The organism is uncultured Cellulomonas sp., assembly GCF_963527515.1.
Lineage (GTDB): Bacteria > Actinomycetota > Actinomycetes > Actinomycetales > Cellulomonadaceae > Cellulomonas.
Genome location: NZ_CAURTV010000016.1, coordinates 1 through 51,657, shown reverse-complemented (window position 1 = coordinate 51,657; position 51,657 = coordinate 1). Strand labels below are relative to the sequence as shown.

Here is a 51,657-nt window from a genome sequence, read left to right as displayed (position 1 = left end):
CGAGCGCGGCGGTGGCCAGCCGGCTCGAGCTGGTGCGGCCCGTGCGGGTGGACCGCTCGGCGTCGGGGTCCGTGGCCGCCGCCGCGCGGTCCGGGCTCGCCTGTGCGACCCCGGTCCCGAGGAGCGACGTCGCCGACGCAGGCGCCCCTGCGACGGTCGGCGACGTCGCCATCTGCGGTGACCCGCAGACGTTGCAGTAGCCGTCCTCGTAGGTGCCGGTGCAGCCCGGTTCGGTGCAGGCGATCATCGTCGTCCCTCCTGACCCACCGTGGGCAGGTCGCGGGTGAGGTACTCGTACTGCTCCACGAGGAAGCGGGTCATGGTGAGGTCGCACGGGGTCTGACCGACGACCGCGCGGGCCTCGTCGTACCCCGAGCGGACCGTGGGCGAGGCGCTGCGGCCGTTGGCGTCCGCGGCCGCGCGGGCACCCTCGAGCCGGTAGCGCAGCTCCGCGCGCTCGCGCAGGGGTGAGCTGTAGGCGTCGGCGACGGCGTCGAACGCGCGGCCGACCGCGGCGAGGCGGTCGACGAACGCGTCGAGCTCCGTGCGCGTCTCCGGCACGGCGCCGAGGCGCGAGACGTCGGGCACGGCCAGCTTGGGCGGGTGCGCGATCTCGCGGCGGCACCGCTGCGCCAGCTCGTGCAGCGTCGGCTCCCGCGTCTCGAGGGCAGCCATCGCGGCCTCCGCGTCGGCGCGGCCCTTCTCCAGCGTCCGCCGCTGCGAGACCTGCACGATGAGGTCGCGCTCCAGCAGCGCGGCCCGGGCCTCCAGCTCGGCGAGCGGACCCGAGATGTCGGCGCCCCGGGCCGCCTGCGTGACCAGCTTCTGCTCGCGCGTGCGCAGGGCCGCGACGCGCTCCCGCTGGTCGGTGTCGATGCCCGCAAGGTCCTCGCAGCGCACCAGGCCGGCCCGCAGCCCGCGCAGCCGCGCCGCCTGGTCCGCGGTGTCCGGGTCGAACGACAGCCGGGCCCGGATCTGGGAGATCATCGCGTCGCACAGCGTCACGGCCTCCACCAGCGAGACCAGCGCGGCGCCCAGCCCCGAGTGCAGCCGGCCCCAGACCAGCTGCGACATCTTCTCCCGGGCGACCGCGTCCGCCCGGCCCGAGTCCCACGCCTCGACCAGCTCGTCCGTCCGGGTCCGGATCGCCTGCCACATGGTCAGCGCCAGCAGGACGTCGTCGGTGTAGCTCTGCGACGCCGGCGACGACTGCGCAGCCTGGTCCAGCCGGTCGAGCTCCGCACGGCGGTGCGCCAGCCACGCCTCCAGCCCGCTGAGGTAGGTGAGCAGCTGCGGTGCGGGGATCGGCTCCCCCAGCCTGCCGGGCGCCTCGGGCGCGTCAGGTCCGCTCACCGGCCGTACACCGAGACCGGCGGCGCCGGGGCGGGTCCGAGCGCGCCCAGCCACCGGGTGTAGGTGGTCGCCCACGTGCCGTCGGCCTTGGCCTGGTCGAGCACGCCGTTGACGAACCGGACCAGGTCCGGCTGGTCCGCCGCGACGCCGACGCCGTACGGCTCCGCGCTGAACGCCTCGCCGACCACCTTGGCGTAGGGGTCCTGCGCGACGAAGCCGGCGAGGATCGTGTCGTCGCCCGTGATCGCGTCGACCTTGCCCTGCTGGAACAGGACCAGGCAGCCGGTGTGCGTCGGGGCGCTCACGGCCTCGACCGCGGGGTACGTCTCCTCGAGCCGCTCGAGGGTCGTCGTGCCCTCGGGGGCGCAGACGCGCTGCCCGTCGAGGTCCTCGATGCCGGTCGCGGTGGAGTCGCGCGTGATCAGCACCTTCTGGCCGGCGGTGAGGTACTCGGCGGAGAACGCGATGGTGCCCCACCGCTCGCAGTTCATGGTGAACGTGCGCGCCACCAGGTCGACCTCGTGGTTCTCCAGCACCTCCAGACGCTGGGCCGACGTGATCACCCGGAACTGCAGCCGGTTCGGGTCGCCGAAGATGGCGGCTGAGACGGCGTGCAGCATGTCGATGTCGAAGCCCTCGATCTGCCCCGACAGCGGGTTGCGCGCACCCATGAGGAGCGTGTCGGCGGAGACCCCCACGCGCAGCGCGCCGCGGGCCCGGATGGCGTCGACGCTCGGCGCGGCACCGCCCGGCTCGGGTGCGTACGAGGTGGTGGACTCCAGCGCGTCGTCGCAGACCGTGGCGGCCGGCAGCGCGACCGAGGCCGCGGCCTGCCGCTGCGGGGCGGTCGTCGCGGCGGGTGCCCCGGCGCAGCCGGCGAGCAGGGCCACGGAGGCGAGGAGCGCGCCGCGCCGCAGGGATCGGGTCGGGGTCACCGGTACTCCTCCACTCGGGTCGAGATGCCACGCCAGGACAGGACGGCGGCGAGCACGCCGGCGACGAGCATCAGCCAGCCGGCCAGCACCGACGAGCCGCCGGAGCCGGACAGGGCGTCGTGCGTCTGCGCGGCGCTGGCCTCCAGGCTGCTGCTGGCGGCCGTCGAGAACGTCTCGAACACGTCGTTCGGGGCACCGGGCTCGTCGCTGATCGCCAGCGCGACCGCGCCGTCCCAGTCGCCGCCGTCGTCGAGCGCACGGATCTGCCCGTGCGCCGCGACCCACTCGTCGAGCAGCGGCAGCAGACCCGGCTCGACCGTCGGCCGGGCCAGCAGGTCACCGGCCTCGGTGGTCTTGGCGACGAACTGCTCCTCGTACGTCGCCCCGGAGCCGCGCTTGATGAGCGTGAACGACTCCTGGGACTTCGCGTCGTTGGCCAGCGAGTACGCCTGCGACACCGAGACGGTCGCGTCGTACGGGCCGCTGCGCGCCTCACCGGCGGACCGGGCGGCCGACCCGAGGACCAGGGCGCCGCCGATCGTCGCCGCGAGAGCGAGGACCGTGGACCAGAACAGGCCGGCGTTGAGCCGCCGGTGCGTGCGCCGGGCCAGCCACACCTGCACGACGACCAGGGCGGCGAGCGCGAGGATGCCGAGTGCCAGCAGCCACGGCACGGACGCCACCGAGTCGAAGGACCTGTCGACGCGGTCGCTGTTGGCCTGCACCAGGTCGTCCAGCGGCGGCAGCACGTCGGAGCGCAGGACCGCGGACGCCTGGTCGAGGTACGCGGCGCCGACGGGGAAGCCCTGCCGGTTGTTGGCGCGGGCCTGCTCGACCAGGCCGGTGTACGCGGTCAGCCCCGCCGTCGCCTCCCCGAGCAGCTCGGCGTCGGCGGCGTTGGACCCGGCCAGCCGGGCGAGCCCGGTCGCGGCGGCCGTCACGGCCTCGTCGTACCGCGCACGCTGCTCCGGCGGCTCCAGGCCGCCCACCAGGAACGCGTTGGTGGCGGTGGCGTCGGCGACCACCAGGTCGTTGCGCACGTCCTGGATGCCGACCAGCTGGGTGGTGTCCGCGTCGGCGTCGGCCAGCGCCTCGGACTGCGCGAGGCCCGCGTTCAGCCCGATGACACCCACCGCCCCGGCCGCGAGCACCGCGACGACGCCCGCCACGCGCAGGCGTCCCGGGGTGCGGCTGAGCGCGCCGCGCAGCCCGGTCCGGGGTGCCGGCGCTGTGGTCGGCGCCGGCGGGGCGATCGTCTGCGTCACGCGGGCTCCTCGAGGTGGTCGTTCACGTGCTCCGGCTCGTTCACGTTCACGGGCTCCGGCGCGTCGGGTGCGGGCACCAGGTCCTCCGGGACGAGCAGCCGGAGCTGCTCCACCGTCGGTTGCTCAACGTCCCGCAGCCGCCAGGCGTGCCGGGTGATCGCCTGGTCCAGCACGTTGCGCGCGTACCGGCCGTTGCCGAACCCCTCGTCGCGGATCTGCAGCGACGCCAGCTCCTCGAACCGGTCCAGGCACTCGACCGTCGGCTCGAAGTCGGCCTTGGCCGCGGCGCGGGCGAAGATCTCGCGCAGCTCGGCGTCGGTGTAGTCGTCGAACTCGACCGTCGTGGAGAACCGGCTCTCCAGCCCGGGGTTGGTGGCCAGGAAGGTCGCCATCGGCCCGGGGTACCCGGCGACGATCACCACGAGGTCGTCACGGTGGTCCTCCATGTCCTTGACCAGGGTGTTCACCGCCTCGGCGCCGTACTGGTCCTCCGCCAGCCCGTAGGCCTCGTCGACGAACAGCACCCCGCCCAGCGCGGTCGCGACGACCTCCGACGTCTTCACGGCCGTCTGCCCCAGGTAGCCGGCCACCAGCTCGGAGCGGTCCACCTCCACCAGGTGCCCCTTGGCCAGCAGCCCGAGCGCCCGGTAGATGCCGGCCACCAGCCGCGCCACGGTCGTCTTGCCGGTGCCGGGGTTGCCCAGGAACACCAGGTGCCGGGTGAGCGTCGGCGCCGTGAGCCCCGCCTCGGTGCGCAGCCGCTCGACGCGCAGGAGCTGGGTCTGCTGCCGGATCTCGCGCTTCACGCGCCCGAGGCCGACGAGGGCGTCGAGCTCGGCCAGCAGCTCCTCCAGGCTCTTCGCGGGCGGCTCCTCGGGTAGGTACGTCGTGCCGGCGGCTGGCTGCGTGGGGGCGCCGTGCACGGGCACCAGGCCCGGCCCGTCGTCGCCGCGCGGCACCGGCGGGAGCGCGAGGGCCGACAGGTCGAACGCGGGCAGGGTGGGCGCCTCCGCGACCGGTCCGGTCACCGCGGCGCGCTGGACCGCCGCGGTCGCGGACGCGCGGGCGATGACGTCGATCTCCGCCGGACCGAGGTCGCACGCCGCGGACACCACCTGCGCCAGCGCCTCGGCGTAGGGCGAGGCGTGGGGGGTGCCGACGAGGCCGGCCAGCAGGTCGGTGGGCGACGACCGCCAGCGGCGCGCGCTGGAGGCTGCCGCGAAGAACGCGCCGAACGTGGCGTCCGGGGACCCCACGGCCTCCAGCCACCCGGTCGCCGCACCGGGGACCGACTCGGCCACGGCGGCGGCCAGGCGCGCACCCTCGTCGCGGACGGCGTCCCGGTCGAGGCCGGCGGTGGCGCCCGCCGAGACGAGCGCGTCGAGGGCGACGGTCAGGGTCACGGGCGGTCCACCTGCGGGGTGTCGAGGCCGGCCTCCGGGGCCAGCGCGAGCGAAGAGCTGCCGAACTTCTCGGCGAGGAACGCCCCGTGCGCCACGAGGGCGTTGGCGTCCTCGCGGGAGACGGCGTCGGAGATCTTGTCCAAGGTCGCCCCGAGCAGGTCGAGCTGGTCGCAGAGCACCATGAGGGACGTCTTGCCCTGATGGACGACCCGGCGGTCGGCGAAGTCGCGCGGCAGCCGCAGGTACCCGCCCACGGCTTCGGGCAGGTAGCTGGTGGCGGTCGCGACGACGGTGTGCGCCTGCCGGCTGCCGGCACCGAGCCGGTCCAGCCGCGGTGCCATCTCGTCGACGGTCCGGGTGATCCGCAGGACGCGCGCGGTGACGGCGGCGGGCACCTTCCCCGCGATCTGCTGCTCGACCCGGTGGGCGGACGCGACGATGTCCGCCGTCGTCGGTGCCGGGGGCGCGGCAGGGACCTCGGGCTCCCGACGCCGCCCCCTCAGGCGTGCGAACCAGCTCATCGCACCTGGCCTACGTGCCGAGGTCGAGCGACCCGCTGGCGACGTCGGTGGTGTCCGCACGCTTCACCCGGTCGAGGTAGGTGCGCGCCTTCGTCGTCTCGGTCTCCAGCACGCCGATGGTGGTGGCCATCGAGTCGAGCGCCTTGACCTTGAACGTGTCGATGGAGTCCATGGTCGCGTAGATGTCCGCGAACGCCTGCTGCAGCTGCGGCAGCCCGACCGTCGCCTGCGCCGCCTGCTCCTGGATGCCCGCCGACTGCTCCTTGAGCATCTTGGCGGTCGACGCGATGAGGCCCGTCGTCGTGGTGTTCAGCGCCGTGATCTGGTCGAGGACCAGCCGCTGGTTGTTCAGGGCCTGGGCGACGATGACGGCCGTGCGCAGGGCGGCCACCGTGGTGGTCGTTGCCCGGTCGACGCCCTTGATGAGCTCGATGTTGTTCTTGATGATGATGTCGATCGCCAGGTAGCCCTGGATGGAGACGGCCAGCTGGGTGAGCAGGTCCTGGTGCTTCTGGCGCACGTAGAACAGCACGTCCTCGCGCAGCGCCTTGGCCCGCGCCGGGTCCGTGGCGTCGAGCTCCGCGATCGTCGTCGACAGGCGGGTGTCCAGCGACTCCGCCACGTAGATGTACTGGTGCAGGCGGGCCATGGTGTCCCAGAGGTGCTGCTTCTCCAGGTTGAGCGCGGCGTTGTCCTTGCGCAGCTCGTCCTGACCGTTGTAGAGCGCGCGGACGATGGCGTCGATCTGCTTCTGCGAGCTCTCGTACCGGCGGAAGTAGTCGGTGATCGAGTCCCCGAACGGGATCAGCCCGAGCAGCTTCTTGCCGATCGTGGCCTCGCTGGGGTCCAGGCTCTCGACCGTCTTGCGCAGGTCGAGCAGGGACTTGCTGACCTGCGACGTGCCGGAGACGCCGCCCTCGCGCAGCTCCTTGACGGGCATCTGGAGCAGCCGGTTCGACGTGTCCGCGGCCGCGCGGATGTCCGAGTCGCCCATGAGGCGGATGTCGTCGGCCTTGCTGGCCAGCTCGGGCGAGCCCACCTGCGCCTTCATGAGGCCCTCGACGTAGGAGCTGACCTTGGCGTCGAGACCCGGCAGTGCCGACTCGGGGATCTGCGGCGCCATGGCGGGCGCCTGCGTGGTCGCCACCGGCGCCATCGGAGCGGGGGCCTCGAGCGCGAAGACGGACTGCGGCGCGGGAGGCTGCAAGGGGGCTGCGTCGGTCATCGTCGTCCTTCGTGTCCGGGCGGCGCAGAGGGCCTGATCGCCCGCATCCTCGATGGTCATGGAATGGTCAAGTCGTCCTCACGCGGACACTAGCACGGGGGTTCGACGCCCAGGCCGCCCGGCGAGCGCCGGCACCGGATTTCGCCTCTCGGCGAACGTGCGGGACCCGGGTGGGGAAAGATGGTCGACTCCACCACGAGCACCACGAGCACGGAGGTACTCCCTGTGTCGACCGATGACGCGCCCCGCGACGAGAAGGCCCCCCTCGACGAGCGGCTCCGCCGCCTGGGCATCGCGCACGAGGTCCAGCGCCTGGTGGCGGCGGGCATCGACAAGCTGCCCGTGAGCGACCCGACGAAGACGTCCCTGACCGCCAAGAGCGCGACGGCCGTCGTCGCGGTCGGCGAGACCGGCGTCGCCCTGGCCAAGGGCGCCGCCACGGCCGCCAAGGACGGTGCCGAGGCGTTCCAGCGGACCCGGCACGAGTACGCCGGCCACACGCCCGCAGCCTCCCCGGACGCCGACGTCACCACCCGGCTGGAGCGCCTGAGCGAGCTGCACCGCGACGGCCACCTGGACGACGTCGAGTACGCGGCGGCGAAGGCGAAGGTCCTGGCCGGGAGCTGAGCGGCCGTGGCCCCGGTCTCCCCGCGCCCCGCGAGCGCAGCGGACGTCGACGCGATCCACGCGCTGCGCCGCTCCCTGGAGGACTGGATGGCCGCTACGGGCACCGTGCAGTGGCCGCGGGGCTCCTTGCCCCGCGAGCGCATCGCGGCCCAGGTCGCGGCCGGGGAGTGGCACGTGGTGGCCGACGACGACCTGGACGTGCTGGCCACGGTGCGGCTCCTGTGGTCGGACCCCGACTTCTGGGGCGCCGACCGCACGCCGGCCGTCTACGTGCACGGGCTCATGGTCGACCGCCGCGCGGCGGGCCGCGGGCTCGGCTCGGCCCTGCTGGACTGGGCGGCACAGCGGGGGCGCGACGCGGGCGTGGAGGTGCTGCGGCTCGACTGCCGGACCACCAACCCCGTGCTGCGCCGGTACTACGAGGCCTACGGGTTCCGGGCGGTCGGACAGGTCGAGTTCGCCACGTTCTCCTGCACCCTGCTGGAGCTCTCGCTCCGTGTCGGTGGTCGCGCCTAACGTGGACGCATGACGCAGCAGCAGCGGACGTACCCGCAGGGCGTCCCGTCGTGGGTGGACCTCGAGCAGCCGGACGTCGACCGGACGCTGGCGTTCTACGCAGCGGTGCTGGGCTGGACGTTCCAGGACGCGGCGCCGCCCGGCGCTCCGGCCCGGTACGTCATCGCGCAGGTAGACGGGCTCGACGTGGCGGGGATCGGTCAGGGCGACGAGAAGCCCACGTGGCACACCTACGTGGCGGTCGAGGACGTCGAGGCGGTCCTCGACCGGATCACCGCCGCGGGCGGCACCGTCACCACCGGGCCGACGGCCGCGGGTGAGGGCGGTACCTGGGCGGCGTTCACCGACCCTGGGGGCACGCCTCTGCGGCTCTGGCAGCCGAGGCGGCGGCTCGGCGCGCAGCTGGTCAACGCACCCGGCAGCTGGAACTTCAGCGACCTGCGCAGCGACTCGCCGGCCACGGCGTTCTACACCGAGGTGTTCGGGTGGCAGTTCGACGACCTCGGCTTCGCCACGATGGTGCGCCTGCCCGGCTACGGCGACCACCTGGCGGCTACCACGGACCCGGACATCCGCGAGCGTCAGGCCGAGATCTCGGTGCCGCCCGGGTTCGAGGACGCGATCGCGTGGGTCAACCCGGCCGGCGAGGGCGAGGCGCCGCACTTCCACGTGTCGTTCGCGGTGGCCGACCGGGACCGGACCGCCGCGCTGGCCACCGAGCACGGCGGCGAGGTGCTCGACACCGAGGATGCCCAGTGGGCACTGACGGCGACGATCCGGGACCCGCAGGGCGCGGTGTTCACCGCGAGCCAGTTCGCTCCCCCGGACTAGAGGGGCTGCTCCGCGAAGAGCACGGCGAGCTCCGCCTGGATCCGCACGTGGCTCTCGAGGAACGCCCGCTCGTCCAGCTTCTTGCGCCGGAGCCAGCCGGTGACCTCGTCGTTGCACTTGCTCGCGTTGCACGAGCCGCACGCGGGCGCGATGTTCTCGAGCGTGTACCGGCCCCCGCGGGAGATCGGCAGGACGCAGTCGCGCTGCAGCGGTCGGTCGGCGGCCCCGCAGTACGCGCACCCGCCCCACGCCGCGCTTAGCGCCGCCCACTGCTGCGGGCTGAGGTCGTGCTCGACCGCCTTCATCCGTCGCTGCCGGCGCTTGGCGTAGCGCGCCGGGCGGCTGCGGGAGGGGGGCATGCCTCACGGTAGTCAGGCCGGCGGCGTCCCCGGCGCAGGGGCGAGGGCGGGTCGCGCGCACTCCTGAGTCGTCGGACGTGACCTCACGCAGAGCTGGGACGTGCGCCGGACCGGTCCCTGAGCTGCTGCACCTGCCACTCGTGCACGCCGACCACCCAGTCCCAGCCGTCCTGCGCCGACGGCCCGATCCGGGGGTCGTCCGGCTCCTCGCCGTCACGCAGGGCCTGCACATAGGCACGGTCCTGGTCGATGCGTTCGCGCACCTGGCCCGCACCCCCGACCGAGCCGTGGCCGGGCACGACGACCGCCGCAACGCCCGCCACGGCGTCGAGCAGCCGCAGCCCGGCGAGGTAGTCCTCCACCGGGTCGGCGTCGTCGTCCGTGTCGAGCATCGGCACCAGGACGTCGGAGAGCATGTCGCCGGCGACGAGCACCCCACGGTCCTCGATCCACAGCGCCGCGTGGCCCGGCGCATGCCCGCGGTGCTCGACGATCCGGACCACAGGGCCGTCCCAGGGGAGCTCCGTCGTCCCGTCGGGCAGACCGATGAGGAGGCCGAGCAGGTCCATCGGCACCTGTCCGTGGATCTCCGGCGGCAGGTGCTCGGCGATGCGGACCTTGGTGGCCGGGTCGGCCAGCTGGTCCCGCATCGTGGCGGCACCCAGCGCCGTGGCGTAGCGAGGCGCCTCACCGAGCCGGGGGTGCCACAGCACGTGGTCCCAGTCCGGGTGCGTGGAGAACGCGGCGACCACGGGCTGGCCGAGGCCGGCCAGGTCGTCGGCGAGGCACTCCAGCTCCGCGCCGGTGAGCCCCGGGTCGACCAGCAGCACGCCGGACCCGCCCTGCACGACGACGGCGTTGCTCTGCACGAACTCGCTCTGGTGGACCAGCACGCCCTCGGCGACCTGTGTCAGCACGGCGTCACGCCGAGACCGAGAGGCCCTGCAGCCAGGCCCGCCAGGCCGGCTCCTCGCGCCGCACGTACTCCGCCGCGCCGGCGGAGAACAGGTACGCCCGGACGCCCGCCGTCGCCTTGTCCCCCTCCTCCGGGTACGTGTAGACGCTGAGCATCCCGGGCACCGGAGCGGTGAGCCGCACCAGTGCCTGGTGCTCGCCCGCACGCTCGACCGTGCCGGTGGCACCGCGCACGTCGACGCTCGCACCCTCGTCGCCGAGGCCGAGAGCGTCACGCACGGCGGACCAGAGCGCCTCCGCGGAGCCGGGGTGGGAGGCGGTGACCTCCAGGTGGGTGGCCTCCTGCCCGGGGAAGTGCGCCAGGTAGAGGCGCAGGTTGTCGAAGAACGGCATCCAGCCCGGACCCATGTCGTCCCAGAACTCCTGCTCCCAGTCGGCACCGATTCCGAAGCCGCTGGTGGTGACCCGCACGACGCAGGTGCCGCCGGACTGCGCCTCGACGACGAACTCCGACGTCAGCGGGCTGAGGTCGTCCGGGTCCTTGCCCATGAGGGCGGCCCAGTCCTCCGCGTAGACGAGGCGGCGCGGCGGTTCCCAGGCGGTGACCTCGCCCGTCGAGTCCATCTCGGGACCCATGACGAAGCGCAGGCGTCCGCCCTCGCGCTCGTCCAGCTCGGTCGGCGTGAACCAGGCACTCATGCCCTTGGCGGTGGCGATGGCCTGCCAGACCTGCTCCGGGGTGCCCGGGACCTCGACGCTGAACTCCAGGCGGTACGGGACGGTCGGGATCGTGCTCATGAGTCCTCCTCAGGGAGCGGGTGGGCGGCGACGACGAGCCGGTGCGGGCGCCCGTCGTCGTGGTGGTAGCGCGCGGCCAGGTCGAGCACCGCGGCGGTGAGGTCGTCGGCGAAGGCGGCCCGGTCGGCGGCCGACCGGAACCCGATCTGCGTGTCGATGGTCAGCGTCGGCAGTCGCTTGCCGGACGCACCGGCCCGCCGAGCCAGCGTGCCGACCTCGCGCACCAGCCGGCCGGCCAGCGCGACGAGGTAGCCCGCCGACAGGTGGTCGGCGGTGGCGTCCGGGTCCGCCGCCGAGGCGCTGACGGCTGCAGGCGACACGACGTACGACGCCGCCGACGCCTGCAGCACCCGCTCGGTGATGCCCCCGTGCATCCGCTCCTCGGACAGCTCCACCAGGCCGTGCGCCTCGAGCGCCTTGAGGTGGTAGTTGACCTTCTGGCGCGCGATGCCCACCCGCGCGGCGAGCCCCGCGGCGGAGGCCGGGACGACCAGCTCGCCGAGCAGCCGCGCCCGGACCGGGTCCAGCGCGACGGCGGCTGCCTGTGCGCTCTCGATGACCTCGACGTCCTGCATCACGCCACGGTGGCATTGACAAGATTAGTTGTCAAGGGCTCGGAGGTTGCACCTCGGTCGTGACGGGGAGCGTGAAGAGGTCCGAGCAGATCTCGGCGCCGTCGATCGCGAACTCGTCGACGTCCGCATCGGCGGGGACGGGCTTCATGCCGGTGACACAGATGCGCCAGACCTCGTTGCCGCCGTCGACCCGTTCCGCTCTGCCCCACTGTGCGTAGTACTCGTTGGTCTCGGTCGCGGGGTACACGGTCGTCTGCGTCACGAGCTCCTCGCCCGGCCGGTAGCCGGCGTTGTACCAGGTCTGGACAGGTGAGACCCCGTGGACGTCCACCGAGTACCAGGCCAGGTCAGGGTGGTCCATCGCCGACCAGGTGACCTCGAGCGCGTCCGCCGCGCCGATCCACCGGACGCGCACAGGGCTGTCCGCGGCAAGCATCCGCCCGGCCGCCTGCTCCGGGGCGGGTTCTGCGGTTGGGGGTGCGGCGAACGGCAGGCGCCAGTCGTTGATGCCACTCCACGCGAGCACCAGGGCAACGAGGACGCCGGCGGCAGCAAGGAGGATCTCGAACCGGCGACTGCGCCACACCGATGATTCCTCCGCACGCGCCGCCATGGCGCCATGGTGCCGCACGCAGGGGACGAGCACTCGTCGCAGCAGGGATCACGGGAGCGACCCGCGGAGTCGTTACGATTCGGCGGGTAGGGCCTCTAGCTCAATCGGCAGAGCAGCGGACTTTTAATCCGCGGGTTGTGGGTTCGATCCCCACGGGGCCCACCAGGTCGTCGGACGGGTTCCCCGCTGAGCGAACACCGATCCGGAATGGCCCACCGGTCCGCGAAGGTTCTGGTCAGCAGGACGTGCGGCGCAGCGAGCGCCGCCCAGAGAGACGAGGACCCATGACCGTCGCGACCGCCGACCTGCCCACGACGACCGCCGAGCTGACCCGCCAGGACCGGTGCGACCGCTGCGGCGCGCCGGCGTACGTGAAGGCGACCCTCCCCACGGCCGACGGGATGGAGCTGCTGTTCTGCGGTCACCACTTCCGCGCGCACGAGCTCAAGCTGGTCGCCGCCGGCGCGACGATCCAGGACGAGCGCCACCGCATCGACGCGTAACGGCTACTCGACGGGCTGGAGGTCCGCCGAGACCTCGACGGCACGGTCGAGCAGGCCCTCCGCCGTGACGTCGGGCGGGTCCGCGGTGGGGTAGGAGACCATCACGCCGACCACCGACGAGCCGTCCTGGCGAGCCGCGACCTCGATCACCATGTCGCGATCGTCCGCGGAGTTCCGGTCCCAGGCGACGATCGTGGAGCCGTCGTCCTCGATCGTGAACTCGTAGTCCGGGTCCGGGGTGGCAGGGACGCAGTTCTGGGCGAGCCGGACCTGGTCCATCAGCTGCTCCGCGGCGGACTCGGACTTCAGCTGGTACGCCATGGACCACACGAGGGTGTCACCGTCCTTGAAGAGAGCGGTGCCCTCCTTCACCGGTGACAGCCCCGGCGCCCAGAGCGACCCGAGCGCCTGGCACCGCAGGATGCGGTTGACGCCGGGTGCCTCGATCCAGTTCTCGTACGGTCCGGCCCAGTCGCCGTCGGGCAGGTCGGCCACGGTGAGCGTGCCGTCGGTCGGGAACTCCGGTGCGGTCGGCTCGTCCGGCGTGCACCCTGCGAGCAGCAGGATCGCGGCGCCCGCCGCGACGGCGATGCGGTGACGTGATGTCCTCATCGGGTGCTCCCTGGGGGCGCGTCTACTGGAAGTAGGCATCGAACGCGCTCTGGTAGGCCTCGTCGAAACCACGCTGGTCGAGGATGACGCCCGCCCCGGAGTCGGAGTCGTTGAGCGTCGTGAGCCCCTTGAGGCGGTCCTGGGGGGACAGCTCCTGCAGCTCGGACCAGGAGATCAGGGTGCCGTCGGGGTTCCAGATCGGCGAGCCGTCGGGGGTCAGGTGCCCGCCGTGCGCCGCGATCGCCTGCAGCGCCGCGTACCGGGACCGCTGCAAGGACTCGTCGGCCTTGCCGTTCCACTCGCCCATCGCCGCGTCCTCGAGCGACGCCCACTTCTCCGTGGCGGAGTCGGTCGCCTCGCTGATGCCCTTGTCGAGCGCGAAGGAGATCGTCTGCTCCACGACCGCGCCCCCGCCGGCCTTGGTCACCAGGCTGCCGAACGGGATCATGCCGACGCCGTCGGACGCCAACGAGATCCACAGCTGGCGCGTCTCGTCGTCACCCTTGGCCTTCGCGATGGCGGAGTCGCCGACAGCCTTGACGAACAAGCCCTCCAGGCCGCCCTGGTCGGTGTAGGCATTGGTCCAGTTGTCCTCGCCCGCCTCGGTCCCCTCGTCGAGCGAGGCCAGGGCGAGGCTGTACTTGCGGTCGGCGTAGGCGTCGAGCCCGCCCCGCAGCGTCGTCATCCCGTCCGGGGTTCCCGACGCCAGCGCGATGAACGTGGTCAGCGAGTCCTTGTTGAAGAACGGCGTCAGCGACTGCCCGTCCGCGAACGACACGTCGAGCATGGAGGAGCCACCCTCGTTCCAGTCGACCGGGGCTCTGTTGGCGGCCGCGACGTCCGCCCCGTACATGTACGTCGCCAGGATGTGCGCCAGGTGCTCGGACGCGTCGGTCCCGCCCATGTCGCCCGTGAGGGTGTCACCGTCGATGCCGGGACGGTGCCCGAGCAGGTTGACCGTGTGGCTGGCGAGCGTCGCCGCCTGGCCGGCCTGCGTGGGGTCGGACAGGATGCTCGGGTCCGTGGTCGCCGCGTCGAGTGCGCCGCTCAGGGCGCTGAACTGGTCGTCGCTCCACTTGCGGTCATGGATCCAGTACATCTGCCGGTCGTTCGGCTCGCCGTTCCCGCCGCCCTCGCTGAAGAAGTCGAGGGAGACCTCCGCATTGTTGGCCAGCGCGGTCATCAGGGAGACCGACGGGTCCCAGGTGGCGGAGATCGCGTCCTCGGGGAAGTACGCACCCCACTTGTTCGGGCCCATCATCCGGCTGGACCACAGCCCGGCCTGGCCGTCCGCCTCGACCCGCTCGTAGGCGTCGATGGCGTCGGCGGCGGACGTGAGGAACTCGTCCGAGTAGTCCGAGTCGTAGAGCAGGAACGACAGCGCGCTCGAGTAGTCGCTCCAGTACTCGCGGAACTCGTCGCCGGGGTGGGCGGCCGCGTCGACGAGGCTCTCGGCGTAGGTGCGCGACTTCGTCGGGGTCCACCCCTCGTCGGCCGTGTGCAGGCCCTCCTTGAGGTGGTCCAGGATCGACAGGCGCAGCTCGGTCTCGTCGACGCCCATGTGGCCGGCGGTCTCGGACATGAGGTCGAACAGACCCTCGGGTCCCACCTCGTCGAAGAACGACCCCATGACCAGCTGGTCGTCGACGTACCGCGCCAGGAGCCCGTCGAGGGTCTTCTGGCCGTCGGTGTCGCTGCGCGCGTGCTCGGTCGCCGAGTACTCCGCGAGCTCCTCGCCGAGCGCCTGCTTGACCGAGTCGAGCGACTCCGTGCTGCCCGGCAGCGTGTACTCCAGCACCCCGGAGGGGACGTTGCCGTCGTCGCCGGTGTTGACCAGGACGGCGAGGTCGATCCGCGCCTGCAGGTCCTGCCAGCGGTCGGAGACCGCGACGAGGTGCGTGCTCAGCGCGGTGCTCATGACGCCCGTGTCCGCGAGCGCCGGGTAGGAGGCGTTGCTGACCTCGGTCCACTCGGCCATCGCCTTGTCCCAGAACGACTTGAGGTCGCTCACGGCGCCGCGCAGCTCGTCGACGTCCATCTTCACCAGGACCATCAGTAGTGCCTCGCCATGCTCGCGCGGGAGTCGATCCGGCCGCCGTCGGTCTTCCACTTCAGGTCCGGTCGGGCGTTCACGTCGATCTCCGGGGGCTCGCTCTCCGCGTCCGCCTGCAGCCGGTCGTGCTGCCCGTCGAACGCACCCCGCACGCCGAGGCCTGCTCCGCGGACGTCGTCGACGAAGTTCTGGCGGACGGTCGACCCGTCGGCCACCCACGCGCGCTCGATCCGGCCGGCGACCGCGTCGAGGGGGTTGCCGTACACGGCCCCGATGGCGAGCCGCGACCCGCCGGCCGTCGTGGCGGCAGCCTCGAGGCGATCGCGCAGGATGTTCGGGCGGCGGTCAGGTACGTCGTCGGTCCCCGGTTCACTCACAGTTGCCCCCACTGGTCAGGTATGTCCGGCTGCGCGCAAGGGTAGCCAACTGTGCGCCGGCCGGGCGACGCGCGCCCGACCTGGTCCGTAACCTGGAGCGATGGCAGTCGAGGTGCTTCCCGCGGTCGGGCGCTACGACGACTTCTTCGAGGTCGTCGGCGTCAAGAAGCCGGGCGGCGGCGGGTGCTGGTGCATGGCGTACCGGGACAGCCGCGTGCCCAACGAGGAGCGCGGCCAGTACATGCGCGACGAGTGCGCGCAGGAGCCCGGTCCCGGGGTGCTCGCGTTCGTGGACGGGCAGGCGGCGGGCTGGTGCTCGGTGGCCCCGCGGAGCACGTACCGGCGGCTGATGCACTCTCGGACGATCCCGTTCGTCGACGGGCGGGACGCGTGGAGCGTCGTGTGCTTCGTCGTACGGCCGCGCTTCCGGGGTCAGGGGCTGATGCACGAGCTGCTCGAGGGGGCCGTGGCGCACGCCGCCGCGCACGGGGCCGAGGTCGTCGAGGGGTATCCGGTCGTCGTGGACAGCGGGGACCGGGTGGATCTCATCTCCGGCTACGTGGGCACCAGCCGGCTGTTCGAGGCGGCGGGCTTCACGCACGCGGCGGAGACGACCGGCCACAGCGGTGGCCGGTCGCGCGTGGTGATGCGGCGGGAGCTGACCTGATGACGGCGGGTGACGGGCTCGGTGCGGACGATGCCGCGCTGCGCGGCCGGCTCCTCGTCGCGCGCCCGAGCCTGCGCGAACCCACGTTCCACCGCACGGTCATCCTGCTGCTGGACCACAGCGAGTCGGGTGCGGTCGGCATCGTGCTGAACCGTCCGACGACGGTGGACGTCGGCGTCGTGCTGCCCGACTGGCACCCGCACGCGAGCGACCCCCCGGTGCTCTTCCAGGGCGGACCGGTCGGGCTGGACGGGGCGATGGGGGTCGTGGCGCTGCCGCGGGGCGCCGCCCTGCCGCCGGAGGTCGACCGGGTGACCGGACGGTTCGGCCTGGTCGACCTCGACGCGCCGCCGGAGTCGGTGGTCCCCCACGTCGGCGGGGTGCGGGTGTTCGCCGGTTACGCCGGCTGGGGCGACGGCCAGCTGGAGGCGGAGCTGACCGAGGGCTCGTGGTTCGTCGTCGACGCGGTCCCCGACGACGTCCTCACCGCGGAGCCGGACGGTCTCTGGCGGCGGGTGCTGCGGCGCCAGGGCGGCGACCTGGCGATCGTGTCGACGTTCGCCGAGGACGCCAGCCTGAACTGACGGCCGGGACGGCCGATCACGGTGCGCTGTGCCAGGATCGCCGGAGCACACGAACGAGGGAGAACCGATGGCCGGCGGTCTTGCCGCTCTTCTGGACGACATCGCCGCACTGGCGAAGCTGGCTGCCGCCTCGGTGGACGACATCGGCGCCGCCGCGGGCCGGGCGAGCACCAAGGCGGTGGGCGTCGTCGTCGACGACACGGCGGTCACGCCGCGGTACGTGCACGGCTTCTCGCCGCAGCGCGAGCTGCCCATCGTCAAGCGGATCGCGATCGGGTCCCTGCGCAACAAGCTGCTGTTCATCCTCCCGGCCGCCCTGCTGCTCAGCCAGTTCATCCCGTGGCTCCTGACCCCGATCCTCATGGTCGGCGGCACGTACCTCGCGTACGAGGGGGCCGAGAAGATCTGGGAGCTGGTCAGCGGCCACGCCAAGGAGCACACGACCGTCCCCGTCGCCGTGCAGGGCGAGGACACCGAGAAGTCGATGGTGGCCGGCGCGATCCGCACGGACTTCATCCTGTCCGCCGAGATCATGGTGATCGCCCTCAACGAGGTGGCCGACGAGCCGTTCGTGTCCCGCGCGATCATCCTCGCCGTCGTGGCGGTGGCGATCACCGCGCTGGTCTACGGCGTCGTCGCGCTCATCGTGAAGATGGACGACATCGGCCTGCACCTGGCGGAGCGCGAGAACAAGGCGCTGGCGACGGTCGGCCGCGGGCTGGTGCTCGCGATGCCCAAGGTCCTGTCCGTCCTGTCGACCGTCGGCATCGTCGCGATGCTCTGGGTCGGCGGGCACATCCTGCTGGCCGGGGTCGACGACCTGGGCTGGCACGCGCCGATCGACCTGCTGCACCACCTGGAGGAGGGCGTGCACGGCATCGCCGGTGTGGGCCCGTTCCTCGCGTGGCTGATCGACACCCTCGGCTCCGCGCTGGTCGGCCTGGTCGTCGGTGCGGTCGTCGTCGCGATCATGCACGTGATCCCGAGGCGCCGGAAGGCCGAGCCCGCGCACTGACCGGCCGGTAATCGTTGTAGAGGGTCTTGCCGGACTCGTCCGGATCGTCCTATGGTCGTGCCGATCACCGGGATGTTAGCGCTCACATCGGACGCGACAGAGTCCCGGGCGAGGCGCACGACGACGTGCGCGCAGGGGAGGCTGCCATGCCCGTCACCACCCGCCCGATGTCCGCGATCCTCGCTCTGGCGCTCGCCGTGCCGCTCGGCATCGCTGCCGCGGCGCCCGCGAGCGCGGCGCCACCCGTGCCCGACGGGGCGTGGATCGACAGCTTCGAGAGCACCACGCTCGGCCCGCGCTGGACCGTGCTCAACGACGAGCCGACCGCGCGCTCGCTCACCGCGAACCCCGGGGCGCTCACCCTCACCGCGCTGCCGGGAGACACCTGGCAGGGCAACAACTCGGCCCGCAACGTCATGACCCTCGACATCCCGGACGGCGACTTCTCCGTCTCGGTGCGCGTGCAGGCCTCCGTGTCGCGGACCTTCCAGGGTGCCGGGCTCATCGCCTACCAGGACCTCGACAACTATGTGCGCTCCGGACTGACCTACGTCGGCGGGCTGACCCCGTCGGGCGTCGCCATCGAGAACGACGTCGAGACCGCGGCGACCTTCGCCGCCGACCACTTCGAGGACCGCCCCGGCTCGACCGGCGAGACCCTGCGGCTGACCCGCACCGGGGACACGGTGACCACCGCACGCTGGGACGAGCCGACCACCGCGTGGGTGGACGTGAACGCGGTCGACGTGACGTTCCCCATCGAGCACGTGGGGCTCTACGCGCTCGCCGCGCAGGACGGCACCACGTTCCCGGCCGTGTTCGACGACGTCACGCTGGTGGCGTCGCCCGGTGAGGACGTCGTGCCTGACGGACCGTTCACCCTGCGCGCCCCGGGTGCGGCTCCGCACCTGACCACCGGCGCGGACGACGCGATCGTCGTGGCGGAGCAGCGGCCGGGTGACCCGCTCGTGCTCGAGGCGACCGAGGTGGCCGACGGGCTCGAGCTGGCGGCCGGCGAGCGGTCCGTCACCGTGCTCCCCGACGGCCGGCTCGCGCTCGGCGGCGACGCCACGGTGCTCCGGCTGCGGGAGGCCGGCGGCGGGCGGCTGCACGTCGTCTCGGCGGACGGGTCACAGGCCGTCGGGATCGTCGACGGAACGCTCGTGCTGGGCGATCCCGACCTCGCCGCGGGCTTCGTGCTCGAGCCGTTCACCCTGGCGGAGGGCACCACGATCGCGATCGACGGCGACGGGACCGACGCCGAGATCTCCGACCGGCTGTACGGGATCTTCTACGAGGACATCAACTACGCCGCCGACGGCGGGCTGTACGCCGAGCTGGTGCGCAACCGCTCGTTCGAGTTCAACGCGGCGGACAACGCGAGCTTCACCGGCCTGACCGCCTGGGACGTGCTGGACCGCAGCGGCGCCGGCACCACCGTCTCGGTGGTCGACGACGAGGGCCGGCTCAACGCCACCAACCGCACCCGGGCCGTGCTGGTCGCGGCCGCAGCGGGTGACGGGCTGCGCAACGCGAGCTACAACACGGGTGTCGCGGTGCGGGACGGCGCGTCGTACGACGCGAGCGTCTGGGTACGGACCACCACCGCGCAGACGCTGACGCTCGCGGTCGAGGACGGCACGCAGACGGTCGCGTCCGGCACGGTCGACGTCGACGGCTCGGACACGTGGCGGAAGTACGAGGTCACGCTGACCGCGAGCGCGACCACCGACGCGGGACGGCTCGTCGTCCTCGCCGGTGCCGCCTCGACGCTCCACCTCGACCAGGTGTCCCTGTTCCCGCAGGACACGTGGGTGGGCCCGGTGAACGGCACGTCCGTGCTGCGCAAGGACCTCGCGGAGAAGATCGCCGCGCTCGACCCGTCCTTCCTGCGCTTCCCCGGCGGCTGCGTCACCAACGTCGGCACGTTCCGCACGTACGAGGAGTCCGGGTACACCGACCGGCGCCGCACGTACCAGTGGAAGGAGACCATCGGGCCGGTCGAGGAGCGCGCCACCAACTGGAACTTCTGGGGCTACAACCAGTCCTACGGCATCGGCTACCTGGAGTACATGGAGCTGGCCGAGGACCTGGGGGCCATCCCGCTGCCCGTGCTGTCGGTCGGCGCCAACGGCTGCGGGAGCACGATCCCCGAGATGACCGACCCGATGCAGATCGCCCGCTGGGTGCAGGACACGCTCGACCTCATCGAGTTCGCCACGGGTGACGTCTCCACGACGTGGGGAGCGGAGCGCGCCGCGCTGGGCCACCCCGAGCCGTTCGAGCTGCCGTACATCGGGCTCGGCAACGAGGAGAACACCACCACGTTCGAGGCCAACTTCCCGGCGTTCCGGGACGCGATCGCGGCCGCGTACCCGGACGTGAAGATCATCTCCAACTCGGGTCCGGACGACACCGGCGCCCGCTTCGACGCCCTCTGGGACTTCGCCCGCGAGCAGGACGTCGACCTGGTCGACGAGCACTACTACAACGACCCGAGCTGGTTCCTGGCCAACACGGAGCGCTACGACTCCTACGACCGCGAGGGTCCGCACGTGTTCCTGGGCGAGTACGCCTCGCGCGGCAACACCTGGTGGAACGGATTGTCCGAGGCCGCGTACATGACGGGCCTGGAGCGCAACGGCGACCTGGTGGAGCTGGCGTCCTACGCGCCGCTGCTGGCCAACGAGTCGTACGTGCAGTGGTCGCCGGACGCCATCTGGTTCGACAACGACGAGTCCTGGGCCAGCGCCAACTACTGGGTCCAGCACCTGTTCTCGAACAACGTCGGCGACCAGGTGGTCCCGAGCACGCTGACCACCCCGTCCGTGGAGGCGCAGCCGCTGGACGGCGGCGTGTTCCTGTCCACGTGGAACACCTCCGCGGCCTACGACAACGTGCGCGTGACGGAGAACGACGGCGGCGCCGTGCTCTTCGAGGACACGTTCACGGACGCCTCGGCATGGTCCCCGCAGACGGGCGACTGGTCGGTGGTGGGCGGCGAGTACGTGCAGTCCAGCACGACGACCACCGACGCCCGGAGCATCCCCACCGGCACCTACGAGCAGGACTGGAGCAGCTACACGCTCGAGCTCGACGCCCGCAAGACCGCAGGTGCCGAGGGCTTCCTGGTCGGGTTCGCCGCCGGTGGTCCCAGCGACTACTTCTGGTGGAACCTGGGCGGCTGGAACAACACCCGCCAGGCGCTGCAGAAGGCGGACGGCGGCGGCGCCGGTGAGGTGCAGGCGGTCGAGGGCCACAGCATCGCGACCGACCAGACCTACCGGGTCAAGGTCGTCGTCGAGGGCCGGCACATCGAGCTGTACCTCGACGGCGTGCTGCAGATGTCCTACGACGACCCGGCCCCCGCGGCCGACGTGTTCCAGGTGGTCACACGCGACGAGGACAGCGGCGACCTCGTCGTCAAGGTCGTCAACGTCTCGGCCGCCACGCAGCGCACGCAGGTCGAGGTCGCCGACGCCCAGATCGCCCCGACCGGGTCGGTCACCGAGATCGTCGCTCCCCCGGGCGCGACGAACACCAAGACGGCACCGAGCACGGTCGAGCCGGTCACGCGGGAGCTCGACGGGCTGTCGTCGTCGTTCACCTACGACCTGCCGCCGTACTCGGTGACGTTCCTGACCCTGCACACGGTGCCGGCGGACACGACCGCCCCGACGGTCGACTCTCTCCTGGTCTCCCCCGACCCCGTGGGCGACTGGCGTGCGGCCCCGGCGACCGTCGCGGCCACCGCGTCGGACGACCGGGCGGTCGTCTCGCTCGAGATGTCGGTCGACGCCGGGCCGTGGACGCCGACCGCGTCCGTGCAGGTCACGGAGCACGGCGAGCACACGGTCGCCGTGCGCGCGACGGACGCGGCGGGCAACGTGTCCGAGGTCCGGTCGGTCACGTTCGCGCTCGACGCGACCGCCCCGACGACGTCGGCGAGCATCGACGCCCAACGGCGGATCACGCTCACGGCTGCCGACGAGGGCTCCGGGGTGGAGCGGATCGAGTACCGGGTCGGCGCGGGCGCCTGGACCACGTACGCCGGTCCCGTGCAGGTCGGCGCCGAGGCCACCGCGGTGGAGCACCGGGCGGTCGACCGCGTCGGGAACGTCGGCACGACGACGAGCACCCCGGTACCCGCAGTGACCGCCGTCCGGTCGACGACCACGGTCATGATCGAGCCATGGCTGGTCCGCCGCACCATGCAGGCCACCCTCACGGCGACGGTCCGGGCGGCCACCGGGCCGGCGCCCACCGGAGCGGTGACCACGACGGTACGGCCGCTCCGGCTGCACGGCGAGGGACCGGTCGTCGCGCAGGTGACGGCAGACCTGACCCCCGGCGCGCAGCGGGCGTCGACCGCGACCCTGCGGCTGCCCCGCGTTCCCATCGGGCTCTACGCGGTGGACACCCGGTACGCGGGCTCGCCCACGGTCCAGTCCTCGAGCGCGTGGAGGCTGCTGGTCGTGCTGCCCTGACCGACGGGCAGAGCGGGGCGCGTGCGCGAGGGACCCGTGCACGCGCCCCGTCAGGCGGCGGGCGCCAGCTCGCGGACGATGGCGCGAGCGGCTCCGTGCTTCGCGCCGACGTTGAGCCGGGCGATGACGGAGTCGTCGGTGACGTCCACGAGGCTCACCTGGCTCAGGAGCAGCCGCTTCAGCTCGGCGCGGACGAGTCCACGAGGAGCAGACAGCAGCACCCGGTCGACGATCGGGGTCTTCCCGCTCTCTCGCGAGACCAGCAGCAGACGCTCGGACGTGGAGACGCACCAGACCGCCGGGGCGGTGAACGCCACGCTCACGCCGAGCATCCCGCCGGTGAGCGCGAGCGTCGCGACGGTGGCTGCTGTCGTCGCGGCGACCGACTTCGCGGCGTTCTTGGTGGCCGAGCGCTTGACCTGCACGACGACCACGTTGCGCACCTCCTCCCCCGGCTGCAGGAACGGGGCGAGCTGGTCGAGGAGCGCGCTCTTCGGCGACACGGTGTCTCCCTTGGGGGTGAGTGGTGTCGGCGATCCTAGGGCGACGCGAGAGCCGGCGTGGGCGGTTCGGGCATCAGGCGGACTCTGACCACCGGTCGATCGTGACCGTCCCGAGATCTGGATGTTACCTACCGGTAAGACCCTCGACATGCCGGATACATCAGTGTGCTACCCATAGCCCACTGAGAACCCAGCCGGCGGGTGCGCCCCTGCGCGCCCGCGGCTCTGACAGAAGAGGTAGCGCATGACCTCCCTCGCACCATCACGCCGCCGCGTCCTCGCGGCGACCGCAGGTCTCGCAGCGACCGCCCTCGTGCTCACCGCCTGCTCGGGCAGTGACGGCGACGGCGGCGCCGACGGCGGGAGCACCTCCGCCGGGGGCGCCCTGACCATCGGCACCACCGACAAGGTCACCACGCTCGACCCCGCGGGCTCGTACGACAACGGCTCGTTCGCGGTGATGAACCAGGTGTTCCCGTTCCTCATGAACACGCCGTACGGCAGCCCGGACGTCGAGCCGGACATCGCCGTCTCCGCGGAGTTCACCGCGCCCACCGAGTACACGGTCACGCTGAAGCCCGACCTGAAGTGGGCCAACGGCCACGACCTGACGGCCTCGGACGTGAAGTTCTCGTTCGACCGGCAGGTCGCGATCGCCGACGAGAACGGCCCGTCGTCGCTGCTCTACAACCTGGACAGCACGGAAGCGGTCGACGACACCACGGTGGTCTTCCACCTGAAGTCGGAGAACGACCAGATCTTCCCGCAGATCCTGTCCAGCCCCGCGGGCCCGATCGTCGACGAGGAGGTCTTCGCGGCCGACGCCCTGACGCCGGACAACGCGATCGTCGACGGCAACGCGTTCGCCGGGCAGTACACGATCACCAGCTACTCGTTCAACGAGCTGGTCTCGTACGAGGCCTACCCGGACTACGCGGGCGTCCTGCCTCCGGCCAAGACCGCCGAGGTCAACGTCAAGTACTACGCGGACTCGTCCAACCTCAAGCTGGACATCCAGGAGGGCAACATCGACGTCGCCTTCCGCAGCCTCTCGGCCACGGACATCGAGGACCTGCAGGGCAACGACGACGTCAAGGTCGTCGACGGTCCCGGCGGGGAGATCCGCTACATCGTGTTCAACTTCGACACGCAGCCGTTCGGCGCCAAGGCCGACGGTGCCGACCCGGCGAAGGCCCTCGCGGTCCGCCAGGCGGTCGCCCACCTGATCGACCGCACGCCGCTGTCGGAGCAGGTCTACAAGGGCACCTACACGCCCCTGTACTCCTACGTGCCGGACGGCCTGACGGGCGCCACCGAGTCCCTCAAGGGTCTGTACGGCGACGGCGACGGTGGTCCGGACGCCGCCAAGGCGAAGTCCGCCCTCGAGGCCGCCGGCGTCACCACCCCGGTCACGCTCAGCCTGCAGTACTCGAACGACCACTACGGCCCGTCGTCGGCCGACGAGTACGCCCTCATCAAGGAGCAGCTGGAGAAGGACGGCCTGTTCACGGTCGACCTGCAGACCACCGAGTGGGTCCAGTACGCCAAGGACCGCACCGCCGACGTCTACCCCGCGTACCAGCTCGGCTGGTTCCCGGACTACTCCGACGCCGACAACTACCTGACGCCGTTCTTCCTCACGGAGAACTTCCTGTCGAACCACTACGCCAACCAGGCGGTCAACGACATGATCCTGGAGCAGGCGTCGACGGCCGACGCCGACGCCCGCACCGCCCTCATCGAGGACATCCAGGACGCCGTGGCCCAGGACCTGTCGACGGTCCCGTATCTTCAGGGCGCCCAGGTGGCGGTCGTGGGTACGGACGTCACCGGCACCGAGGACACGCTCGACGCGTCGTTCAAGTTCCGCTACGGCGCGCTCGCCACGAGCTGATCACGCCCGAGCAGGCCGACGGTCCCGCCTCCGAGCAGACTCGGGGGCGGGGCCGTCCGGCTCGTCCGCACCACGACACGCACGCGACAGGCAGGAACCCATGACCTCCCTCACCACCGACGTCCCCTCGGGCGTCGAGCCGGCGCCGGACGCGCGGGCGCCCCAGCGCAGGCCACCGGGCGGAAAGCTCGCCAGCTACCTGCTGGTCCGGTTCCTGCTGATCTTCCCGACGATCTTCATCCTGGTGACCACCGTCTTCGTCCTCATGCGGGCCACCGGTGACCCGATCACCGCCTCGCTGGGCGGCCGCCTCACCGCGGACCAGCTGGCCGAGCGCATCGAGGCCGCAGGGTACGACCGGCCGATCTTCGTGCAGTACGTCGAGTACCTGGGCCAGGTGTTCCGGGGCGACTTCGGCACCTCGATCTCCGACAACCGCCCCATCACCGAGATCGTCCTCACCTACGGTGCCGCGACCCTCGAGCTGGCCGTCTACGCGCTGCTCGTCGCGCTCGTGGTCGGCATCCCGCTGGGCCGCATCGCCGCCGCCCGCCGCGACAAGGGCGTGGACGCCTCGCTGCGCATCACCGGGATCCTCGCCTACGCGACCCCCGTCTTCTTCGCCGGCATCCTGCTCAAGCTCGTCTTCTCGGTGTGGCTCGGCTGGCTCCCGGTCGCGGGCCGCGCGTCCACCGACACGCAGATCGAGCTCCAGCGCAACGGCGCGGGCACGGGGATCTACCTCATCGACGCGATCAGCACCGGCAACCCGGCAGCGGTCCTCGACGTGCTCGAGCACGCGATCCTGCCGGCCCTGGCCCTCGGCCTGCTGACCGGCGGCATCTTCCTGCGGCTCGTCCGCACCAACGTCATCGGCACCCTCAACACCGGCTACGTCGAGGCTGCTCGGTCCCGCGGCGTCAACGAGCGCCGGCTGCTGCGTCAGCACGCGTGGCGCCCCGCGCTGGTGCCGATCATCACCGTCATCGGCCTGCAGGTCGCGCTGCTGCTCAGCGGCGCGGTGCTCACCGAGAAGACGTTCGAGTGGAAGGGCCTCGGCTTCCAGCTGGTCCAGTACCTGCTCGCGCGCGACTTCGTGGCTGTCCAGGGCATCGTCGTGCTGCTCGCCGTCGTGGTGGCGCTGACCAACTTCGTGGTCGACGTCATCGCCGCGCTCGTCGACCCGAGAATCAGGTACTGACATGACCGACCTCATCCCCGAGACCGGCCTCGTCGTCGCCCACGCGGCCCCGGCGACGCCCGAGCACACCTCGTTCTGGAAGCGCCTGCCCGTGGTGCACCAGGTCCGCACCAGCGTCGGCCTGCAGCGCACCATGCTGCTCGTCGGCATCGTGCTGACGCTGGTCTTCCTCGTCGTCGCTGCCTTCGCGCCGCTGCTGGCCCCTTACGGCTACGCGCAGCTGAGCTCGGGCGACGTGAACTTCGGCGCCCAGCAACCGCCGTCCGCCGAGCACTGGCTCGGCACCACGGTGGGCGGCTACGACGTGCTGTCGCGCACGATCTGGGGCGCCCGGCCCGCTCTCCTGGTCATCCTGGCCGCCGTGGTGCTGTCGATCTTCATCGGCGTCGTCGTCGGCCTCGTGTCGGGATACTTCGGCGGCTGGATCGACCGGGTCCTCGTCGTGATCGCCGATGCACTCTTCGCGTTCCCGTCCCTGCTGCTCGCCATCGTCGTCGCCATCGTCATCAGCGGCGGGCAGTCGTCGATGTGGGGCGGGGTCATGGCGGCCGCCATCTCGCTGAGCGTCGTGATGATCCCGCAGTACTTCCGGGTGGTTCGCGCCGAGGTGGTGCGGGTCAAGGCCGAGGCGTTCGTCGAGTCCGCCCGGGTGATCGGCTCCGGTCCGGTGCGGATCATGGGCCGGCACGTGCTGCGCAACTCGACGCGGACGCTCCCCCTGATCCTCACGCTCAACTGCTCGGAGGCGGTCCTCACGCTCGCGGGGCTCGGGTTCCTCGGGTTCGGGATCGAGCCCACCAAGGCCGGCGACTGGGGCTACGACCTGTCGCGGTCGCTGTCCGACGTGACCAGCGGCATCTGGTGGACGGCGGTGCCGCCCGGCCTGGCGATCGTGCTCACGGTGCTCGGGGCGACCCTGGTCGGTGAGTCTCTCAACGACCTCGCGGACCCGCGGCTGCGCACCCGCCGCGCCGCCAAGGCCGCGGTGCTGGCACCCGTGGCGGACGAGCTCGAGGAAGGGGACGCGAAGTGACCGACGTCGTCGACATCCGGGACCTGCGGGTCTCGTTCGCCACCGACTCCGGCACCGTCCGTGCCGTCGAGGGCGTCTCGCTGCAGGTGGCCGCCGGCGAGGTGCTCGCGATCGTGGGCGAGTCGGGCTCCGGCAAGACCGTGACCGCCCGGTCCATCCTCGGCCTGCTCCCGGAGACCGCCCTGACCAGCGGCGCCGTGCTGCTCACCCGCAAGGACGGCTCGGCGACGCACGACATCGTCACCCTGCGCGGCAGCGACCTGCGCGACGTGCGGGGCCGCGACGCCGCCATGGTGTTCCAGGAGCCGTCGACCGCCCTCAACCCGGTGTTCCCGGTGGGCTGGCAGATCGCCGAGGGCCTGCGCGCCCACCGCAGGCTGTCCGACAAGGACGCGCGCGCGCAGGCGATCGAGGTCCTGCGCCTGGTCGGCATCCCCGACCCGGAGCACCGCGTCGACCACTACCCGCACCAGTTCTCGGGCGGCCAGAAGCAGCGCATCGTCATCGCGCAGGCCCTGGTGCTCGACCCGGGCCTGATCATCGCGGACGAGCCGACCACCGCCCTCGACGTCACCGTGCAGGCGGAGATCCTCGACCTGCTGCGCCGGCTGCCGAAGGAGTTCGGCTCCGCGATCGTCCTGATCACGCACAACATGGGCGTCGTCGCGGACCTGGCCGACCGGGTCGCGGTCATGTACGAGGGCGAGATCGTCGAGCAGGCGGACGTGCGCACCCTGTTCGCCGCGCCGCAGCACCCGTACACGCGGCGGCTGCTGGACGCCGTCCCGCGGGTGGGTGGCCGACGCCTGCGCGACCGCGTGCGGGTGGCCGACGAGCTCGAGGCCCGGGTGGTCGACGAGTCGGCCACCCCGGTCGTCGAGGCGAAGGACCTGCGCATCGTCTACCCGGGGCGGCTGCGACAGCCGGACTTCACGGCCGTCGACGGCGTCGACCTCGTCATCCGGCCCGGCGAGGTCCTCGGCCTGGTCGGCGAGTCCGGCAGCGGCAAGACCACCATCGGGCGGGCGATCGCGGGTCTCACCCCGATCACCGACGGTTCGCTGACGGTCCACGGCGTCGAGATGCTCGGCGTCAAGGAGAAGCGGTTCCGCCCGGTCCGCAAGCGGATCGGGTTCGTCTTCCAGGACCCGGCGACGAGCTTCAACCCGCTGCTCACCATCGCGCAGTGCGTCGCCGAGCCGATGGTCGTGCACGGCCTGGCGGCGAACCCCGTCGAGGCGCGACCGAAGGTCGACGAGCTCATGGAGGCCGTGCAGCTGCCCAAGGCGTTCGGCGACCGGTTCCCGCACGAGCTGTCCGGCGGCCAGCGACAGCGCGCCAGCCTGGCCCGCGCGCTGATCCTCGGGCCGGAGCTGCTCATCGCCGACGAGCCGACGAGCGCGCTCGACGTGTCCGTGCAGGCACGCGTGCTCGACCTGTTCGCCCGCCTGCAGGCCGAGCTGGGCTTCGCGTGCCTGTTCATCAGCCACGACCTGGCCGTCGTCGACCTGCTCGCCCACCGCATCGCCGTGCTCCACCGCGGCGTGCTGGTGGAGGAGGGCACGGGCGACGAGGTGCTGGGCGCGCCCAAGCACCCGTACACCCAGCGGCTGCTGGCGTCGCTGCCGGTCCCGGACCCGCAGGAGCAGGCGGTCCGGCGCGAGCAGTGGCGGAACCTGCGCGCGCACGGGTGACGTGCGGCCGGTTCACCCCCGGGTGGACCGGCCCCCGCCCTAGCGTGACCGGATGCCCCCCGCAGACCGGTCCGCTCGCCCGCGCCTCGTGCGCGTGCTCGCGGTGCTGGCCGCGCTCGCGACCGTCCCGCTGTGGTCTCCCCCGCTGCACGTGACGACGGAGCAGGGCGTGGTGATGGTCGCGGCGGCGCCCCCGCCGGGCGTCGCGGAGATCCGGACCGCCTCGGTGGTGCTCGTCGTGGTGCTCGTCGTCGCGACCCTGCTGGTGGGCTGGCGGGCCTGCGTCCACCGTGCGCGACGGCTCGCCTCGCTGTTCGCGGTGCCCGCCGCGGCGCTCCTCTGGGTGGGCTGGCGGACCGAGGGCGGCGGCGGCTACACGGTCGCCATGTCCACCGTCACGGGCCAGGACCCGCCGCACGCGTTCGCGTCCCCGTGGATGCCGGTCGCCGTTGCGCAGGTGATGGTCGTCCTGGTCCTCGCCGCCCTGACGACCCTCGGGCTCACCGCGGCCCGGCGGGCCCGCGCGGACCCCTAGCCTGGGCGCTGGCGTGAGCTGCTCGTCCGGTACCGACCGCCGCTGGCTGTCCCGGTCAGCCCGTCCGGGCGATGACGATGAGCAGCATGGTCACCAGGAAGCCGGTGACCAGGTTGAGCCACAAGAAGCTCCGCCACCCCGCGTTGGCCCGTTCGCAGTCCTCGTCGCTTACCGACCAGAACCGCGCGGTGCTCACGGCATAGGCGAGGGGGAGCACCGCCGCGAGCGTCCCGGGCCACGGCACCGCCAGGAGCACGGCCGCCGCGAGCACGTAGAGAACCGTCGACGCCAGGACCGTCGGGTGCGCGCCGAGCGCGGTCGCCACGGAGGCGATCCCGCCCTCGCGGTCCGCCCGGACGTCCTGCACGGCACCGAACGCGTGCGACGCCATCCCCCAGAGCACGAACGCGACCAGGACCGGCCAGACCGTGCGCTCGCCCAGGTCCGCATCCACGAGCACGAGCGCGTACAGCAGGGGCCCGACGAAGTGCATCGCGGACGCCAGCGAGTCCAGCACCGGCCGCTCCTTGAACCGGAGCACGGGCGCCGAGTACGCGATGACGAGGAACAGGACGAGCGCGAGCGTGAGGTTCGCCGAGACGTCCCCGACGACCAGCAGGTACGCGACGAACGGCACGGTCGCCACGACGCACGCCCACAGGATCCGGCGGTGCACCTCGCGCGCGCGAGCCGGCTCCACCAGGCCACCCTCGATCCCCCCCTTGCGGGGGTTGCGCAGGTCGGAGGCGTAGTCGAACACGTCGTTGATGCCGTACATCAGCAGGTTGTACGGCCCGAGGAAGAACAGCGTGCCGACGACGAACGTCGCGTCGAGCCGTCCCCCCGTGGCCAGCAGGTAGCCGGCGGCGTACGGGTAGGCCGTGTTGATCCAGGAGAACGGCCGGGACGCCGCGAGAACCTCCCTCACGCGGGGTCCTTCCGCCGACCGAGCGCCACCCACAGGACGGGGATGCCCACACCGGCGGCGATCGCATACGCGAAGTCCTCCAGGGGTGCGCCCCAGATGTACCGTCCGAGGATCTTGTCGGGGTCGAACACGTAGAGGCCGACGTCGATCATGATCGTGTCGAACACCGCCGTGAGCACGCACAGGTGCACGACCGTCCAGACCAGCGGCATGGCGCGCATCCCGCGCAGCACGCGCCAGCACACGGCACCGAGCACGGCGAGCACGATCACGTTGAGCACGATGTTCGTCATGGCGCCTCGCGGTCGTGCAGCGCCCGTCGGCCGGCCTCACGCAGGGCGGAGCTCTGGTCGAACCAGCACCAGGCCAGCAGCGCGGTGTAGCAGAGCAGGGCGAGGAAGAACGCCTCCTCGACGGGGAGCTCGGGGGCCAGCAGCAGGCCGGTCATGTGCGGGGAGTCGCCGCGCGCGAAGATGCCGAGCACCAGGCCGAGGCCGTCCCAGAGCAGGAACGCGACGACGCCGATGCCGATCGTCAGGCCCGCGCGGCGGGGGTCGGACCAGAACGCCAGGCGGAACCGGCGGTCCAGCAGCGCGAGCCCGCTTAGCGACAGGAGCAGCGCGCCGAGGTACAGGAAGCTCATCCGACCTGGTCGCTCCACACTCCGCGGGGCCGCGCCGCAACCAGGAACCCGGGCCGCAGGGGGGTGGGCAACGGGCGCGACGACGTCTCCCCGAGCATCCGCTTGACCACGAGCTCGGCACTGATCAGGCACATCGGCAGACCCACACCGGGGATCGTGCCACCTCCGACGTGGAGGACGTTCGGGACGCGCGCGGACGCGTCGCCCGGGCGGAACATCGCGCTCTGCCGCAGCGTGTGCTCCATGCCGAGCGCGCTGCCGCGCCAGGCGGAGAAGTCCCGGGCGAAGTCGGCGGGGCCGACGACGCGCCGGGTGACCACCCGGTCGCGCAGCCGCGGGACGCCCGCCCACGCACCCACCTGGTCGACGAACCGGTCGGCGTGCCGCGCGAGGTCGGCGCCGTCCAGCGAGGGGTCCGCGGGGAACGGGACCAGCAGGAACAGGTTCTCGTGCCCCGGCGGAGCAGCGGTCGGGTCGCTCGCCGTCGTGCGCGAGACGTACATCGACGCCGCCTCGGGCACCCGCAGCCGGTCCGCCGGGGTGGAGCGGCCGGTCCCCAGGATGTCCTCGAAGTTGGCCGGCCAGTCGCGCGTGAAGAACAACGAGTGATGAGCGAGCTCCGGCAGCTCCCCACGGACCCCGGCCATGACCAGCAGCGCCGAGATGCCCGGGCCGCGGTCCTCCCACCAGGAGTCGGGCAGGTCGCGGTGGCGCCCGAGCAGGGCGGTCTCGGTGTGGTGCCGGTCCGCGGCGGACACGACGACGTCCGCCGGCACCAGCGTGCCGTCGGCCAGCCGGACCCCGCGCGCCTCGCCCGACCTGCGCGGGTGCCGCAGGGACGGCGTCGCGTCGTCGATCTCGATGCCGGTGACGTCGGCCCCCGTCCGCACCTCGACGCCCTCCTTGCGGGCGATCCGCTCGAGCGCCTCGATCACCGTGTACATCCCGCCGCGGGGGAAACGTACGCCGTCGACCAGGTCGAGGTGGCTCATCAGCGAGTAGAGCGCGGGGACGCGGTACGGCGACGAGCCCAGGAACACCGCGTGGTAGCCGAGCACCTGCCGGAGCACCGGGTCGGTGACCGTGGAGGCCACCTTGTCCGCCAGCGTGCCCGTCAGCAGGCCCGCCAGCGTGCCCGACTGCCGGAGGACCTCGGCGGACAGCAGCCGGTCCGGTCGCGCGAACGTGGTGTACAGGAACGAGTCGAGGGCGGTGCGGTACGCCTGCGTCGACGCCTGCGTGTACCGCCGGATCGCCTCGCCCGCGCCAGGCTCGCGTGCCTCGAACGTGGCCCAGTTGGTCTCGGCGTCGGCCACCACGTCGAACGGCTCCGCGGGTCCGCCGTCGGCCGGCTCGGGGAACAGCCGGTACGCCGGGTCCAGCCGCTCCAGCTCGACGTGGTCCTCGATGTCCTCGCCCAGCAGCGCGAACGCGTGCTCGAACACCTCGGGCATGAAGTACCACGACGGGCCGGTGTCGAACCGGAACCCGTCGACGGACAGGGTGCCCGTGCGCCCGCCCAGCTGGTCGTGCCGCTCGAGCAGGGTCACCAGCGCGCCACCGCGGGCGAGCAGCGCGGCGGTGGTCAGGCCGGCGATGCCACCCCCGATGACGACGACGCGTCCGGGACCGGTCATGCGTCGACCCCCCGGCCCGCCCGCGCCTCCGCCAGCACAGACTCGCCGACCACCAGCAGCTTGACCGGGGTGGGCAGCCGCACGCGACCGGCCAGCAGGGACTCGGGCGGCCGCGTCGCCAGCTCGTCGAGCAGGCGCTGGTACAGGGCCAGGGTGGCCCCGACCGCGTAGCGCGACCGTCGCGGCAGGGTGGGCACCGCTGCGCGGGCCACCGCCACGTCGGTCGTGATCTCGGCGAGGATCGCGTCGAGCTGCGCCTGGTCGAGCCGTCCCGGCGACGTCCCGGGGAAGTACGTGCGGCCCAGCTCCTCGGTGTCGGCACCGAGGTCGCGCAGGAAGTTGATCTTCTGGAACGCCGCCCCGAGCGCGCGCGCACCGGTCACCTGCGTCTCGTCGGGCTCGCGCACCGGCTCGTCGGGCCGCCTGTCCTCGTTGAGGAACGCGCGCACGCACATGAGCCCCACCACCTCGGCGGAACCGAAGACGTACGCCTCGTAGCTGGCCCGGTCGTGCTCCCGGACCGTGAGGTCCGCGCGCATCGAGGCGAAGAACGGCCCGGTCTCCGCGGCGGTGATGCCGACGCGGCGGGCGGTCCGGGCGAACGCGTGCACCACCAGGTTGGTCGAGTACCCGGTGCGTAGCGCGCGGGCCGTCTGCTCCTCCAGCTCGTCCAGCTCGGCACCGGCGTCGGCGCCGCGGTAGGTGTCGACCACCTCGTCGGCGAGCCGGACCAGCGCGTAGACCGCACGGATGTCCTGCTGCCCGCGTCGGCCGAGCAGGCGCGTGCCCAGCCCGAACGAGGTCGAGTAGGCAGCCAGCACACCGGCGCTGGTGCGCGCGGCGGTGGCGTCGTAGAGACGGAGCGCCCGCTCCCGGGCAGGTCTCACGTCCGACATCGGCTCCCCCAGCACTCAGTGACCGCGGCCGACGAGATCGTCGACGACGCCCACAAGGTAGCCCCCCAGCGGCTCCGGCAGCCCGGTCACCGCCAGCTCGCGCGCGCGCAGCCCGGTCTGTCGGGTGAGCTCCCGGACCGAGTCCAGCGCCCCGCTGGACACCAGGACGTCCCGCACCGCCGCCGCGCCGGCCTCGTCGAGGTCCGCGCGCCCGACGTGTGCGTCGAGCACCGCCCGGCCGGCGTCGTCGGCCATGGCGAACGCGCGCCGCAGCAGCTCGGTCCGCTTGCCCTCGCGCAGGTCGGAGAGCACCGACTTGCCGGTGACCGCCGGGTCGCCGAACACGCCGAGCTCGTCGTCGGTGAGCTGGAAGGCCACGCCGAGGGCCGATCCCACCGCGCTGAGCCGCGCGATCCGTCCCTCGTCGGCCCCGGCCAGGATCGCCCCCACCACCAGCGGCAGGCTGCCCGAGTACGCGGCCGTCTTCAGCTCCGCCACTGCGAGCGCGTCGACGTCCCGCGGCGAGCTCAGCGCCGCGGTGACGTCCAGCAGCTCCCCCACGACGGTCGTCTCGATGCCCTCGGCCAGCAGGCCGACGACGCGCAGGAGCGCGGCCCGGTCGGCGGGGGCGCTGACCACCAGCGAGAACGCGGACGCGATGGCGAGGTCTCCCGCCAGCAGGCCGGCCGCGAGGACCTGGTCGGAGACCACCCGCTCGTCGTGCCCCTGGCTGACCAGCCGCGCACGCGAGGCGCCGGCCACGTTGGGGCGGCCGCGCCGCACCTCGTCGTGGTCGAGCAGGTCGTCGTGCACGAGCATCGCCGTGTGCAGGACCTCGATGGCGGCGGCGACCGGGGCGATCGCCGCCGCGTCCTGGCCGCCGAGCCCCAGGTAGGCCGTGACCGCGAGACGCGGTCGCATGAGCTTGCCCCCGACGACGTCCGCGAGGTCGGTCCACAGGCACGCCGCAACGTCGGAGCGCCCCGCGGCCAGCCGGACGCGACCCGCGAGGAACTCCCGCAGCACCCCGCCGGTCACGGTCATCGCACGCTCGACCGCGACCGCCAGGTCCGCGGCGTCCACCGTCGTCGTCGGCGCATCGACCACCGCGCCCCGCGCCCCCGTGTCCCTGTGCATCCGGCCCCTCCCGTCCCCTGCTGCGGACCGTCCTGCGCACGCGTACGAGATGAACGCTCAGCGTACTGAGCATCTCCTCGCCCGCCACCGCAGACGGCTGTCGAGCGCCCTTCCGTCCGGAGGCCCCCGGCGGATGCACCCGCGCCGCTTTCCTGCGTCGGTAGGCTCGGGAGCATGACATGGCTGGTCACCGGGGGTGCCGGGTACATCGGGTCGCACGTGGTGCGGGCGTTCGGGCAGGTGGGGCTGGAGACGGTGGTCCTCGACGACCTGTCCAGCGGCCACCGGGGCTTCGTCCCGGAGGGCGTCCCCCTGGTCGAGGGGTCGATCCTGGACACCGACCTGGTGGCGGACGCGCTCGTGCAGCACGGCGTGGTCGGCGTCGTGCACCTGGCGGGTTTCAAGTACGCCGGGGTCTCGGTGGACCGACCGCTGCACACGTACGAGCAGAACGTCACCGGCACCGCGCACCTGCTGGAGGCCATGGCGTCGCAGGGCGTCGACGCGATCGTGTTCTCCTCGTCGGCGGCGGTGTACGGCACGCCGGACGTGGACCTGGTCACCGAGGCCACCCCGACCATGCCCGAGTCGCCCTACGGCGAGTCCAAGCTCATCGGCGAGTGGCTGCTGCGCGACCAGGGCCGTGCCGCGGGGCTCCGGCACACGTCGCTGCGCTACTTCAACGTCGTGGGATCGGCCACCACCGAGCTGTACGACACCAGCCCCCACAACCTCTTCCCCCTCGTCCTCGACGCCCTGGCCGAGGGCCGCACCCCACGCATCAACGGCACGGACTACGCGACGCCCGACGGCACCTGCGTGCGCGACTACCTCCACGTGGCCGACCTCGCCGACTCCCACGTCGCCGCAGCCCAGGCACTCGCCGCCGGAGGCACGCTCGAGCCCGTCTACAACCTCGGCTCCGGAGAAGGCGTCTCGGTCCGGCAGATCATGACCGCGATGGCGGACGGCACCGGCATCCCGTTCGAGCCCGAGGTCGGCCCGCGCCGACCGGGCGACCCGGCACGGATCGTCGCGTCGGGCGAGCTGGCCGCGCGTGACCTCGGCTGGCAGATGCGCCACACGCTGCTGGACATGGTCAGCAGCGCCTGGGACGCCCGCCAGGCGCACTAGCGATCGCGAGGTCCGAGCAAGTGAGCGCCGGAGCAACCAGGTGCTCGGACGTTGCGCTTCCCTAGAGCGCCTGAAGCCCCGGGAGGCGCTCCACCAGGGCCTCCAGCACCGACTCGTCGCCCGCGTAGATCCCCTCCGCGCGCGGCCAGTGGACCACCACGTCCGTGAACCCCAGGGCGGCGGCGCGCTCGATCCCCTCGGTGACGAGGCCGAGCGAGGTCATCGAGAAGACCGGCGCCCCGTCCAGGCTGAGGTACCGGCGCAGCGGAGGCTCGCCGGCGGGCCGCGCGGAGGCCTCGATCGCGTCCAGCTGCGCGAGCATGGTCGCCAGCCCGGCCCACCACTGCTCCTGCGCGGCCGCCGGCTCGGTCGGGACGTCCTCGGTCGCGTACGCCGGGCCGTAGGTGGCCCACCCCTGCCCGTACCGCGCGGCCAGCGTCATGGTCCGCGGGCCGTTGGCGGCGACGACGAACGGCGTGCGCGGCTGCGCGATCGTGCCGGGGATCATCCGCGCCTGGTCGGCCCGGTAGAACGCCCCCTGATGGGACGTCACGGGCTGGGTCAGGAGCGAGTCGAGCAGCCCGACGAACTCCTCGAACCGCCGCGTCCGCTCGCCGCGCGTCGGCGGGTCGCCGGTGACGGAGGCGTCGAACCCCTCACCGCCCGCACCCAGCCCGAGCACGAACCGGCCGCCGCTGACGTCGTCGAGCCCGAGGACGTCCTTGGCGAACGGCACCGGGTGCCGGAAGTTCGGCGAGGCCACCCAGGTGCCGAGCCCGATCCGCTCGGTGACGGCCGCCGCGGCGGCCAGCAGGGGCACGGTCGCGAACCAGGGCTCGTCGACGAGCGTCCGCCACGCCAGGTGGTCGTACGTCCACGCGTGGTCGAAGCCCCACTCCTCGGCCAGCGCCCACTTCCGACGAGCCGACACCCACCGCTCCTGCGGCAGCAGCACGATCCCCACAGCAACCATGCGCCGACCCTATGCGTGCGCGTGGTGCTCCCGTCCCGTGGTGGACGGCGGCTCCAGCTGGAACGTGCAGTGGTCGACGTCGAAGTGCCCGGCCAGGCAGCGCCGCAGGTCGTCGAGCACCCGGCCGGCCTCGCCGCGCGAGAGCAGGTCGTCCGGCACCTCGACGTGCGCGGACAGCACGGGCACCCCGGACGTGATGGTCCACGCGTGCAGGTCGTGCACGCCCAGCACGCCGGGGACGCGGCAGATGTGCGCCCGGATCGAGTCCAGGTCGACCCCTCGGGGCGTCGCCTCGAGCAGCACCGTCCCCACCTCGCGCAGGAGCGCGACCGCGCGCGGCACGATCATCAAGCCGATGAGCACGGACACGATCCCGTCCGCGCGCAGGAACCCGGTGGCCAGCACGACGACCGCGGCGACCACCACGGCCGCGGACCCCAGCAGGTCACCCAGCACCTCGAGGTACGCGCCACGGACGGTGAGCGACTCCTCCTGCCCCCGCCGCAGCAGCGCCAGACCCACCCCGTTGGCGGCGAGCCCGACCACCGCCACGGCCAGCATGAGCCCGGCCTCGACCTCGCCCGGGTCCAGGATGCGCGCGATCCCGCCCACGATCACCCCGACCCCCACCGCCGCGATCACCAGCCCGTTCACCAGGGCCGCCAGGATCTCCGCCCGCTGCCACCCGAACGTGCGCGCGGCCGTCGCGGGGCGGGCAGCGAGGGCGGTCGCCGCCAGCGCGAGGCCCACACCGGCGGCGTCGGTGAGCATGTGCCCGGCGTCGGCGATCAGGGCGAACGACCCGGAGACCAGGCCGCCGACCACCTCGACCACCAGCACGACCAGCGTGAGGACCAGCACCGCGAGCAGCCGCCCCCGGTGCGCCTGGGCAGCCGTCCCGTGCGCGTGGTCGTGCCCCACGGTCAGGCCCAGCCCAGCTCGTGCAGCCGCTCGTCGCCGATGCCGAAGTGGTGGGCGATCTCGTGCACGACCGTGACGGCCACCTCCTCGACCACGTCCGCGCGGTCGTCGCAGATGGCGAGCGTGGGCAGCCGGAAGATCGTGATGCGGTCCGGCAGCGACCCCGCGGCCCAGAACTCGCCGCGCTCGGTCAGCGGCGTGCCCTCGTACAGCCCGAGCAGCTCGACCTCCCCCTCGGGGGCCTCGTCCTCCACCAGCACCACGACGTTGTCCATCATCGCGGCGAGCTCGTCGGGGATCTCGTCGAGCGCATCCCGGACGGCGTCCTCGAACTCGGCGCTCGACATCTCGACCATGGGCATCATCCTGCCTGCTCACACCATCGCTTTGGAGTTCCGGCCATCGAACCCGTATGCTCATCACCGGTCATCCGGCGCCTCGGCGTTGGGGGTTGGATGTTCGCACTGGACAAGCCCCCATCGTCTAGCGGCCTAGGACCCCGCCCTTTCACGGCGGTAGCACGGGTTCGAATCCCGTTGGGGGTACGAGCAGTTCAGCAGGATCAGCAGGACGGCCTTGCAGCAGTTCAAGGCCCCGTAGCGCAGTTGGTTAGCGCGCCGCCCTGTCACGGCGGAGGTCGCGGGTTCAAGTCCCGTCGGGGTCGCTCGATACGCCCGGTCAGCAGTTCTGCGACGCGCAGAGGCCGGGCCGCGTCGTTTCGGCCACTTAGCTCAGTTGGTAGAGCGTTCGACTGAAAATCGAAAGGTCGGCAGTTCGACCCTGCCAGTGGCCACCTCAGGAGCCCCGCCCGGACCATCCGGCGCGGGGCTTCGTCGTCCCGGCGCGCGGCAACTCCGTCACCAGCGCTTCTGCTCCTAGGCTGGCCGCACCGCACGCCGCTCGAGGAGGACCCCATGGCCAGCACCCCCGGTGACGATCGACCCCGCAGCTTCTTCGACCGGCTCACCGATCCGTTCACGGACCGGGCACGGGAGAAGTTCGAGCAGGCCGAGGGTCACGTCCGCGAGGCCATCCAGAACGAGATCGACGCGGTCACCCGCAGCGTCCGGACGCGCGCCGTCGAGGTGCGTCCGGCGGCCATCGGGTTCGCCGTCGCCGCGCTGCTGAGCGTGTTCGGCCTGGCGCTCCTGATCACGGCCGCCGTCCTGGGCCTCGCGCACGCGGTCGACGCGTGGCTCGCCGCGCTGCTCGTCGGCGTCGCGCTCGTGCTCATCGCTTCGGGCATCGCGGCGTGGGCCAAGCGACGCCTGCCCGCCGGGCCGGCGATGTCGGTCGTGCGCATCCACGAGCCCGTCCACCCGGCCGAGGAGCAGGTGCACCCCTGGGCGGACTGACCCGCCCGCGGGCCGCTCCCCTCGCGCCCGCGATCCCCGACCGCCAGACTGAGTGCTCTGACAGACGTGCAGACGAGAGGCCGTATCCATGACCAGCCAGTCGGGACCGCCGGGCGAGAAGTCGCTGGGCCAGTTGGTGTCCGATCTCAGCGAGCAGGCGGGCCGGCTCGTCCGGGCCGAGATCGACCTGGCGAAGGCCGAGATCACCGGACGTGCGCAGCGGCTGGGCGTCGGCGCGGCGCTGCTCGCCGTCGGCGGTGTGCTCGCGCTCTACCTGCTCGGCGCCGGCATCGCCCTGACGATCATCGTGCTCGACATCTGGCTCGCCCTGTGGCTGGCGGCGCTCATCGTGTGCGTGGCGCTGCTGCTGGTCATCGTGGTGCTGGTGCTCATCGGCATCAACCGGATCAAGGCCGGCTCGCCTCCCACGCCGGCCACGGCGATCGAGAGCGTCCAGGAAGACATCGCGGCGGTCAAGGCGGGGTTCACGGCATGAGCGACGAGTCGAACGACACGACGGGGACCACCCCGTTCACCACCCCGCAGATGCAGGCCCTCGAGGCCGAGCTCGCGGTGACCCGCGCCCAGCTGGCGTCGACCGTGGACGAGCTGGTGGCACGCCTGGACCCGCGCGCCCAGGCCGTCCGCGCCGTGGAGTCGGGGCGCCGGCTGGTGAGCGACGCCGTGAGCGGTGACGCCGCGCCGGACGCCCGCAAGAAGGCGCTCGCCGTGCTCGGTGGGGCCGTGGCGGGAGTGGCCGCCCTGGTGGCGCTCGTCGTCGCCGGGCGCCGCAAGGGCTGAGACGCGACGACTGCGAGGGTCGCGCCAGCGCGACCCTCGCAGTCGTGATGCCTGGAGCTTGGTCAGCCCTCCGACGGGCGCTGCTGCGGGACGCCGTTGAGGAGGTCACGCACCTCGGACTCGCGGTAGCGGCGGTGTCCACCCAGCGTGCGGATGGACGAGAGCTTCCCGGCCTTCGCCCAGCGGGTGACGGTCTTGGGGTCGACGCGGAAGAGCGTCGCGACCTCGGAGGGGGTGAGCAGGGCTTCCGAGTCAGTGGTGTGTGCGTTCATCTGCTGCCTCCTGGCAAGCGTGCGGCCCTGGGCCCGACAGTGGTTCGGTCCCGGCCAGTTCAGGTGCGGTCATACGGATGTGAAACGTTGTCAACGCGCTCAGCCTACGGCGTGAACCGCGCAATCACGACATCGCCCCACTAGCATGAACGAAAGCCTCACACACCCCGTTCCCGGACACAGTCCGGTCACGGCTTCCTGCATGACTCTCAATCACTTCGACAACTGCCCGACTTCTCCGTGCAGTGCGTCCAGCGTAAACCCGACCAATCGGTCATACACGCCGGCACGCCCCGGACCGTCCACCGGGCGTTGGACGTGGGTCCGGCTCGACGTGACGAGTGTCGCCCGCAGCGAGTGGTCGGAATAGCGAACGACCATGTACCGTTGCCCCACGAAGAGACGATTCAGCACCCCGGGGCCGCACGTGTCAGCACGGAGCCGCCCCGCATCCACGTAAGAGGGGGTCGATGCCATGGGGCGCGGCCGTCAGAAGGCTAAGCAGACGAAGGTGGCCCGGGAGCTGAAGTACTTCAGCCCGGAGACCAACTACCGAGCTCTCGAGCAGGAGCTCACGTCGCACGGCCACAACGATGTCGTCACGGACAACCGCCCTCGTGCGGTCGTCGAGACGGACACTGACGACGACAGCGACGACTACCGGCGCTGGTCCGACGACGACCGCTGACGCGGTCGTGGACTGACACCCCGACCACCGACCACGTCCTCGTGCGCTGCACGGCGACGGTCGGTGCTCAGGGCGCCGTGGTCGCTGATCGATCCCCCGGGCTCAGCCCCGGTACTCCCCCGTGAGCCGGACGGCTCCGCCGTGCACGCCCTTGGTGCCCGCCACGAACCCGGGTGCACCGACGACGTCCCGGGTGGGGTCGGTGTGCCGGACGGTGCCCAGCTCCCACGCCGGCAGGCCCAGCTCGGCGGCGTGCGCCAGCACTCCGTCCGCGGCGTCGGCGGCGACGATGGCCACCATGCCGACGCCCAGGTTGAGCGTGCCCTCCAGGTCGGTCCACGGCACCTGACCCAGGCGCTGCACCAGCGAGAAGATCGGCGGCAGGGTCCAGCCCGCGCGGTCGATGTCCGCCACCAGCCCCTGTGGCAGGACGCGCGCGACGTTCGACGCCAGTCCCCCGCCGGTCACGTGGCTGTAGGCGTGCAGCCCGTCGACACCGGCGCGCTCGGCCAGCGCCAGGCAGTCGCTCGCGTAGACGCGGGTGGGCTCCAGCAGCTCCTCGCCGAGCGTGCGGCCCAGCTCGTCGACGTGCCGGTCCAGCGCCCAGCCGGCCACCGACACCACCTTGCGCACGAGCGAGTAGCCGTTGGAGTGCAGCCCGCTCGACCCCAGCGCGAGGAGCACGTCACCGGCGCGCACCCGCTCGGGTCCCAGCAGGCGATCGGCCTCGACGACGCCCGTCGCCGCACCGGCCACGTCGTACTCGTCGGGACCCAGCAGTCCGGGGTGCTCGGCGGTCTCCCCTCCGACCAGGGCGGTTCCCGCGACCGAGCACGCGGCCGCGATGCCGCGCACGATGCCGGCGATGCGCTCCGGTACCACGCGGCCGCACGCGATGTAGTCGGTCATGAACAAGGGCTTCGCGCCGACCACGACGATGTCGTCGACGACCATGCCCACCAGGTCGAACCCGATGGTGTCGTGGAGGTCGAGCGCCTGGGCGATGGCGACCTTGGTGCCGACGCCGTCGGTCGAGGTGGCCAGCAGCGGCTTGCGGTACGCGAGCAGGGCGCTGGCGTCGTACAGGCCGGCGAAGCCGCCGACACCGCCGAGCACCTGCGGCCCGTGCGTCGCGCGCACCGCGTCCTTCATCAGCTCGACGGCCCGGTCACCGGCCTCGGTGTCGACCCCGGCCGTGGCATAGGTGACCTGCGGGCCGGTCACGGGTGGTCCAGGGCGCTCGCGCCACCGGCGCCGGGCACGATCGAGAGCAGACCGTCCTCCGGGGCGCCGAGCGGCAGCTCGTTCTGCTCGAGCAGGAACTTGCCCAGCCGGTCGTCCGGCGGCAGCTCGATGGGGTACTGACCCGTGAAGCAGGCGGCGCACAGCTGCGACGCCGGCTGCTGGGTGGCGGCGATCATGCCCTCCGGGGAGATGTAGCCGAGCGAGTCCGCGCCCAGCGACGCGGCGATCTCGTCGACCCCCAGGCCGTTGGCGATGAGCTCGGCGCGGGACGCGAAGTCGATGCCGTAGAAGCACGGCCACTTCACCGGCGGGGAGCTGATGCGCACGTGCACCTCGGCGGCGCCGGCCTCCCGGAGCATCCGGACGAGCGCGCGCTGGGTGTTCCCGCGGACGATCGAGTCGTCGACGACCACCAGGCGCTTGCCGCGGATGACGTCCTTGAGCGGGTTGAGCTTGAGCCGGATGCCGAGCTGGCGCAGGGTCTGCGAGGGCTGGATGAACGTGCGGCCGACGTAGGCGTTCTTGGTCAGCCCCTGGCCGAACGTGATGCCGGACTCAGCGGCGTAGCCGACCGCGGCGGGCGTGCCGGACTCGGGCACGGGGATGACCAGGTCCGCCTCGACGGGGTGCTCGATGGCCAGGCGTCGGCCCATGGCGACGCGGGCGGCGTGCACCGAGCGGCCGGCGATCGAGGTGTCCGGGCGGGCCAGGTAGACGTACTCGAACACGCACCCGGCACGGTCGACCTTCGCGAACCGGCTGCTGCGCAGCCCGTCGGCGTCGATGGCGATGAACTCGCCGGGCTCGATCTCGCGGACGAACGAGGCGCCGACGATGTCGAGCGCCGGGGTCTCGCTGGCCACCACCCAGCCGCGCTCCAGCCGGCCGAGGACCAGCGGACGGACGCCCTGCGGATCCCGAGCTGCGTAAAGGGTGTGCTCGTCCATGAACACCAGGCTGAACGCACCGCGCAGCCGCGGCAGCACCTCGAGCGCGGTGGCCTCGAGGGTGTGGTCGGGGTCCCCCGCCAGCAGCGCGGTGATCAGCGCCGTGTCGGTGGTGTTGCCGCGGGCGAGCTCGCCGCGCCGCTGGCTGCCGTAGCGCTCGGCGACCAGGTCGACCAGCTCGGCGGTGTTGGTGAGGTTGCCGTTGTGCCCGAGGGCGACCGTGCCGGCGGCCGTGGGCCCGAGCGTCGGCTGCGCGTTCTCCCAGGTGCTGCCGCCGGTGGTCGAGTACCGGGTGTGCCCGATCGCGATGTACCCCTGCAGGGCGTTGAGCGCGGTCTCGTCGAAGACCTGGGACACCAGGCCCATGTCCTTGTAGACGAGCAGCTGCTGGCCGTTGGAGGTGGCGATGCCCGCCGACTCCTGGCCGCGGTGCTGCAGCGCGTAGAGGCCGAAGTAGGTGAGCTTGGCGACCTCCTCGCCGGGGGCCCACACACCGAAGACGCCACAGGCGTCCTGGGGGCCTTTTTCGTTGGGGAGGAGGTCGTGGTTCAGACGTCCGTCTGCGCGGGGGGCCACGTCCCTATGCTCGCACACGCCCGCGAGCGCGCCGCGGACCCGACCACCTGTCAGACGTCGGCGGAGTGCGCCCTGCGGACGCTGCGCCGGTCCGCCAGCACGGCCAGCGCGCCGCCGACGAACGCCCCGAGCACCGCGCCGGCGACGGCCATGACCGTGCGGACGGCACCCTCGCCGTCGAGGAACGAGATGAACCCGGAGCCGTCCGCCACCCACGGTGCCGCCGGCCGGATGATCGCAACCAGGACCAGGGCGACGACGATGCCGACCAGCGCACCAGCGGTGAGGAACGCGCCGTACTTCGGGGCGTGACGGACGACCGCCGGCTCGGCGACCGCGGCCAGCTCCTGCTCCGACGGGATCGGCACGCCGCGCGCATCGAGGACCGGCTCGGGCGTCACGTCGGGCTGGGGGTCGTCGTCGGGCACCCCGTGATCTTAGGTCAGCGGGTCCGGGCCGCCTGCAGCGGGAGCCACTCGCGCAGGTCCGCGCGCTCCCCCGACGCCCGGATCCTCCCCGACGCCACGGCGTCGTCCCAGGTCAGTGCGCCCGTCGCCAGGCCGAGCCACGTCTGGGCATCCGTCTCGACCACGTTCGGCGGGGTGCCGCGGGTGTGCCGAGGACCCTCCACCGCCTGCACCGCTCCGTCCGGAGGCACGCGGACCTCCACGGCGTTCCCGGGGGCGACCTCCGCCAGCTCCTCGAGCGTGAACCGGACCGCGGTCCTGCGCGCGGGCGTCGGGACGCCGGCCGGGTCGGAGCGCCACACCGCGAGCGCGGCGCGCCCGTCGGCGGGGTCGGTGCGGCGGCGCGGAGGCATGGGGCGATTGTGCCTGGTCCGCTACTGTGCACCCCATGTCCTCGACGACCTGGCGCTGGCTGCACTAGACGCAGCCCGCGGTCGTCCTGCCCCCGAGCTGCTCACGCGGCATCGGGGGCAGTTCTGTCTCCGGGCACGTGCGCGGCTCTCGTTCCTCGAAGGAGCCCCATGTCCCGCATGCTCACCGGTGAGCGTCCCACCGGTCCGCTGCACGTCGGCCACCTGTTCGGCACCGTGGCCAACCGCATCCGCCTGCAGCGCTCCGGGGTCGAGACGTTCCTCGTCCTCGCCGACTACCAGGTGATCACCGACCGGGAGGTGGCAGGTGACATCGGCGGGAACGTGCGCGAGATCGTGCTCGACCACCTGGCCGCCGGGATCGACCCCGACACTGCGACGATCTTCACGCACAGTGCGGTGACCGCCCTGCACCAGCTGATGCTCCCGTTCCTGTCGCTGGTGAGCGCGGCGGAGCTGGAGCGGAACCCGACCGTCAAGCAGGAGCTCGCCGACTCGGGGCGCTCGCTGTCCGGGCTCCTGCTCACCTATCCCGTGCACCAGGCGGCCGACATCCTGTTCTGCCACGCCACCGTGGTGCCCGTGGGCAAGGACCAGCTGCCGCACCTGGAGCTCACCCGGACGATCGTGCGGCGTTTCACCGCCCGTTACGGCCCGTGCTTCACGGAGCCCGAAGCGCTGCTGTCCGAGGCACCGGTGGTCCTGGGCACCGACGGCCGCAAGATGAGCAAGAGCCGTGGGAACGCCATCGAGCTGCGCGCGAGCGCCGACGAGACCGTGCGGGCGATCCGGTCCGCGAAGACGGACGCCGACCGGCACATCACCTTCGACCCGGCGTCGCGCCCCGAGGTGGCCAACCTGCTCCTCCTCGGCTCACTGTGCACGGGCGTCCCGCCGGAGGCGATCGCCGACGAGCTCGGGAGCCGAGGCGCCGGGCACCTGAAGGCCTTGGTGGCGGACGCCCTCGTCGACCACCTGGCTCCCCTGCGCGCACGCCGCGCGCTCTTCGCGGCGGAGCCGGGACTGGTGGCCGACATCCTGGAGGAGGGGAACGCCCGCGCGAACGAGCTCGCGGACGCCACGATCTGTGACGTCCGCGAGCTCATGGGGATGGTCTACCGCTGAGGGTTCACCACCTCGCGTTGCGGGCCAGCTCCAGGGCGATCTCCTGGAACCAGGCGCCGGCGGACGGGCCGCCGTTGCAGGTGCCGTCGGACTCGCCGGGCAGCTTGACCCACAGGAGGGCGTCGAGACCCGAGCCGTCGTTGACCAGCGTCGGCTTCTCGCCGAGGGCCCGGCCGCGGGGGTTGCACCACTCGCCGTTGGAGCCGTTGCCGTTGCGCGACGTGTCGATGACGAACTTCTTGCCGCCCAGCTGCTGGGAGATCTGCTGGCCGTAGGACTTCGACGCGGCGGTCGTCTGGTAGTTCGACGTGTTGAGCGCGAACCCGACCGCGTACTCGAAGCCGACCTGGTTGAGTCGGCTCACGGCGGTGCTGACCGGCAGCCACGACGAGTGGCCGGCGTCGATGTAGACGCGGGCACCCTTCAGGGTCAGCGCCTTGGCGGCGTACTTGAGGAAGCCGATGCGGTCGCCCTGGCCGTTGCAGTCACCCAGCTGGGCCAGCGCGTCCGGCTCGAGGATCACGTACGGGTTGCCCTGGATGCCGGACGCGACCGTGTCGATCCAGGCCGCGTAGGCGCTCTCGGCGACGCCGCCGCCGGAGTAGGAGCCGCAGTCACGGCCGGGGATCGCGTAGACCACGAGCATCGGCGTCTTGCCCGCGGCGACGGCGCGGCCGGTGTAGTCGGCCACCTCGGCCCGGGCGTGCGCCGAGTCGGCCCAGTTGCCCACCCAGTACGCCTGCGGGGTGAGGGCGATCTTCTCGAGCAGTGCCTTGTCGGTGCCACCGGCGCTCTGCCACGCCCGGTAGCCCTGCGTGGCCGGGTCGACGTAGAAGCCGCTGGTCGGCTGCGGGGTGGGCGTCGCGGTGGGAGTGGGGGTCGGAGTGGGTGTGGGTGTGGGTGTCACGGTCACCGTCGGGGTCGGGGTCGGGGTGGTGGGCGTCGGCGTCGGCGTGGCGGTCGGGGTGGTCCCCGTGCAGACCGTGCCGTTGACGGCGAAGGAGCCGGGCACGGGGTTCGAGCCGCTCCACGAGCCGTTGAAGCCGAAGTTGGTCTTCGCGGCGGTGGCCAGCGAGCCGTTGTACGGGAGGCTCGCGACCGAGACCGTCGACCCGCTGGTGGTGGCCGTACCGTTCCACAGCTGGGTGATCTTCTGCCCGGCGGTGAACGTCCAGCCGACGTTCCAGGAGCTGACCGGGTCGCCCAGGTTGGTGACGGTCACGTCAGCGCCGAAGCCGCCGCCCCACTGGTTGGTGACGCGGTACTCGACCTTGCAGCCGGTGGCGGCCTGCGCGGCGGTGGCGGCGGTGACGGCGGTGAGGCCGGCGACCGCGACGGCCGCGGCGGCGAGCAGCGCGGTGGCACTTCTGCGGGTGGGCATGGATCTCCTCGGGACTAGCGACGCTGGTCGGGGGCGTGCTCGGCGTCCACGTCGACGTCGGTGCACCCCGGTCCCGTCGAGGAAACCCGACGGCACGGCCGTCTGGCGAGCGCTCGGGCCGATCCGAAACGATTAGGCGCGCCAAGGTGCCCGTCGATGCGCTTCCGCGTCCGGTCTCAGCCGCGCGGGCGCCCAGGTCCGCGCAGGCCCCGCTGGTACTCCTTCGTGATCTTCTTCCACCGGTCCCGCTCCTCGGCGCGCAGCCGGACGTCGGACCGGCGGGCCTGGTAGGCAGCCTCCTTGGCCAGCCGGCGCCAGCTCTCGAACCGGCGCTCGGGCAGCTCACCGCTGTCGAGGGCGGCCTGGACCGCGCAGCCCGGCTCCCCGGTGTGGTGGCAGTCGGCGAACCGGCACGCGGCGACCAGTGCGGCGACGTCGGCGAACGTGGTGTCCAGCGCGTCGGCGTCCGCGACCACACCGACCCCTCGGATGCCGGGGGTGTCGATGAGCATGACCCCGTCGGCCAGAGGGACCAGCTCGCGGTGCGTGGTCGTGTGCCGGCCGCGTCCGTCGGCCCGCAGCCCGCCGGTCGCCATGAGCTCGCGACCCGCCAGCGCGTTGACCAGGGTCGACTTCCCGGCGCCCGAGGGGCCGACGACGACGAGCGTGGTGCCCGGCACCAGCAGCGCGCGGACGGCTTCGAGGCCCTGACCGGTGGGCACGCTGACGGTGTGCACGTCGACCGCGAGCGCCACGGCCGCGACCTCGGCGCTCATGCCCTCCGGGTCGGGGACCAGGTCCGCCTTGGTGAGCACGACGACGGGGGTGGCGCCCGACCGCCACGCCAGCGTGAGCAGCCGCTCGACGCGGCCGAGGTCCGGGTCCGGCTCCAGGTGCTCGACCACGAGGACGACGTCGATGTTCGCGGCCAGCGCCTGGACCCGGGAGGTGGCGCCGGCGGTGTCCCGGACCAGGGCGGTGGTCCGGCGCTGCAGGACGGGCGTGGCGTCGTCGACGCGCAGCCAGTCGCCGACCGTCGGGGGGAGCCGGTCGCCGTCGTCCGTGGTGAGCAGGCCGTCCCGGTCGAGCGTCAGTCGGCGCAGCTCGTGGGCGTCGTCGAGCCCGTCCGCGGGCAGCACGAGGACCGCGCCCTTGTCGGCGCGGACGACGCGGAACAGATCACCTGGCACGTTCCCGACGGTAGGAGCGCCGGGCGCCCGCCGCGACGGAAATACCGTGCGAGAACAACGTGGGTGCCGTTCCGAGGGTGCAGAACGGCACCCACGTTGTTCTCGTCAGCCGAACCAGTGCGGGAGGGTTGCCTCGAAGACCTCGCGGGCCTCCGGCAGGGGCAGGGTGAACAGACCCTGGACCTCGACGGCCGGGCCGTGCACGTGCTCGGACTCGTCGACCGGCGTGCCGGCACCCGGCGAGCAGGACTCGGCGGTCTCGCCCAGGCGCAGGGTCGGGACGCCGCGCGCGGTGCAGAGGTCGACCAGGCGGACCTCCTCCGAGCGGGGCACCGCGACGAGCACCCGAGCGGTCGACTCGGAGAACAGGGCCTCGAACGGGCTGACGCCGTCGCGCTCGCAGATCGGGTCCAGCGAGATCTGCACGCCGACCCCGTAGCGCAGGCTCGACTCGACGAGCGCCTGCGCCAGGCCGCCCTCCGACAGGTCGTGCGCGGCGTCGACCAGGTCGTCGCGGCTAGCGTGCGCCAGCACGGTGGCCAGCCGGCGCTCCGCACCCAGGTCGACCGCGGGCGGCAGACCGCCCAGGTGCCCGTGCACCACGTCGGCCCAGGCGGAGCCGTCGAGCTCAGGGCGGGTGGTGCCGAGCAGGTAGACGGCCTGCCCGGGTGCGGTCCAGCCGGACCCGGTGGCGTCGGCGACGTCGTCGAGCACGCCCAGCACGCCGACCACCGGCGTCGGGTGGATGGCCGAGTCGATCAGGCCGGGCTCGCCGGTGCCGTTGTAGAGCGACACGTTGCCGCCGGTGACCGGGACCTCGAGCACCTCGCAGGCGTCCGCCAGGCCACGGATCGCCTCCACCAGCTGCCACATCGAGTCGGGGTGCTCGGGGCTGCCGAAGTTGAGGCAGTCGGTCACCGCCAGCGGGCGGGCGCCGGTCGTCGCCACGTTCCGGTACGCCTCGGCGAGCGCCAGCTGGGCGCCGGTGTACGGGTCGAGCTTGGCGTACCGGCCGTTGGCGTCCGTGGCCAGCGCGACGCCGAGCCCGGTGGTCTCGTCGACCCGGATGACGCCGGAGTCGTCGGGCTGCGCGAGCGCGGTGTTGCCCTGCACGAACCGGTCGTACTGGTTGGTCACCCACGCCTTGGACGCCAGGTTCGGGCTGGCCAGGAGCTGCAGGACCGTGGCGCGCAGCTCGGCGGCGGTCGACGGACGCGGGTGGTGGGCGACGGTGTCGGCGTTGAGCGCGTCCTGCCAGGCCGGACGCGCGTACGGGCGGTCGTAGACGGGTCCCTCGTGCGCGACGGTCTTCGGGTCGACGTCGACGATCCGCAGCCCGTGGTGGTCGATGGTGAGGCGCCCGGTGCCGGTGACCTCGCCGATCACCGCCGTCTCGACGTCCCACCTGCCGGTGATGGCCAGGAACGCATCGAGCTGGTCGGGCCGGACCACGGCCATCATCCGCTCCTGCGACTCCGACATGAGGATCTCGCCGGCGGTCAGGGACGGGTCGCGCAGCAGCACGTTCTCCAGGTCCACGTGCATGCCGCCGTCACCGTTGGACGCCAGCTCGCTGGTCGCGCAGGAGATGCCGGCCGCGCCCAGGTCCTGGATGCCCTCGACCACGCGCGCGGCGTAGAGCTCGAGGCAGCACTCGATGAGCACCTTCTCCATGAACGGGTCGCCCACCTGCACCGACGGGCGCTTGGAGGGCTTGGTGTCGTCGAAGGTCTCGGACGCGAGGATCGACGCGCCGCCGATGCCGTCGCCGCCCGTGCGCGCACCGAACAGGACGATCTTGTTGCCCGTCCCGGACGCGTTGGCGAGGTGGATGTCCTCGTGCCGCAGCACGCCCAGGCACAGGGCGTTGACCAGCGGGTTGCCCTGGTAGGAGGCGTCGAACACCAGCTCGCCGCCGATGTTGGGCAGGCCGAGGGAGTTGCCGTAGCCGCCGACGCCGGCCACCACGCCGTGCACCACCCGAGCGGTGTCGGGGTGGTCGACCGCGCCGAACCGCAGCTGGTCCATGACGGCGACCGGTCGGGCACCCATCGAGATGATGTCGCGCACGATCCCGCCGACGCCCGTGGCCGCGCCCTGGTACGGCTCCACGTAGGACGGGTGGTTGTGCGACTCGACCTTGAACGTCACCGCCCAGCCGTCGCCGATGTCCACGACGCCCGCGTTCTCGCCGATGCCCACCAGCAGGTGCTCGCGCATGGCGTCGGTGGTCTTGTCGCCGAACTGGCGCAGGTGGTTCTTGCTCGACTTGTACGAGCAGTGCTCCGACCACATCACCGAGTACATGGCGAGCTCGGCCGCCGTGGGTCGGCGGCCGAGGATGTCGCGGATGCGCTGGTACTCGTCCGGCTTCAGGCCCAGCTCGGCGAACGGCTGCTCCTGGTCGGGGGTCGCCGCGGCGACGTCGACGGTGTCGGTCTGGGGGGCGCGCGCAGGTGCGGTGGTCATCGATTCCCTCGGTGGAGACCCGTGGCTCGGCGCCGGCTCGGGGTGCCGCGCAGCCGACGTCGGCAGACGCGCACAGGATACCGGCGGCGTACACGGGGGCGGACCGGCGTCCGGCGCGGGCTGCGAGCCGGTACGTTTCCGAGGGTGAGAGCACAGGCGGCGCTGGTGACGGTGCTGCTGGGGGCGCTGCTCGCCGCCTGCAGCCCGGGCGGTGCGGAGCAGTTCACCCCGTCGCCGACGCCGACACCCACCCCCACCGCGGCCCCGTCGGTCGATGTCACCGATCCCGCCGTCGTCCGCTCCACCGGCCTGGTGGTCACCTCCGGCGCCGTCTCGCTCTCGGTGGTCGGCGCCGACGTCGCGGCGACGGGGCAGGACGACGGCTCCGTCCGGGTCTCGGCGCCCGGCGGGGACGCCCTGGTGGCCGCGCCGGTGGGCATGGTGCTCGCGGTGCTCACCGACGGGTCGGCGGTGGTCCGCGACGCCGCCGGGACGTTCGTCGCAGGTCTGACCACCGAGCCCTGGGGCGCCCGCCTCTCCCCTGTCGGCCCCGAGGTCGCCCGGCTGACGGTCGACGCGACGGGACCGGCCACCGTCTGGCTGGCCGCCACCGCCGTGCAGAGCGCGGTGTGGGGCGAGGCCGAGGGCGGCACCTCGCTCGCCGTCACCCCGAGCGCGTGGTCACGCGCCGGCAGCCTGGCCGCGCAGGAAGGGCTCTGGGCGCAGCTGGTGGCGCAGGCCCCCGACGCGGACACGCCGGGCATGCGCGCGCAGCTGGAGTGTCACGAGCTCGGCGCGCCGGACAAGGCCACCTGGAACCTGGAGCCGTGGCGGCCCGAGGTCGGCGTCCTCGAGATGATCAGTGAGCGCTGCAACCCCTGAGCACGCCGGTCTGAACGCTCCTCGCGGTGCCGACGCGGCCGCTGCTACGGTCGCGGCCATGCCTCGGACCCGGACAATTCCCCCCGCAGGCGCCGCCGCGCTGGTAGCGGCGGTCGGGTGGCTGCTCAGCGGCGCGGTGCGCGCCACGCTGGAGGGGCCGTCCGGCGCCGGAGTCCTCGCGGAGCTGCTGGTGCCCACCACCGGGGGGTCGCTCCTGCACACCGGGACCCCTCGGCTGGTGCTCGCGGGGCTGGCCGGCGCCGCCGTGGTCGCCGCGGTCGTCGGGCTGCTCACGTCCGCGGTCCTGCGTCCCCGCACGGGCGGTCGGACCACCGTGGTGCTGGCGTGCTGGTTCGCCGCGGTGGTCGGCGCCGTCCTGGGCCAGCTGGTGACCGCCGCGCTCGGGCCGGGGACGGTCGGCACCGACCTGCCGTCCGCGCTCTGGGCCGGACCGTACTGGGGCGTGGCGCACGGCTGGGTGGTCGGGCTCGTCGCCGTCGCGGTGCTCCGCCGCGACAGCCCGAC

General features: G+C 72.6%; 52 protein-coding genes, 4 tRNA genes and 2 pseudogenes. 25 read left to right on the top strand and 33 right to left on the bottom strand.

What is annotated here, in order from left to right; translation table 11 throughout:
* The 7 genes and pseudogenes from RYN42_RS06795 to RYN42_RS06765 form a co-directional block, all read right to left on the bottom strand.
* Positions 1–247 (bottom strand): annotated as a pseudogene (locus tag RYN42_RS06795) (serine/threonine protein kinase); the annotation flags it as partial.
* On the bottom strand, positions 244–1,353 hold the full coding sequence (locus RYN42_RS06790; RefSeq protein WP_315094851.1) for a hypothetical protein: 1,110 nt from the start codon (positions 1,351–1,353) through the stop codon (positions 244–246). The pseudogene RYN42_RS06795 and the gene RYN42_RS06790, both read right to left, overlap by 4 nt.
* Positions 1,350–2,288 (bottom strand): glutamate ABC transporter substrate-binding protein, encoded by a 939-nt coding sequence (locus RYN42_RS06785; protein WP_315094849.1) that lies wholly within the window; start codon positions 2,286–2,288, stop codon positions 1,350–1,352. Before RYN42_RS06785 ends, RYN42_RS06790 begins: the two co-directional genes overlap by 4 nt.
* Positions 2,285–3,553 (bottom strand): hypothetical protein, encoded by a 1,269-nt coding sequence (locus tag RYN42_RS06780; protein WP_315094847.1) that lies wholly within the window; start codon positions 3,551–3,553, stop codon positions 2,285–2,287. The genes RYN42_RS06785 and RYN42_RS06780 overlap by 4 nt, the downstream gene beginning before the upstream one ends.
* The gene (locus tag RYN42_RS06775; protein WP_315094845.1) at positions 3,550–4,956 is read right to left on the bottom strand and encodes an AAA family ATPase; all 1,407 of its coding nucleotides are present in this window, start codon (positions 4,954–4,956) and stop codon (positions 3,550–3,552) included. The genes RYN42_RS06780 and RYN42_RS06775 overlap by 4 nt, the downstream gene beginning before the upstream one ends.
* Positions 4,953–5,477, bottom strand: coding sequence for a hypothetical protein (locus RYN42_RS06770; RefSeq protein ID WP_315094843.1), 525 nt, complete (start codon positions 5,475–5,477; stop codon positions 4,953–4,955). Before RYN42_RS06770 ends, RYN42_RS06775 begins: the two co-directional genes overlap by 4 nt.
* Positions 5,478–5,487: 10 nt before the next feature.
* Positions 5,488–6,702, bottom strand: a complete 1,215-nt coding sequence (locus RYN42_RS06765) for a toxic anion resistance protein (RefSeq protein ID WP_315094841.1) — start codon at positions 6,700–6,702, stop codon at positions 5,488–5,490.
* Between the two features lie 225 nt (positions 6,703–6,927).
* On the opposite strand from RYN42_RS06765, the gene RYN42_RS06760 reads away from it, so the two are divergent.
* From RYN42_RS06760 to RYN42_RS06750, 3 genes are read left to right on the top strand one after another with little or no spacing between them, the layout of a single operon-like run.
* Complete coding sequence (locus RYN42_RS06760) at positions 6,928–7,329, top strand: SHOCT domain-containing protein (protein WP_315094839.1); 402 nt, start codon at positions 6,928–6,930, stop codon at positions 7,327–7,329.
* Positions 7,330–7,335: 6 nt separating this feature from the next.
* Positions 7,336–7,845 (top strand): GNAT family N-acetyltransferase, encoded by a 510-nt coding sequence (locus tag RYN42_RS06755; RefSeq protein WP_315094837.1) that lies wholly within the window; start codon positions 7,336–7,338, stop codon positions 7,843–7,845.
* Between the two features lie 9 nt (positions 7,846–7,854).
* On the top strand, positions 7,855–8,676 hold the full coding sequence (locus tag RYN42_RS06750; RefSeq protein WP_315094835.1) for a VOC family protein: 822 nt from the start codon (positions 7,855–7,857) through the stop codon (positions 8,674–8,676).
* Here RYN42_RS06750 and RYN42_RS06745 read toward each other — a convergent pair.
* The 5 genes from RYN42_RS06745 to RYN42_RS06725 form a co-directional block, all read right to left on the bottom strand.
* On the bottom strand, positions 8,673–9,035 hold the full coding sequence (locus tag RYN42_RS06745) for an HNH endonuclease signature motif containing protein (protein WP_315094833.1): 363 nt from the start codon (positions 9,033–9,035) through the stop codon (positions 8,673–8,675). The two genes, RYN42_RS06750 and RYN42_RS06745, sit on opposite strands and share 4 nt — an antisense overlap.
* An 83-nt stretch (positions 9,036–9,118) precedes the next feature.
* Positions 9,119–9,952: an MBL fold metallo-hydrolase gene (locus RYN42_RS06740; RefSeq protein ID WP_315094831.1), complete on the bottom strand. Its 834-nt coding sequence runs from the start codon at positions 9,950–9,952 to the stop codon at positions 9,119–9,121.
* A gap of 4 nt (positions 9,953–9,956) precedes the next feature.
* Positions 9,957–10,748, bottom strand: coding sequence for an SRPBCC domain-containing protein (locus tag RYN42_RS06735; RefSeq protein ID WP_315094829.1), 792 nt, complete (start codon positions 10,746–10,748; stop codon positions 9,957–9,959).
* Positions 10,745–11,323, bottom strand: a complete 579-nt coding sequence (locus RYN42_RS06730; RefSeq protein ID WP_315094828.1) for a helix-turn-helix domain-containing protein — start codon at positions 11,321–11,323, stop codon at positions 10,745–10,747. Before RYN42_RS06730 ends, RYN42_RS06735 begins: the two co-directional genes overlap by 4 nt.
* A gap of 31 nt (positions 11,324–11,354) precedes the next feature.
* Positions 11,355–11,936, bottom strand: a complete 582-nt coding sequence (locus tag RYN42_RS06725; RefSeq protein ID WP_315094827.1) for a hypothetical protein — start codon at positions 11,934–11,936, stop codon at positions 11,355–11,357.
* Between the two features lie 89 nt (positions 11,937–12,025).
* Between RYN42_RS06725 and RYN42_RS06720 the strand changes: the two genes are divergently transcribed.
* Positions 12,026–12,101: transfer RNA gene (locus tag RYN42_RS06720), tRNA-Lys, on the top strand.
* Between the two features lie 119 nt (positions 12,102–12,220).
* Entirely contained in the window at positions 12,221–12,439 is a 219-nt protein-coding gene (locus RYN42_RS06715) for a hypothetical protein (protein ID WP_315094826.1), read from the top strand.
* A gap of 3 nt (positions 12,440–12,442) precedes the next feature.
* Here RYN42_RS06715 and RYN42_RS06710 read toward each other — a convergent pair whose 3' ends face one another.
* From RYN42_RS06710 to RYN42_RS06700, 3 genes are read right to left on the bottom strand one after another with little or no spacing between them, the layout of a single operon-like run.
* On the bottom strand, positions 12,443–13,051 hold the full coding sequence (locus tag RYN42_RS06710) for a hypothetical protein (protein WP_315094824.1): 609 nt from the start codon (positions 13,049–13,051) through the stop codon (positions 12,443–12,445).
* A 22-nt stretch (positions 13,052–13,073) separates the two neighbouring features.
* Entirely contained in the window at positions 13,074–15,104 is a 2,031-nt protein-coding gene (locus tag RYN42_RS06705) for a DUF6571 family protein (protein WP_315094823.1), read from the bottom strand.
* Entirely contained in the window at positions 15,104–15,481 is a 378-nt protein-coding gene (locus RYN42_RS06700) for a hypothetical protein (protein WP_315094821.1), read from the bottom strand. The genes RYN42_RS06705 and RYN42_RS06700 overlap by 1 nt, the downstream gene beginning before the upstream one ends.
* Positions 15,482–15,581: 100 nt before the next feature.
* Here RYN42_RS06700 and RYN42_RS06695 point away from each other — a divergent pair, with 100 nt between their 5' ends.
* The 4 genes from RYN42_RS06695 to RYN42_RS06680 all read left to right on the top strand — a co-directional run bounded on the left by RYN42_RS06695 (position 15,582) and on the right by RYN42_RS06680 (position 22,234).
* Positions 15,582–16,148, top strand: coding sequence for a GNAT family N-acetyltransferase (locus RYN42_RS06695; RefSeq protein WP_315094819.1), 567 nt, complete (start codon positions 15,582–15,584; stop codon positions 16,146–16,148).
* Complete coding sequence (locus RYN42_RS06690; protein ID WP_315094817.1) at positions 16,148–16,732, top strand: YqgE/AlgH family protein; 585 nt, start codon at positions 16,148–16,150, stop codon at positions 16,730–16,732. Before RYN42_RS06695 ends, RYN42_RS06690 begins: the two co-directional genes overlap by 1 nt.
* 67 nt (positions 16,733–16,799) lie before the next feature.
* The gene (locus RYN42_RS06685; protein ID WP_315094815.1) at positions 16,800–17,747 is read left to right on the top strand and encodes a DUF808 domain-containing protein; all 948 of its coding nucleotides are present in this window, start codon (positions 16,800–16,802) and stop codon (positions 17,745–17,747) included.
* Between the two features lie 146 nt (positions 17,748–17,893).
* Positions 17,894–22,234, top strand: a complete 4,341-nt coding sequence (locus RYN42_RS06680) for an alpha-L-arabinofuranosidase C-terminal domain-containing protein (RefSeq protein ID WP_315094814.1) — start codon at positions 17,894–17,896, stop codon at positions 22,232–22,234.
* Positions 22,235–22,284: 50 nt separating this feature from the next.
* Here the strand turns inward: RYN42_RS06680 and RYN42_RS06675 are convergent, their stop codons facing one another.
* Entirely contained in the window at positions 22,285–22,737 is a 453-nt protein-coding gene (locus RYN42_RS06675) for a hypothetical protein (protein ID WP_315094812.1), read from the bottom strand.
* A gap of 244 nt (positions 22,738–22,981) precedes the next feature.
* Between RYN42_RS06675 and RYN42_RS06670 the strand changes: the two genes are divergently transcribed.
* The 5 genes from RYN42_RS06670 (at position 22,982) to RYN42_RS06650 (ending at position 29,094) form a co-directional block, all read left to right on the top strand.
* Positions 22,982–24,631, top strand: a complete 1,650-nt coding sequence (locus RYN42_RS06670; RefSeq protein WP_315094810.1) for an ABC transporter substrate-binding protein — start codon at positions 22,982–22,984, stop codon at positions 24,629–24,631.
* A gap of 100 nt (positions 24,632–24,731) precedes the next feature.
* Complete coding sequence (locus RYN42_RS06665; RefSeq protein ID WP_315094808.1) at positions 24,732–25,832, top strand: ABC transporter permease; 1,101 nt, start codon at positions 24,732–24,734, stop codon at positions 25,830–25,832.
* 1 nt (position 25,833) lies between these two features.
* Positions 25,834–26,865, top strand: a complete 1,032-nt coding sequence (locus RYN42_RS06660) for an ABC transporter permease (RefSeq protein ID WP_315094807.1) — start codon at positions 25,834–25,836, stop codon at positions 26,863–26,865.
* Positions 26,862–28,559, top strand: coding sequence for an ABC transporter ATP-binding protein (locus RYN42_RS06655; RefSeq protein WP_315094805.1), 1,698 nt, complete (start codon positions 26,862–26,864; stop codon positions 28,557–28,559). Before RYN42_RS06660 ends, RYN42_RS06655 begins: the two co-directional genes overlap by 4 nt.
* A gap of 52 nt (positions 28,560–28,611) precedes the next feature.
* A complete protein-coding gene (locus tag RYN42_RS06650) occupies positions 28,612–29,094 on the top strand; it encodes a hypothetical protein (RefSeq protein WP_315094802.1) in 483 nt (160 codons plus the stop codon).
* 55 nt (positions 29,095–29,149) lie between these two features.
* Here the strand turns inward: RYN42_RS06650 and RYN42_RS06645 are convergent, their stop codons facing one another.
* From RYN42_RS06645 to RYN42_RS06620, 6 genes are read right to left on the bottom strand one after another with little or no spacing between them, the layout of a single operon-like run.
* Positions 29,150–30,022, bottom strand: a complete 873-nt coding sequence (locus RYN42_RS06645) for a prenyltransferase (protein WP_315094800.1) — start codon at positions 30,020–30,022, stop codon at positions 29,150–29,152.
* On the bottom strand, positions 30,019–30,315 hold the full coding sequence (locus RYN42_RS06640; protein ID WP_315094798.1) for a lycopene cyclase domain-containing protein: 297 nt from the start codon (positions 30,313–30,315) through the stop codon (positions 30,019–30,021). Before RYN42_RS06640 ends, RYN42_RS06645 begins: the two co-directional genes overlap by 4 nt.
* The gene (locus tag RYN42_RS06635) at positions 30,312–30,665 is read right to left on the bottom strand and encodes a lycopene cyclase domain-containing protein (RefSeq protein ID WP_315094796.1); all 354 of its coding nucleotides are present in this window, start codon (positions 30,663–30,665) and stop codon (positions 30,312–30,314) included. The genes RYN42_RS06640 and RYN42_RS06635 overlap by 4 nt, the downstream gene beginning before the upstream one ends.
* Positions 30,662–32,302 (bottom strand): phytoene desaturase family protein, encoded by a 1,641-nt coding sequence (gene crtI / locus RYN42_RS06630; protein WP_315094795.1) that lies wholly within the window; start codon positions 32,300–32,302, stop codon positions 30,662–30,664. The genes RYN42_RS06635 and crtI overlap by 4 nt, the downstream gene beginning before the upstream one ends.
* Positions 32,299–33,189 (bottom strand): phytoene/squalene synthase family protein, encoded by an 891-nt coding sequence (locus RYN42_RS06625; protein ID WP_399552414.1) that lies wholly within the window; start codon positions 33,187–33,189, stop codon positions 32,299–32,301. Before RYN42_RS06625 ends, crtI begins: the two co-directional genes overlap by 4 nt.
* 24 nt (positions 33,190–33,213) lie before the next feature.
* Positions 33,214–34,335 (bottom strand): polyprenyl synthetase family protein, encoded by a 1,122-nt coding sequence (locus RYN42_RS06620; RefSeq protein ID WP_315094793.1) that lies wholly within the window; start codon positions 34,333–34,335, stop codon positions 33,214–33,216.
* Positions 34,336–34,509: 174 nt separating this feature from the next.
* On the opposite strand from RYN42_RS06620, the gene galE reads away from it, so the two are divergent.
* On the top strand, positions 34,510–35,469 hold the full coding sequence (gene galE / locus RYN42_RS06615) for a UDP-glucose 4-epimerase GalE (RefSeq protein WP_315094792.1): 960 nt from the start codon (positions 34,510–34,512) through the stop codon (positions 35,467–35,469).
* Positions 35,470–35,530: 61 nt separating this feature from the next.
* On the opposite strand, the gene RYN42_RS06610 is transcribed toward galE, so the two are convergent.
* The 3 genes from RYN42_RS06610 to RYN42_RS06600 are packed head-to-tail and all read right to left on the bottom strand — an operon-like array spanning position 35,531 to position 37,719.
* Positions 35,531–36,442, bottom strand: a complete 912-nt coding sequence (locus RYN42_RS06610) for an LLM class flavin-dependent oxidoreductase (protein WP_315094791.1) — start codon at positions 36,440–36,442, stop codon at positions 35,531–35,533.
* Positions 36,443–36,451: 9 nt separating this feature from the next.
* On the bottom strand, positions 36,452–37,363 hold the full coding sequence (locus tag RYN42_RS06605) for a cation diffusion facilitator family transporter (RefSeq protein WP_315094789.1): 912 nt from the start codon (positions 37,361–37,363) through the stop codon (positions 36,452–36,454).
* Between the two features lie 2 nt (positions 37,364–37,365).
* On the bottom strand, positions 37,366–37,719 hold the full coding sequence (locus RYN42_RS06600; RefSeq protein ID WP_315094787.1) for a metallopeptidase family protein: 354 nt from the start codon (positions 37,717–37,719) through the stop codon (positions 37,366–37,368).
* Positions 37,720–37,835: 116 nt separating this feature from the next.
* On the opposite strand from RYN42_RS06600, the gene RYN42_RS06595 reads away from it, so the two are divergent.
* From RYN42_RS06595 to RYN42_RS06570, 6 genes are all read left to right on the top strand, one after another.
* Positions 37,836–37,908, top strand: a tRNA-Glu gene (locus tag RYN42_RS06595).
* A 45-nt stretch (positions 37,909–37,953) separates the two neighbouring features.
* A tRNA-Asp gene (locus RYN42_RS06590) sits at positions 37,954–38,027 on the top strand.
* Between the two features lie 56 nt (positions 38,028–38,083).
* A tRNA-Phe gene (locus RYN42_RS06585) sits at positions 38,084–38,156 on the top strand.
* 121 nt (positions 38,157–38,277) lie between these two features.
* Positions 38,278–38,718: a phage holin family protein gene (locus tag RYN42_RS06580; RefSeq protein WP_315094785.1), complete on the top strand. Its 441-nt coding sequence runs from the start codon at positions 38,278–38,280 to the stop codon at positions 38,716–38,718.
* Positions 38,719–38,806: 88 nt separating this feature from the next.
* Positions 38,807–39,214 (top strand): phage holin family protein, encoded by a 408-nt coding sequence (locus tag RYN42_RS06575; protein WP_315094783.1) that lies wholly within the window; start codon positions 38,807–38,809, stop codon positions 39,212–39,214.
* Entirely contained in the window at positions 39,211–39,519 is a 309-nt protein-coding gene (locus RYN42_RS06570; RefSeq protein ID WP_315094781.1) for a DUF3618 domain-containing protein, read from the top strand. Before RYN42_RS06575 ends, RYN42_RS06570 begins: the two co-directional genes overlap by 4 nt.
* 62 nt (positions 39,520–39,581) lie before the next feature.
* Here the strand turns inward: RYN42_RS06570 and RYN42_RS06565 are convergent, their stop codons facing one another.
* Positions 39,582–39,791 (bottom strand): BldC family transcriptional regulator, encoded by a 210-nt coding sequence (locus RYN42_RS06565; RefSeq protein ID WP_315094779.1) that lies wholly within the window; start codon positions 39,789–39,791, stop codon positions 39,582–39,584.
* 475 nt (positions 39,792–40,266) lie between these two features.
* Between RYN42_RS06565 and RYN42_RS06560 the strand changes: the two genes are divergently transcribed.
* On the top strand, positions 40,267–40,479 hold the full coding sequence (locus RYN42_RS06560) for a DUF3073 domain-containing protein (RefSeq protein ID WP_056026136.1): 213 nt from the start codon (positions 40,267–40,269) through the stop codon (positions 40,477–40,479).
* A gap of 102 nt (positions 40,480–40,581) precedes the next feature.
* On the opposite strand, the gene purM is transcribed toward RYN42_RS06560, so the two are convergent.
* The 4 genes from purM to RYN42_RS06540 are packed head-to-tail and all read right to left on the bottom strand — an operon-like array spanning position 40,582 to position 44,067.
* Positions 40,582–41,703, bottom strand: coding sequence for a phosphoribosylformylglycinamidine cyclo-ligase (gene purM, locus RYN42_RS06555; RefSeq protein ID WP_315094771.1), 1,122 nt, complete (start codon positions 41,701–41,703; stop codon positions 40,582–40,584).
* A complete protein-coding gene (purF, locus tag RYN42_RS06550) occupies positions 41,700–43,247 on the bottom strand; it encodes an amidophosphoribosyltransferase (RefSeq protein WP_315094770.1) in 1,548 nt (515 codons plus the stop codon). Before purF ends, purM begins: the two co-directional genes overlap by 4 nt.
* 50 nt (positions 43,248–43,297) lie before the next feature.
* Entirely contained in the window at positions 43,298–43,675 is a 378-nt protein-coding gene (locus RYN42_RS06545; RefSeq protein WP_315094769.1) for a histidine kinase, read from the bottom strand.
* A gap of 14 nt (positions 43,676–43,689) precedes the next feature.
* The gene (locus RYN42_RS06540; RefSeq protein WP_315094767.1) at positions 43,690–44,067 is read right to left on the bottom strand and encodes a sterol carrier family protein; all 378 of its coding nucleotides are present in this window, start codon (positions 44,065–44,067) and stop codon (positions 43,690–43,692) included.
* 168 nt (positions 44,068–44,235) lie between these two features.
* Between RYN42_RS06540 and trpS the strand changes: the two genes are divergently transcribed.
* Entirely contained in the window at positions 44,236–45,210 is a 975-nt protein-coding gene (gene trpS, locus RYN42_RS06535) for a tryptophan--tRNA ligase (protein ID WP_315094766.1), read from the top strand.
* A 4-nt stretch (positions 45,211–45,214) separates the two neighbouring features.
* Here the strand turns inward: trpS and RYN42_RS06530 are convergent, their stop codons facing one another.
* The 3 genes from RYN42_RS06530 to purL all read right to left on the bottom strand — a co-directional run bounded on the left by RYN42_RS06530 (position 45,215) and on the right by purL (position 50,250).
* Positions 45,215–46,591 carry a glycoside hydrolase family 6 protein gene (locus RYN42_RS06530; protein WP_315094764.1) on the bottom strand — a complete coding sequence of 459 codons (1,377 nt, stop codon included), beginning with the start codon at positions 46,589–46,591 and terminating at the stop codon, positions 45,215–45,217.
* A 176-nt stretch (positions 46,592–46,767) separates the two neighbouring features.
* Positions 46,768–47,781 carry a ribosome small subunit-dependent GTPase A gene (gene rsgA / locus RYN42_RS06525; protein ID WP_315094762.1) on the bottom strand — a complete coding sequence of 338 codons (1,014 nt, stop codon included), beginning with the start codon at positions 47,779–47,781 and terminating at the stop codon, positions 46,768–46,770.
* A gap of 105 nt (positions 47,782–47,886) precedes the next feature.
* Positions 47,887–50,250 (bottom strand): phosphoribosylformylglycinamidine synthase subunit PurL, encoded by a 2,364-nt coding sequence (gene purL, locus RYN42_RS06520; RefSeq protein ID WP_315094760.1) that lies wholly within the window; start codon positions 50,248–50,250, stop codon positions 47,887–47,889.
* A 144-nt stretch (positions 50,251–50,394) separates the two neighbouring features.
* Between purL and RYN42_RS06515 the strand changes: the two genes are divergently transcribed.
* Entirely contained in the window at positions 50,395–51,132 is a 738-nt protein-coding gene (locus RYN42_RS06515; protein ID WP_315094758.1) for a DUF2599 domain-containing protein, read from the top strand.
* A gap of 58 nt (positions 51,133–51,190) precedes the next feature.
* Positions 51,191–51,657 (top strand): annotated as a pseudogene (locus RYN42_RS06510) (hypothetical protein); the annotation flags it as partial.

What these genes read in the sequence shown, in the direction of transcription:
- RYN42_RS06540 (WP_315094767.1), bottom strand. Translation starts at nt 44,067, where the DNA reads ATGCCTCCGCGCCGCCGCACCGACCCCGCCGACGGGCGCGCCGCGCTC.
- RYN42_RS06715 (WP_315094826.1), top strand. Translation starts at nt 12,221, where the DNA reads ATGACCGTCGCGACCGCCGACCTGCCCACGACGACCGCCGAGCTGACC.
- RYN42_RS06560 (WP_056026136.1), top strand. Translation starts at nt 40,267, where the DNA reads ATGGGGCGCGGCCGTCAGAAGGCTAAGCAGACGAAGGTGGCCCGGGAG.
- RYN42_RS06650 (WP_315094802.1), top strand. Translation starts at nt 28,612, where the DNA reads ATGCCCCCCGCAGACCGGTCCGCTCGCCCGCGCCTCGTGCGCGTGCTC.
- RYN42_RS06665 (WP_315094808.1), top strand. Translation starts at nt 24,732, where the DNA reads ATGACCTCCCTCACCACCGACGTCCCCTCGGGCGTCGAGCCGGCGCCG.
- RYN42_RS06765 (WP_315094841.1), bottom strand. Translation starts at nt 6,702, where the DNA reads ATGACCGACGCAGCCCCCTTGCAGCCTCCCGCGCCGCAGTCCGTCTTC.
- crtI (WP_315094795.1), bottom strand. Translation starts at nt 32,302, where the DNA reads ATGACCGGTCCCGGACGCGTCGTCGTCATCGGGGGTGGCATCGCCGGC.
- RYN42_RS06680 (WP_315094814.1), top strand. Translation starts at nt 17,894, where the DNA reads ATGCCCGTCACCACCCGCCCGATGTCCGCGATCCTCGCTCTGGCGCTC.
- RYN42_RS06575 (WP_315094783.1), top strand. Translation starts at nt 38,807, where the DNA reads ATGACCAGCCAGTCGGGACCGCCGGGCGAGAAGTCGCTGGGCCAGTTG.
- RYN42_RS06670 (WP_315094810.1), top strand. Translation starts at nt 22,982, where the DNA reads ATGACCTCCCTCGCACCATCACGCCGCCGCGTCCTCGCGGCGACCGCA.
- RYN42_RS06725 (WP_315094827.1), bottom strand. Translation starts at nt 11,936, where the DNA reads ATGGCGGCGCGTGCGGAGGAATCATCGGTGTGGCGCAGTCGCCGGTTC.
- RYN42_RS06660 (WP_315094807.1), top strand. Translation starts at nt 25,834, where the DNA reads ATGACCGACCTCATCCCCGAGACCGGCCTCGTCGTCGCCCACGCGGCC.
- RYN42_RS06705 (WP_315094823.1), bottom strand. Translation starts at nt 15,104, where the DNA reads ATGGTCCTGGTGAAGATGGACGTCGACGAGCTGCGCGGCGCCGTGAGC.
- RYN42_RS06580 (WP_315094785.1), top strand. Translation starts at nt 38,278, where the DNA reads ATGGCCAGCACCCCCGGTGACGATCGACCCCGCAGCTTCTTCGACCGG.
- RYN42_RS06570 (WP_315094781.1), top strand. Translation starts at nt 39,211, where the DNA reads ATGAGCGACGAGTCGAACGACACGACGGGGACCACCCCGTTCACCACC.
- RYN42_RS06690 (WP_315094817.1), top strand. Translation starts at nt 16,148, where the DNA reads ATGACGGCGGGTGACGGGCTCGGTGCGGACGATGCCGCGCTGCGCGGC.
- RYN42_RS06730 (WP_315094828.1), bottom strand. Translation starts at nt 11,323, where the DNA reads ATGCAGGACGTCGAGGTCATCGAGAGCGCACAGGCAGCCGCCGTCGCG.
- RYN42_RS06750 (WP_315094835.1), top strand. Translation starts at nt 7,855, where the DNA reads ATGACGCAGCAGCAGCGGACGTACCCGCAGGGCGTCCCGTCGTGGGTG.
- RYN42_RS06770 (WP_315094843.1), bottom strand. Translation starts at nt 5,477, where the DNA reads ATGAGCTGGTTCGCACGCCTGAGGGGGCGGCGTCGGGAGCCCGAGGTC.
- RYN42_RS06745 (WP_315094833.1), bottom strand. Translation starts at nt 9,035, where the DNA reads ATGCCCCCCTCCCGCAGCCGCCCGGCGCGCTACGCCAAGCGCCGGCAG.
- RYN42_RS06530 (WP_315094764.1), bottom strand. Translation starts at nt 46,591, where the DNA reads ATGCCCACCCGCAGAAGTGCCACCGCGCTGCTCGCCGCCGCGGCCGTC.
- RYN42_RS06640 (WP_315094798.1), bottom strand. Translation starts at nt 30,315, where the DNA reads ATGACGAACATCGTGCTCAACGTGATCGTGCTCGCCGTGCTCGGTGCC.
- trpS (WP_315094766.1), top strand. Translation starts at nt 44,236, where the DNA reads ATGTCCCGCATGCTCACCGGTGAGCGTCCCACCGGTCCGCTGCACGTC.
- RYN42_RS06635 (WP_315094796.1), bottom strand. Translation starts at nt 30,665, where the DNA reads ATGAGCTTCCTGTACCTCGGCGCGCTGCTCCTGTCGCTAAGCGGGCTC.
- purL (WP_315094760.1), bottom strand. Translation starts at nt 50,250, where the DNA reads ATGACCACCGCACCTGCGCGCGCCCCCCAGACCGACACCGTCGACGTC.
- RYN42_RS06565 (WP_315094779.1), bottom strand. Translation starts at nt 39,791, where the DNA reads ATGAACGCACACACCACTGACTCGGAAGCCCTGCTCACCCCCTCCGAG.
- RYN42_RS06600 (WP_315094787.1), bottom strand. Translation starts at nt 37,719, where the DNA reads ATGGTCGAGATGTCGAGCGCCGAGTTCGAGGACGCCGTCCGGGATGCG.
- RYN42_RS06710 (WP_315094824.1), bottom strand. Translation starts at nt 13,051, where the DNA reads ATGAGGACATCACGTCACCGCATCGCCGTCGCGGCGGGCGCCGCGATC.
- RYN42_RS06695 (WP_315094819.1), top strand. Translation starts at nt 15,582, where the DNA reads ATGGCAGTCGAGGTGCTTCCCGCGGTCGGGCGCTACGACGACTTCTTC.
- RYN42_RS06610 (WP_315094791.1), bottom strand. Translation starts at nt 36,442, where the DNA reads ATGGTTGCTGTGGGGATCGTGCTGCTGCCGCAGGAGCGGTGGGTGTCG.
- RYN42_RS06735 (WP_315094829.1), bottom strand. Translation starts at nt 10,748, where the DNA reads ATGAGCACGATCCCGACCGTCCCGTACCGCCTGGAGTTCAGCGTCGAG.
- RYN42_RS06685 (WP_315094815.1), top strand. Translation starts at nt 16,800, where the DNA reads ATGGCCGGCGGTCTTGCCGCTCTTCTGGACGACATCGCCGCACTGGCG.
- RYN42_RS06620 (WP_315094793.1), bottom strand. Translation starts at nt 34,335, where the DNA reads ATGCACAGGGACACGGGGGCGCGGGGCGCGGTGGTCGATGCGCCGACG.
- galE (WP_315094792.1), top strand. Translation starts at nt 34,510, where the DNA reads ATGACATGGCTGGTCACCGGGGGTGCCGGGTACATCGGGTCGCACGTG.